At 35.0% G+C, this 57,671-nt stretch carries 46 protein-coding genes and 2 tRNA genes (2 of these 48 running past the window's edge); 24 read left to right on the top strand and 24 right to left on the bottom strand.

Annotation, left to right across the window (positions count from 1 at the left end; all coding sequences use genetic code 11):
• The 3 genes in view from NHF50_RS05565 to NHF50_RS05555 are tightly spaced (at most 49 nt apart) and all read left to right on the top strand, a layout consistent with a single transcriptional unit that may run on beyond the window.
• Nucleotides 1-1,153, top strand: the 3' portion of a protein-coding gene (locus NHF50_RS05565; RefSeq protein ID WP_252775316.1) for a peptide MFS transporter. The gene continues 695 nt to the left of window position 1, outside the view; the window shows 1,153 of its 1,848 coding nt (coding positions 696-1,848); its start codon lies beyond the left edge, outside the window; its stop codon occupies nt 1,151-1,153.
• A 7-nt stretch (nt 1,154-1,160) separates the two neighbouring features.
• Nucleotides 1,161-2,966: a peptide MFS transporter gene (locus NHF50_RS05560; protein ID WP_252775315.1), complete on the top strand. Its 1,806-nt coding sequence runs from the start codon at nt 1,161-1,163 to the stop codon at nt 2,964-2,966.
• Between the two features lie 49 nt (nt 2,967-3,015).
• A complete protein-coding gene (locus tag NHF50_RS05555) occupies nt 3,016-3,483 on the top strand; it encodes a thioredoxin family protein (RefSeq protein ID WP_252775314.1) in 468 nt (155 codons plus the stop codon).
• Between the two features lie 6 nt (nt 3,484-3,489).
• Here NHF50_RS05555 and NHF50_RS05550 read toward each other — a convergent pair whose 3' ends face one another.
• From NHF50_RS05550 to surE, 5 genes are read right to left on the bottom strand one after another with little or no spacing between them, the layout of a single operon-like run.
• On the bottom strand, nt 3,490-5,502 hold the full coding sequence (locus tag NHF50_RS05550) for a ComEC/Rec2 family competence protein (protein ID WP_252775313.1): 2,013 nt from the start codon (nt 5,500-5,502) through the stop codon (nt 3,490-3,492).
• Between the two features lie 31 nt (nt 5,503-5,533).
• A complete protein-coding gene (locus NHF50_RS05545; RefSeq protein WP_252775312.1) occupies nt 5,534-6,112 on the bottom strand; it encodes a C40 family peptidase in 579 nt (192 codons plus the stop codon).
• 28 nt (nt 6,113-6,140) lie between these two features.
• Nucleotides 6,141-7,256 carry a lipid-A-disaccharide synthase gene (gene lpxB, locus NHF50_RS05540; RefSeq protein WP_109568755.1) on the bottom strand — a complete coding sequence of 372 codons (1,116 nt, stop codon included), beginning with the start codon at nt 7,254-7,256 and terminating at the stop codon, nt 6,141-6,143.
• A 1-nt stretch (nt 7,257) separates the two neighbouring features.
• The gene (locus NHF50_RS05535) at nt 7,258-7,533 is read right to left on the bottom strand and encodes a hypothetical protein (RefSeq protein WP_109568754.1); all 276 of its coding nucleotides are present in this window, start codon (nt 7,531-7,533) and stop codon (nt 7,258-7,260) included.
• Nucleotide 7,534: 1 nt separating this feature from the next.
• Nucleotides 7,535-8,302, bottom strand: coding sequence for a 5'/3'-nucleotidase SurE (gene surE, locus NHF50_RS05530; RefSeq protein ID WP_109570616.1), 768 nt, complete (start codon nt 8,300-8,302; stop codon nt 7,535-7,537).
• Between the two features lie 138 nt (nt 8,303-8,440).
• On the opposite strand from surE, the gene NHF50_RS05525 reads away from it, so the two are divergent.
• On the top strand, nt 8,441-10,615 hold the full coding sequence (locus tag NHF50_RS05525) for a carboxy terminal-processing peptidase (RefSeq protein ID WP_252775311.1): 2,175 nt from the start codon (nt 8,441-8,443) through the stop codon (nt 10,613-10,615).
• A 363-nt stretch (nt 10,616-10,978) separates the two neighbouring features.
• Here NHF50_RS05525 and NHF50_RS05520 read toward each other — a convergent pair whose 3' ends face one another.
• The 7 genes from NHF50_RS05520 to NHF50_RS05490 all read right to left on the bottom strand — a co-directional run bounded on the left by NHF50_RS05520 (nt 10,979) and on the right by NHF50_RS05490 (nt 18,608).
• Complete coding sequence (locus NHF50_RS05520; RefSeq protein WP_252775310.1) at nt 10,979-13,081, bottom strand: peptidylprolyl isomerase; 2,103 nt, start codon at nt 13,079-13,081, stop codon at nt 10,979-10,981.
• A gap of 89 nt (nt 13,082-13,170) precedes the next feature.
• Nucleotides 13,171-14,439, bottom strand: a complete 1,269-nt coding sequence (locus tag NHF50_RS05515) for a hemolysin family protein (RefSeq protein ID WP_109568712.1) — start codon at nt 14,437-14,439, stop codon at nt 13,171-13,173.
• 7 nt (nt 14,440-14,446) lie between these two features.
• Nucleotides 14,447-14,632 (bottom strand): hypothetical protein, encoded by a 186-nt coding sequence (locus NHF50_RS05510; RefSeq protein ID WP_109568711.1) that lies wholly within the window; start codon nt 14,630-14,632, stop codon nt 14,447-14,449.
• Between the two features lie 52 nt (nt 14,633-14,684).
• Nucleotides 14,685-15,245 carry an LPS export ABC transporter periplasmic protein LptC gene (gene lptC, locus NHF50_RS05505; protein WP_109568710.1) on the bottom strand — a complete coding sequence of 187 codons (561 nt, stop codon included), beginning with the start codon at nt 15,243-15,245 and terminating at the stop codon, nt 14,685-14,687.
• Nucleotide 15,246: 1 nt separating this feature from the next.
• Nucleotides 15,247-16,602 (bottom strand): lipopolysaccharide assembly protein LapB, encoded by a 1,356-nt coding sequence (locus NHF50_RS05500; RefSeq protein ID WP_170108173.1) that lies wholly within the window; start codon nt 16,600-16,602, stop codon nt 15,247-15,249.
• 25 nt (nt 16,603-16,627) lie between these two features.
• The gene (locus NHF50_RS05495; RefSeq protein ID WP_109568708.1) at nt 16,628-17,881 is read right to left on the bottom strand and encodes a hypothetical protein; all 1,254 of its coding nucleotides are present in this window, start codon (nt 17,879-17,881) and stop codon (nt 16,628-16,630) included.
• Nucleotides 17,874-18,608 carry a type III pantothenate kinase gene (locus NHF50_RS05490; RefSeq protein WP_109568707.1) on the bottom strand — a complete coding sequence of 245 codons (735 nt, stop codon included), beginning with the start codon at nt 18,606-18,608 and terminating at the stop codon, nt 17,874-17,876. The genes NHF50_RS05495 and NHF50_RS05490 overlap by 8 nt, the downstream gene beginning before the upstream one ends.
• A gap of 121 nt (nt 18,609-18,729) precedes the next feature.
• Between NHF50_RS05490 and NHF50_RS05485 the strand changes: the two genes are divergently transcribed.
• A tRNA-Phe gene (locus NHF50_RS05485) sits at nt 18,730-18,802 on the top strand.
• Between the two features lie 118 nt (nt 18,803-18,920).
• The gene (locus NHF50_RS05480) at nt 18,921-19,400 is read left to right on the top strand and encodes a hypothetical protein (RefSeq protein ID WP_252775309.1); all 480 of its coding nucleotides are present in this window, start codon (nt 18,921-18,923) and stop codon (nt 19,398-19,400) included.
• Between the two features lie 6 nt (nt 19,401-19,406).
• Here NHF50_RS05480 and NHF50_RS05475 read toward each other — a convergent pair whose 3' ends face one another.
• From NHF50_RS05475 to NHF50_RS05460, 4 genes are all read right to left on the bottom strand, one after another.
• The gene (locus NHF50_RS05475) at nt 19,407-20,309 is read right to left on the bottom strand and encodes a DNA adenine methylase (protein ID WP_252775308.1); all 903 of its coding nucleotides are present in this window, start codon (nt 20,307-20,309) and stop codon (nt 19,407-19,409) included.
• Nucleotides 20,310-20,312: 3 nt separating this feature from the next.
• Nucleotides 20,313-20,522 carry a hypothetical protein gene (locus NHF50_RS05470; protein ID WP_252775307.1) on the bottom strand — a complete coding sequence of 70 codons (210 nt, stop codon included), beginning with the start codon at nt 20,520-20,522 and terminating at the stop codon, nt 20,313-20,315.
• 29 nt (nt 20,523-20,551) lie between these two features.
• Nucleotides 20,552-21,811 carry a hypothetical protein gene (locus tag NHF50_RS05465; RefSeq protein ID WP_252775306.1) on the bottom strand — a complete coding sequence of 420 codons (1,260 nt, stop codon included), beginning with the start codon at nt 21,809-21,811 and terminating at the stop codon, nt 20,552-20,554.
• Nucleotides 21,812-21,976: 165 nt separating this feature from the next.
• Nucleotides 21,977-22,423: a hypothetical protein gene (locus NHF50_RS05460; RefSeq protein WP_109568706.1), complete on the bottom strand. Its 447-nt coding sequence runs from the start codon at nt 22,421-22,423 to the stop codon at nt 21,977-21,979.
• Nucleotides 22,424-22,489: 66 nt separating this feature from the next.
• Between NHF50_RS05460 and NHF50_RS05455 the strand changes: the two genes are divergently transcribed.
• Entirely contained in the window at nt 22,490-23,170 is a 681-nt protein-coding gene (locus NHF50_RS05455) for a glycerophosphodiester phosphodiesterase family protein (RefSeq protein ID WP_252775305.1), read from the top strand.
• Complete coding sequence (locus NHF50_RS05450; protein ID WP_252775304.1) at nt 23,167-24,399, top strand: NAD(P)/FAD-dependent oxidoreductase; 1,233 nt, start codon at nt 23,167-23,169, stop codon at nt 24,397-24,399. Before NHF50_RS05455 ends, NHF50_RS05450 begins: the two co-directional genes overlap by 4 nt.
• On the opposite strand, the gene NHF50_RS05445 is transcribed toward NHF50_RS05450, so the two are convergent.
• Entirely contained in the window at nt 24,377-24,853 is a 477-nt protein-coding gene (locus NHF50_RS05445) for a TspO/MBR family protein (RefSeq protein ID WP_109568703.1), read from the bottom strand. The genes NHF50_RS05450 and NHF50_RS05445 overlap by 23 nt on opposite strands.
• Nucleotides 24,854-24,921: 68 nt before the next feature.
• Between NHF50_RS05445 and mvaD the strand changes: the two genes are divergently transcribed.
• From mvaD to NHF50_RS05420, 5 genes are all read left to right on the top strand, one after another.
• Nucleotides 24,922-26,016 (top strand): diphosphomevalonate decarboxylase, encoded by a 1,095-nt coding sequence (gene mvaD, locus NHF50_RS05440; RefSeq protein ID WP_252775303.1) that lies wholly within the window; start codon nt 24,922-24,924, stop codon nt 26,014-26,016.
• A gap of 91 nt (nt 26,017-26,107) precedes the next feature.
• Nucleotides 26,108-26,302 (top strand): four helix bundle protein, encoded by a 195-nt coding sequence (locus tag NHF50_RS15805; RefSeq protein ID WP_308219326.1) that lies wholly within the window; start codon nt 26,108-26,110, stop codon nt 26,300-26,302.
• Nucleotides 26,303-26,405: 103 nt separating this feature from the next.
• On the top strand, nt 26,406-27,347 hold the full coding sequence (locus NHF50_RS05430) for a mevalonate kinase (protein ID WP_109568702.1): 942 nt from the start codon (nt 26,406-26,408) through the stop codon (nt 27,345-27,347).
• A 69-nt stretch (nt 27,348-27,416) separates the two neighbouring features.
• Nucleotides 27,417-28,337 carry a geranylgeranylglycerol-phosphate geranylgeranyltransferase gene (locus NHF50_RS05425; RefSeq protein ID WP_109568701.1) on the top strand — a complete coding sequence of 307 codons (921 nt, stop codon included), beginning with the start codon at nt 27,417-27,419 and terminating at the stop codon, nt 28,335-28,337.
• 24 nt (nt 28,338-28,361) lie between these two features.
• Entirely contained in the window at nt 28,362-29,234 is an 873-nt protein-coding gene (locus tag NHF50_RS05420; protein ID WP_252775302.1) for a pseudouridine synthase, read from the top strand.
• Nucleotides 29,235-29,270: 36 nt separating this feature from the next.
• Here NHF50_RS05420 and dusB read toward each other — a convergent pair whose 3' ends face one another.
• Nucleotides 29,271-30,269 carry a tRNA dihydrouridine synthase DusB gene (dusB, locus tag NHF50_RS05415; protein WP_252777309.1) on the bottom strand — a complete coding sequence of 333 codons (999 nt, stop codon included), beginning with the start codon at nt 30,267-30,269 and terminating at the stop codon, nt 29,271-29,273.
• A gap of 130 nt (nt 30,270-30,399) precedes the next feature.
• Here dusB and lepA point away from each other — a divergent pair, with 130 nt between their 5' ends.
• The gene (gene lepA / locus NHF50_RS05410; protein WP_109570612.1) at nt 30,400-32,196 is read left to right on the top strand and encodes a translation elongation factor 4; all 1,797 of its coding nucleotides are present in this window, start codon (nt 30,400-30,402) and stop codon (nt 32,194-32,196) included.
• A gap of 144 nt (nt 32,197-32,340) precedes the next feature.
• Nucleotides 32,341-36,624 (top strand): T9SS type B sorting domain-containing protein, encoded by a 4,284-nt coding sequence (locus tag NHF50_RS05405; RefSeq protein ID WP_252775301.1) that lies wholly within the window; start codon nt 32,341-32,343, stop codon nt 36,622-36,624.
• A 58-nt stretch (nt 36,625-36,682) separates the two neighbouring features.
• Here NHF50_RS05405 and rpsU read toward each other — a convergent pair whose 3' ends face one another.
• The 4 genes from rpsU to NHF50_RS05380 form a co-directional block, all read right to left on the bottom strand.
• Entirely contained in the window at nt 36,683-36,877 is a 195-nt protein-coding gene (gene rpsU, locus NHF50_RS05400) for a 30S ribosomal protein S21 (RefSeq protein ID WP_109568696.1), read from the bottom strand.
• Nucleotides 36,878-37,373: 496 nt separating this feature from the next.
• Nucleotides 37,374-37,458, bottom strand: a tRNA-Leu gene (locus NHF50_RS05390).
• 78 nt (nt 37,459-37,536) lie between these two features.
• Nucleotides 37,537-38,481, bottom strand: coding sequence for a DUF3078 domain-containing protein (locus tag NHF50_RS05385; RefSeq protein WP_109568695.1), 945 nt, complete (start codon nt 38,479-38,481; stop codon nt 37,537-37,539).
• The gene (locus NHF50_RS05380) at nt 38,478-40,256 is read right to left on the bottom strand and encodes a 1-deoxy-D-xylulose-5-phosphate synthase (RefSeq protein WP_252775299.1); all 1,779 of its coding nucleotides are present in this window, start codon (nt 40,254-40,256) and stop codon (nt 38,478-38,480) included. Before NHF50_RS05380 ends, NHF50_RS05385 begins: the two co-directional genes overlap by 4 nt.
• Before the next feature lie 236 nt (nt 40,257-40,492).
• Here NHF50_RS05380 and NHF50_RS05375 point away from each other — a divergent pair, with 236 nt between their 5' ends.
• The 7 genes from NHF50_RS05375 (at nt 40,493) to pbpC (ending at nt 54,120) form a co-directional block, all read left to right on the top strand.
• Nucleotides 40,493-41,893 (top strand): hypothetical protein, encoded by a 1,401-nt coding sequence (locus NHF50_RS05375; RefSeq protein WP_252775298.1) that lies wholly within the window; start codon nt 40,493-40,495, stop codon nt 41,891-41,893.
• Nucleotides 41,894-41,944: 51 nt separating this feature from the next.
• Nucleotides 41,945-43,657 carry a DUF4403 family protein gene (locus tag NHF50_RS05370; RefSeq protein WP_252775297.1) on the top strand — a complete coding sequence of 571 codons (1,713 nt, stop codon included), beginning with the start codon at nt 41,945-41,947 and terminating at the stop codon, nt 43,655-43,657.
• Nucleotides 43,658-43,742: 85 nt separating this feature from the next.
• Nucleotides 43,743-44,204 (top strand): hypothetical protein, encoded by a 462-nt coding sequence (locus NHF50_RS05365; RefSeq protein ID WP_109568691.1) that lies wholly within the window; start codon nt 43,743-43,745, stop codon nt 44,202-44,204.
• The gene (locus NHF50_RS05360) at nt 44,204-45,625 is read left to right on the top strand and encodes a LytTR family transcriptional regulator (protein WP_252775296.1); all 1,422 of its coding nucleotides are present in this window, start codon (nt 44,204-44,206) and stop codon (nt 45,623-45,625) included. Before NHF50_RS05365 ends, NHF50_RS05360 begins: the two co-directional genes overlap by 1 nt.
• Before the next feature lie 63 nt (nt 45,626-45,688).
• Nucleotides 45,689-46,129 carry a nucleoside deaminase gene (locus tag NHF50_RS05355; RefSeq protein WP_109568689.1) on the top strand — a complete coding sequence of 147 codons (441 nt, stop codon included), beginning with the start codon at nt 45,689-45,691 and terminating at the stop codon, nt 46,127-46,129.
• Nucleotides 46,130-46,220: 91 nt separating this feature from the next.
• Nucleotides 46,221-51,743 (top strand): alpha-2-macroglobulin, encoded by a 5,523-nt coding sequence (locus NHF50_RS05350; RefSeq protein ID WP_252775295.1) that lies wholly within the window; start codon nt 46,221-46,223, stop codon nt 51,741-51,743.
• Nucleotides 51,744-51,753: 10 nt separating this feature from the next.
• Nucleotides 51,754-54,120 carry a penicillin-binding protein 1C gene (pbpC, locus tag NHF50_RS05345; protein ID WP_252775294.1) on the top strand — a complete coding sequence of 789 codons (2,367 nt, stop codon included), beginning with the start codon at nt 51,754-51,756 and terminating at the stop codon, nt 54,118-54,120.
• 36 nt (nt 54,121-54,156) lie between these two features.
• Here pbpC and NHF50_RS05340 read toward each other — a convergent pair whose 3' ends face one another.
• Entirely contained in the window at nt 54,157-55,698 is a 1,542-nt protein-coding gene (locus NHF50_RS05340; RefSeq protein WP_109568686.1) for an Rne/Rng family ribonuclease, read from the bottom strand.
• Between the two features lie 289 nt (nt 55,699-55,987).
• Complete coding sequence (locus NHF50_RS05335) at nt 55,988-56,281, bottom strand: HU family DNA-binding protein (protein WP_109568684.1); 294 nt, start codon at nt 56,279-56,281, stop codon at nt 55,988-55,990.
• 130 nt (nt 56,282-56,411) lie between these two features.
• On the opposite strand from NHF50_RS05335, the gene mutY reads away from it, so the two are divergent.
• Complete coding sequence (gene mutY, locus NHF50_RS05330) at nt 56,412-57,449, top strand: A/G-specific adenine glycosylase (protein WP_252775293.1); 1,038 nt, start codon at nt 56,412-56,414, stop codon at nt 57,447-57,449.
• A gap of 40 nt (nt 57,450-57,489) precedes the next feature.
• Nucleotides 57,490-57,671: the 5' end (the start) of a single-stranded DNA-binding protein gene (locus NHF50_RS05325; RefSeq protein ID WP_109568683.1), read on the top strand. It continues 262 nt past the right edge of the window; 182 of the gene's 444 nt are visible here — the first part of the coding sequence; it begins with the start codon at nt 57,490-57,492; the stop codon falls past the right edge of the window.

Raw genomic sequence — 57,671 nt, 5'->3', positions numbered from 1 at the left:
AGATTTTGAAGAAGGAGAAGCAACATCGGCTAAATTTTCAACAAAATCAATCGGTATTGCAGTAGTTGCATTTGTAGTTTTGACAGTAGTTTTCAATCAATTGTTTGGTCAAAACTGGATATATTCTATTATTTATGGTAGTGGTTTAACATTAGCAGGTTTAATTTTATCAGACACTTCATTGACTAAGATAGAAAGAGATAGAATTTTAGTGATTTATATTGTTTCTTTCTTCGTAATATTCTTTTGGGCTGCGTTCGAACAAGCGGGATCTTCTTTGACTTTTATTGCAGACAATCAAACAGACAGGAATTTTTTCGGATGGAATATGCCACCTTCAATGGTGCAAATTTTTAATGGAATCTTTGTTGTTGCTTTTGCTGTACCATTTTCAATGTTGTGGGATAAATTAAGAGCAGCAGGAAAAGAACCAACATCTCCTTTTAAACAAGCTGTAGGTTTATTATTAATTGCGGTGAGTTATTTTATTATTGCACATAATGTAAAAGATTTAGGTAATTCAGGCTTGTTAGCTGTTAAATGGCTTGTGTTATTATACTTAATTCAAACTTTTGGAGAGCTTTGTTTATCGCCAATTGGGTTGTCATTAGTAGGTAAATTAGCGCCTAAGCGTTTTGCTTCATTATTGTTTGGCGTTTTCTTTTTGTCAAACGCATCAGGATACGCATTAGCAGGAACTTTAGGCTCTATTTTACCAGCAACGGGTGAACAATTTACTAGAGCTGAAGAAGCAGGAATTGATTTGCAAGCAGTGTTAGATAAAACAGTAGAGCCTACAGGTAAAGATTTATTCTTATTAGCTCAATTTAATATTGCTAAAATTAAAAATGAATCTTTGGAAAAAGAGTTGAAACCAATTATTGAGCAAAACAATAAGATGATTGAGACCTCTAAAAAAGAAAATGAAAACTTCAAACTTGATAGAGAAAAATTGACTTTTCCTTCAGTAGACACTCTTACAAAAATTGAATCTGAAAAGACTATCGTTGCAGCTAATCCAGTATTTGCAGGTTTCGAAATTCATAATTTATTCGAGTTTTTTATGGTATTTGTAATCTTATGTGGTGTCGCTTCAGTTATATTATTTATGTTGACACCAACGTTAAAGAAAATGATGCACGGAATTAAATAGAATTATTATGAGCCAAAATTCAACAGACCAGTTTTTTAAAAATCCAGTTTTAGGACATCCTGCAGGATTATTTGTATTGTTTTTTACCGAAATGTGGGAGCGTTTTTCGTTTTACGGAATGCGTTCTTTATTAATATTGTTTCTGACGGCATCATTTACTGATGGTGGTTGGGAATGGACAAGAGAAAATGCATCTGCTCTTTTTGGGTCATATGTTGGCTTAGTCTATTTGTCTACCATGTTAGGCGGATATTTTGCAGATAAAATTATTGGTTTTAGATGGGCAGTCGTTGTAGGAGCTGTTTTAATGACTTTAGGTCACGCTTCTATGGCTGTAGAAACTGAATTTTCAATATATTTAGGATTAGTTCTTTTGGTTTTTGGAAATGGCTTCTTTAAGCCCAACATGACTTCGATAATTTCCGAAATGTATAAAGATAGACCCGAGAAAAAAGACGGAGCTTATACTTTATTTTACATGGGGGTAAATGCAGGTGCATTTTTCGGGATTTTATTATGCGGTTACTTAGGTGAAAAAGTAGGATGGAGTTACGGATTTGGTTTGGCTGGAATTTTTATGTTCTTCGGAATGTTACAATTTTGGTTATCTCAAAATATCTTTGGAGACATTGGTTTAAAACCAACTGCAGAAAGTAAAGCGAAAGCTGAAAGTAGTGATACTGATAAAAGAAATCCTTTTACAACCGTTGATTTAATTTTAATAGGAATCTCTTCCGTTTTAGGATTGTTATGGATTTTGAATGATCCCGCTTCTAAAATTTCTGGAGGGACTGTTGATATTTTTGGTTTTTTAGGTGAAAATGGTAACAATATTGCTATTCTAACAGCATTAGGTACTTTTATTATTCTTTTGGTGAGTCGTTTATTACGTTATTCTCAAATTACCAGAGAAAAAATGATTGCGGTTACATTCTTTGCTTTTTTAACTATTTTCTTTTGGGCAATTTTTGAACAATCTCCTAACTCTTTGACCATCTTTGCTAATGACTATACTAATAGAGTATTAGACGGGAATTGGAGTACATTTTTCTTGATAATTAATTCTCTAATAACTATAGTTCCTTTAGCAATTATTACTTGGGTTTTGTTTTTATTGTTCAAACAAACATTTAAAAATTATGCGGTTGCTAATTTGATTCTATCAACAAGTTTCGTGATCATTTGGGGAATTGCTATTTGGATGTTAATTAAAGATTTTTATTCTGCGGGTTATTTAACACTTTCAGATTCAACATTAGAATTTCTAAAAATAGAAAAAGTTACAAACCCTCTCACAGAAGTTCCTGCAACTTGGTTCTCAACCTTAAACTCCTTATTTATTATTTCATTAGCACCTTTATTTTCCAAATGGTGGGAAAGTAAATACAATCCTAGTGCAAACGTAAAATACGGAATTGGAATGGGATTATTAGCATTAGGTATGGCTTGTGTTGCAGTAGGAGCAACAGGTATTGAACCAGGAGCAAAAACAGCTTCTGTTAGCATGATTTGGTTGATACTGGTTTATCTTTTCCATACAATGGGAGAATTATGTATTTCGCCGGTAGGATTATCTTATGTTTCGAAGTTAGTTCCGGCAAGAATGATTGCTTTTATGTTTGGGGTTTGGTATTTAGCAGTTGCAATAGGTATGAAAGGGGCAGGTAAATTTGGTGAAAATATTGATAAAATTGCAAATGAGCATGGGTTAAGTTATTTCTTTTGGATGTTAACCATTGTATCTGTTGTAATTGCAGTTTTAGCCGTAGTAATGTCGCCAGTTATAAAGAAATTAATGCACGGTGTAAAATAAGTTACACAACTTGGCACTCTTTTTGTTAATTTTATAGAAAAGAACTCAAATGAGAAAAATTATTGTATTATCATTTTTATTTTTAAGTGTATTGTCAGTACAGGCACAGGAACTGGAATGGCACACAGATATATCCGATGCGGCAAAAGAGTCGTTAAAGACTAAAAAGCCATTAATGCTGTTCTTTACTGGTTCCGATTGGTGCGGCTGGTGTAAACGTTTACAAAAAGAAGTTTTTCAAACACCTGAATTTAAAAAATGGGCAAAGAAAAATGTGGTTTTAGTAGAGTTGGATTATCCCAAAAGAACACCTCAAGAACAAGCCTTAAGAGAGCAGAACTTTAATTTGCAACAAATGTTCGGAGTAACAGGATACCCTACAATTTGGTTTGTACAACCTGAAAAGAAAGAAGGGAAAAAAGTAAACCTGAATCCGTTAGGCAATACCGGATATGTGGCTGGAGGACCAACTAAATGGCTCGAAGTAGCCGATGGTCTTATAGAGGACAAGAAATAAAAAAGATTAAAATTTATAAAATCCCTTTTCAGTAGTAGCATGAAAAGGGATTTTTTCTTTTCTGCAAGTCGATTTCCAGATTTTAATGAAGTAAAAATTATTACTGCCATCTGCAATTATTTTTTGAGGATCAATATCTTTAATGAGCCTTTCTAAATTGATTTTCGGGTTTTGTGTCAAGATTACAATGTCCGGTTTTAAAGAAGTATTATAGATACCTGAACTATCGATAATTAAACATCTTTTTTTATGAATGAAGAAAGTGTTGGAAAGAGGTTTGATCGTAATGTCATCTGTAAAGCTACCTTTCTTATAATCCATAATGATTTTGCGGTTTTCTTCCGGATTATTTGTAAAAAAGACGGTCTGGTTAGGGGTGGTTCTTTGTACTAAAACGGAAAGAGGACTGTGAAACAGAATAAGCTCTTTTTTATTGTTTTGGTACACAATGGTGCCAATGTATCCTAATTGAACAAATAACAAACTATATAAAACCCATCTGAAGTTTTTGAAGTTTTTGTTGTAAAGCCAGAACAGAAAGCTAAAAATAAAGGTATAACTTAGAAAACAGAGTAGTGGAGTATAAGCTATATTTCGAATGGTTAAATCGTGCCAATGGGCTAATCGGTCAATGAATAAGTTTAAATAATGAACAAAAAATTCTATCAGGTCAGCAATGAATTTTGATAGCGCAGGAATCATAAAATGGCAGATAAGTAAGCTTAAACTTAAAATTAACACCAAGGTGACTAAAGGGATAGCAACAATATTGGCCGGTAGAAATAATATCGGAAACTGGTTGAAATAAAGTATGCTAAGAGGTAATACACCTATTTGGGCAGATATAGAAACCAGAATAATATCTATAAAATAGATAATGAACTTATTGGAACTGAATCTGAAGTATTTGAAAAAAGGATTGAATAGAACAATGCTTAGCACTGCTGCATAGCTCAACTGAAACCCGATGTCAAATAAGGAATTCGGATTAAAAAGCAATAATAGGAGTGCAGAAGCAGCAATAAGGTTATAGACAGCATTCGTTTTATTGAGTATCTTTCCTAAAGCAATTAAACTGAATACCGTAACAGCTCGACTTACGGATGGGGAAAAACCGGTTAATAAGGCAAAACCCCATAATAATGAAAGAATGATGAAGAGTTGTATGAATAAACCATATGTAAGCTGTTTAAGCGGATTGGTCAGAAAAAGTAGAATAAGATATAAGATTCCGATATGTAAGCCGGAAATAGCTAAGATATGCATGACACCGGCATCTTGATAATTTTGAGTGATCGTATCATCCAATAAGAAACGTTCTCCTAAAATTAATGCTTCAATGATGGCTGTGGTTTGTTTTTCCCAATTGTAACTTTCAAAGACGGAAAGTAATTTTCTTTTAATTCGATAGAGATAAAAACGAAAGCCTTTGTCATTCCCGATGTAAAGTATGGCTTGTTTTTTTAGAAAGATAACCTGATAGATCTGTTTGTTTCTCAGATAGTCAGCATAGTTGAATTGATAGGGGTTCAGGTTTTGAAGTAACGGAGAAAACTGAGAACGAAAAACAATTTTGTCGTCAGGAATAAAATGTTGCGATAATTCTTTAGGTATATATAATAGCGCTTTTCCAAAAGTAGCTTGTTCTTCTATAGAAGTTATCTCAATAAGATATTTAGACTGCTTTTCGGAAGTTTTTAATTCGCTGATTATTGTGCCGGAAATGAGTTGTGTGGTATTCTCTTTATAATGAGTATAGTGGTTCCTATATTGGTTTTCTATATGAACGGTATGAAGAATTGAACCTAGTAGTAGGCTTAAAATAAGCGAGTTCACTCCAAAAAGAACACTGGGAATAAGTTGGCGTTTGGTTTGCAGAAAGGCATAAAGCCACAAGCACAATGTCAGTACAACAACTATGCTGATAAAAAGGTATGAAAACCTTAAAAAATGATGTAGCGCAATGCCAAGAGCTATACCTAAAGTATAGACAATTAGCGGATAAGGAAAAAATTTCAAATGTTTGAAATATACTTAAACCAACAATAACTTATTCAATTAAGCGGTTAATCTGCGCAAAAGTGTTAGCATAATAGCGCTCAGCAGTAGATGATACAATAACTCCGCTACTTGTGGAGGCATGTATGAATTTTATTTCGTTACCGTTTATTTCTGTAATGATGCCCACGTGGTTAATGGATCTTTTGCCGTTAGTCTTAAAAAAAATCAGATCACCGGGTAGCGCTTTGCTTTTAGAGACCTTTTTTCCTTGTAAGGCTAAACTGCCGGATGTACGCGGAACATTTATGTCAAAACTTTTAAAAGTTGTATAGACTAAGCCGGAACAATCCATTCCGGATTTGGTAGTACCACCTGTTCGGTAGCGAACACCTTTGTAGTCCATTGCTTTATCAACAATTTCATAAGCAATTCCTGTTTTTTTAGCAGTATAACTTTTTGGGGAAGAAGCGGAAGTAGTAACAGAAACTTTATCTTTTTTAGAAGTTGCATTAGTATAGCTGTAAATTCCCTTTGATTTTGCTTCTTCTTTAGAGGTTACAATTGATGATTTTGTTTTACAGCTTGTTACTACCAGACTCAGTCCTAAAATGTATACCAGTTGTTTCAAAATTGCTTACTTTTTTGCTAATGTAAGATTATTTCTTAAAACTGTCAATAATTAATTCAGCCGTTTTTTCACTTGCTCCTAATCCGCCGAGTTTAACTTCTAATAGATTAAAATCCTTGATCATTTTAGTGCGTCCCTTTTCATCTAATATTTTTTCCAGTTCTCTCTTTAAGTTTTTAGTGTTTAATTCGCTTTGTATTAATTCTGTTACAACTTCCCGATCCATGATCAGATTAACCAGTGAGATGTATTTCAGGGTTATAATTCGCTTTGCAATCTGATAGGAAATCCAGTTTCCTTTATAACATACCACTTCCGGAACTTTAAAAAGAGCGGTCTCTAAAGTGGCAGTACCGGATGTTACCAAAGCAGCATGTGCAATACTTAACAGATCATAGGTTTTATTGGTAATGAAATGAATGTTCTGATTGGTTAGAAAAGGCTCGTAAAAACTATCATCTTGCCCGGGTGCACCGGCTATTACAAATTGATAATCTGGAAAATGCTTTACAACAGACAGCATAATAGGGAGCTTTGTGTTGATCTCCTGTTTGCGACTTCCGGGTAATAAAGCAATAATAGGTTTGCTACTTAATCCATGAGTCTTAAGAAAAGTCTCTTTATCAACCGAAGGTCTGTTTTCAATTGCGTCGATAAGCGGATGTCCTACAAAGTGAACATTAAAGTGATGTTTGTTTTCATAAAAATCCTTTTCAAAAGGAAGAATAACATACATGTGGTCAATATCACGTTTTATGGCGTTGATCCTCTTTTCTTTCCAGGCCCATATTTGCGGAGAAATATAATAATGCGTAGGAATACCTTGTTCTTTTGCCCATTTAGCAATGCGCATGTTGAAACCCGGATAATCAATAAAGATTAAAGCATCCGGCTGAAAAGCCAAAATGTCTTTTTTACAAAAAGAGATATTATTTAAGATGGTCTTGAGATTCATTATTACTTCGGCAAACCCCATAAAAGCCAGATCCCGATAGTGTTTTACTAAAGTTCCGCCGGCTTTTTGCATAAGATCTCCTCCCCAAAAGCGTATATCTGCCTTATCATCTTTTTTGAAAAGGGATTTCATAAGATTGGAACCGTGCAGATCACCGGAAGCTTCACCTGCAATAATGTAATATTTCATATTAGAGGATTAGGGTTAAAACCGTTAAAAAGAACATTGCTAGGATTATACCTCTTGCCATTAATTCTTTGTTTTTATTCAGTAAAATAAAAAATAAAATCAAATTCAGTACAGCTCCCAGGGTAATGATTTTGCCGATCATTCCTGCCTGACGCATCGCAGTGAACCCGTTTAGAAAACCTACTTCTGTAAAAAATTGCAGTACAATAAAACACCCGATGAAGCCTCCTAAAAGCCCCAATAAGAATCCGATAAAAATATCTTTCTTGTTTTTCATATTATAAATCCCAATTGTTTAAGGTTTGAATAGCATGATGAGCTGTTAGGTCAAACTGTACGGGAACGACTGATACAAAGCCATTTTCTAATGCGTATTCATCTGTGTCATGCCCTTTGTCCTGATTGATAAATTCTCCGGTTAACCAATAATATTCTTTTCCCTGAGGATTGATGCGTTTGTCAAATTCTTCTACCCACATCGCTTTAGCCTGTCGGCATACTTTCATTCCTTTGATTTCTCCTTTGTCAGCTTTAGGGAAATTAACATTCAGAACTATTCCGTCAGGAAGCCCGTTTTGTAATACCTCCAAGGCTATTTTCTTAACATATTTTTTTACCGGTTCAAAATCGGTGTCCCAACCGTAATCTAAATGCGAAAAACCGATTGCAGGAATACCTTCAATTCCGGCTTCTACAGCTGCCGACATCGTGCCTGAGTAGATAACATTAATAGAAGAATTAGAGCCGTGGTTAATCCCGGAAACGCATAGATCCGGTTTTCTTTTTAAAATCTCATGAACCGCCATTTTGACACAATCTACTGGAGTACCGGAACAACTGTATTCGTATTCTAAATCTTTGTCAAGCAGTACTTTATCTAAGTGTAATGTGTTATTGATTGTGATGGCATGTCCCATTCCGCTTTGCGGACTATCCGGAGCAACTACCGCAACATGTCCTATTTCTTTCATCACTTCTATTAGGGTTCGGATACCGGGTGAAACTATACTATCGTCGTTTGTAACTAAGATTAAGGGTTTGTCCATAATTTTTTTTGCTAAAATAATTAAAATTCGCTCAATAATAGTATTCATGCCCCATTAGTAGGGAGGCTTTAACAAAAAATTATCGTACCTTGCAATGTAGTGGCATGGTTTTTTATGTAACTTAGTTAAAAATTTTCAATGAAAAGAATTTTTGAATTTATGAAGAGAAATTATAAGATTATTTTGTTCGTTACGGTAATTTCAGCCGTGCTATGGAGTTTTATGCCTTCTAAAAAAGTAGAAGACCCTGAAAAAGATAAACTTTTATTGGAATTATTGTCGTTCATTTTAGAAAAAGGGCATTATAGTCCGATCGCTATGGATGATGATTTTTCAAAAGATGTATATACTAAATATATTGACGGGGTTGATCCTACTAAGCGTTTCTTTTTACAGTCGGATATTGATGAATTTTCAAAATATCAGGATAAAATTGACGATTTGATTCGTGATAAAGATCTTACCTTTTTTGACTTGACGAATAATCGTTTGTTAAAAAGAATTGAAGAATCAAGAGCTATATACGATGAAATATTGAGTAAACCATTCGATTTTTCTAAAGAAGAGACGATTAATGTAGATTATGATCACCTGCCTTATGTTAAAAATGAAAAGGAGTTAAAAGACAGATGGAGAAAGCAATTAAAACTTTCTGTTTTGTCAACGGTAACAGATAAGGAAAAATTAGAAGAAGAGAAGTTTAAAAAGGATAGTACCTACGAAAAGAAACCTTTTAAAGTGTTAGAAAAAGAAGCCAGAGAAAGTTCTGAAAAATCGTTAAATGATTATTTCAACTTTATCCAGAAAGAATTAGATAGAAACGACTGGTTCTCTATTTTCTTAAACTCAATCGTGGAGCGTTTTGATCCGCATACATTCTATTTTTCACCGGATGATAAAGATAAGTTCGATATCAGTATGAGTGGAAAATTTGAGGGGATCGGTGCCAGATTGCAAAAGAAAAATGATGCTGTTGAGGTTTCGGAATTAATCTCAGGCGGACCGGCATGGAGAGGAAAAGAATTAGAAGCCGGTGATGTGATTCTTAAAGTAGGACAAGCTGATGAAGAACCTCTGGATATTGCAGGAATGCGTTTGGATGATGTAGTGAAAAAGATAAAAGGGCCTAAAGGGACTGAGGTGCGTTTAACCGTTAAAAAAGTAGATGGAACTATAGAAGTTATTTCTATTATAAGAGACGAAGTGGAAACAGAAGAAACTTTTGCCAAGTCATCTACCGTAGAAAAAGACGGAAAAAAATTCGGAATTATCTATTTGCCAAAATTCTACATCAGTTTTGATAACAAAGCAGAGAGAGATGCTTTTAAAGATGTTGCTTTAGAAATTGAACGATTGAAAGAGCAAGGGGTGCAAGGAATTGTTATGGATCTGAGAGGAAACGGAGGAGGTTCGCTGGAAACGGTTGTAAATATGACCGGATTGTTTATCAAAGAAGGACCGGTTGTTCAGGTAAAGTCAGCCAACAGAAAACAAGATGTTTTATTCGATAAAGATCCGCAAGTGCAATGGGATGGTCCTTTGGTTGTGATGGTAGATAATTTTTCAGCTTCTGCATCAGAGATTTTTGCAGCAGCTATTCAGGATTATAAAAGAGGAATCGTTATCGGTAGTAAGCACACTTATGGTAAAGGAACTGTACAAAATGTTATTGATTTGAATCAGTTTGTCAGAGGGAATTCTTATGGTGACTTAGGTGCTTTGAAAACGACGACTCAGAAATTTTATAGAATTAACGGGGGCTCAACGCAAAGAGAAGGGGTTTTAAGTGATGTAGTGTTACCGGATAGATTTGGGTATTTAGATATGGGTGAGCGCGATGAAAAATACGCATTACCTTGGGATAAAATTGATCCGGCCGATTACCAAGAGGTGTTTAATACTTTTGAGCCTATTATTAACAGAAGTAAAGCCAGAGTTGCTCAAAATGCCCAATTCAAATTAATTGATGAGAATGCAAAATGGATCTTTGAAAGAAAAGATGACAATGAGTTTGATCTGAATCTGAAAAAATATGAAAAAGAAGAAGAAAAGACTGATGCTATCTTGAAAAAATTCAAACCGATATCAAATTATACCAATCATTTAGCATTTGAGTCTTTGCCTTACGAAGTTGAAGCTGTTGCAAAAGATACGGTGCTTCAGGAAAAACGTAATCGTTGGCACGAGGAAATGCAAAAAGATGTTTATATAGATGAAGCATTGAATGTATTAAGTGATATAAAAACGAATTTATACAGTCAAAAAACAGCTAGTGTTAATCAAAAGAAAAATAAATTTTCAAGAGTTGACTAAAGAAATAATAAGGTAATATAGAAAAGGAGCTTGAAGGCTCCTTTTTTTGTATTGTATAAAGGTGTTTAAGCCGAATAAGAATAATTGTGCTAGAAGGAAGTAAAGGTGTTGAGAACACCTGCTTTTTCAGAATAGAAAAGCTTATTAATGGCTTTTTGAAGATGGCACTCAAATGAAAGGATGGTATAAGGAAAATATTAATGATTTGCTGTGTATAATACTGTTTTTGAGTAGTAAGATTTGTTTTGAAGAGGAGAAAAGGATTTGGTATTTGATTTTCTTTAAAAAAAGACATTGAGGTGCATAAAAAAAGGAATCGAATTATCGATTCCTTTTTTAGTATGATTTATTTAAAAAGAGAGATTAAAATCGTGCTCTTTCGTCTTCAATTTTAGCTTTTTCTTTAAGTGCTTGATAAGCTCTCATTTGTGCAGCATTTTGTTGTTGAGTAAGCTCGGTTTCTACATACGAATTAATATTTGCAGCCTCCGGAGCATCAGTTATACTCTTAGTTCGGATCATGAAAACACCTGTGTTACCATCGATTAATTTAGATGTTTTACCGGCTTCAAGATCAAATGCAGTTCCGATAACTTTCGGCTCACTACCGATGTTCGGAATAAAAGGACTTGAAGTAGCAACACCTGAAGCTAAAATCATAGATGATCCAGTAGCTTTAGAAACGTCTTCTAAAGTAGCTCCTGACATTTTTTTCTTGATGATCTCTGCCTTTTTCTTATTCATTAAGATGTTTCCAACAGATTGTCTTGCCACATCGATTGATAATAAACCGGTTTCATTTTTGTCTTTTAAAACAGCTACAACATAACCTTGTGGTACATCAAAACGTCTTACATCGCCATTGTTGGTGTCATCGTTAAAAGCCCAACGAACAATTTCTCTTTGTGCGCCTAAACCGGCTACATATTCGTCTGAAGCTTTTAGGTTAGATGCAGGAACAATAGTAGCTTCAACTTCTTTAGCTGCTTCGTCAAATTTCTTTTCATTGGCTAAAGCTTCAAATTTACTTGCTTTAGTGTAGATAGCGTCAATAGTTGTTTCCGAAGGCTCTATACTTTGTGCTACAGTTGCTAATAGAACAGCATCGTATTTGTCTAATACTTTAATCACGTGGAAACCGAAATCAGTTTCAACTATACCGGTAGTACCTACAGGGTTGTTGAAAACAAAATCATTGAAAGTAGGAACCATTTGCCCCGGTGCAATATTGTCATAAACACCTCCGTTGTTTTTAGAACCTGGATCATCACTGTTAGCAGCAGCCAGAGAAGCAAATTCATTAGGGTTAGCTTTTACTTTAGCTAATAATTCGTTTGCCAATGCCTGAGCCTCATCTTTAGTTCGGGTAGCAGTCGAACGTTCAGCTCCTTCAAAACTGATCAGAATGTGACTTGCTTTTGCGCTTGCATTAGGCTTTCTGTCTAACATTCTTGAAACACATTGGTGATTGCTAAACAAATAAGGTCCGAATACTTCGCCTTTTCCTAAATTGAATAATTGCTCCTGATAGTCAAGAGGTAATTCTTTTTTAGCTAAATAAGTAGAATCAAATTTAATGTCTGAATATTTGTTTACAAACTCAGCAACATTTACTACATCCTTGAATGCAGGAATTGTGTCGTTCTTTTGAGTTTTTTTGTTGAATTCAACATTTCCATATAGAACCTCGTTAATGGTTTTCCCCACAAGATCTTCGTCTTCTTTAGAAGCTTTGTTTTCAAATAAAACATAATCAATAGCTCTTGTAGCATCAGACTTGTATTGTTTCGGGTGCTCTTTCATGTAAGCAATGATCTCATCGTCTGAAACTTTTACTTCGTCATTATTGATCGTGTTGTAAGGTACAGTAACATATTCAAAATCTACTTTTTTATTTTCAGCAACATGTTTGAATTTTCCTTCTGCTTTGGTAGTATAGATACTTCCTTTGATCAAGTTAAAATACAATTGCTCAATTGCAGATTTTTCTACCTCATTTTCAAAATTTTGCCATTCAGCCCAACGATCTTGGTTTTGGTCGTTCTTGATTGACTTAACGAATTCTTTGAATTTTGCTTCGTCAAATTGTCCGGCAGCATTTAAAAATTGCGGATTTTGTGAAAAGTAAGGGTTGGTTTTGATAACGTTGATCAATTGGTCATCAGCAATGCCAAGTCCTAATTTCTCAACTTGTTCACCTACGATAATACCTCTTAATTCCTGTTCCCAAACGTTGTTCATTGCCTGAGTGTTGCTCATGTTCTGGTTTTGTTTCTCAACCTGAGCTACTTTGCGCATGAAAGTTTGTGCATCGATATCTGTTCCGTTTACAGAACCGATATTATTTGCATTAGAACCAAAAAAACCATTCTCTAAAGCTCCTTGAACTACAAAGATGATTAGCGCAAGTGCTATTAAGAATATAAGTAGTCCTGTTTTTTGTCTAATTTTACCTAAAACTGCCATTTTATATCAATTTACTTTTTTTCAGAGGGCGAAAATACGATTATCTATTTAATAATAAAAAAGAAAAAATAATATTTCAATTAAAATTTTTATAATTTTTCTTCTTTAACGCAAAAACGAACCAATTCAATTTTTTTATTGCTTGCTGAATGAATGGTTATTTCAAAGTTTTCGATTTGTATCTTTTCTTCATTTTGTGGTATTTCCTTAGTGTTGTGTACAATAAACCCTCCGAGAGTACTGTATGAGTCTGATTCGGGGATGTTAAGATTGTACTTTTCGTTAAGGATCTCCACTTCTAAACGCGCAGAAAATAAATAAATATTTTCTTCCAGTTGTTCTTCTATCAGCTCTTCGTCTAAATCGTGTTCGTCTTCAATTTCACCAAAAAGTTCTTCAATGATATCTTCTACTGTAACAATACCTGAAGTTCCGCCGTATTCGTCCAGAATAATGGCCATACTTTTTCGCTTTTTGGTTAAAATATTGAGTAGGTCTTTTATGTAAATCGTTTCCGGAACAAATTCCATAGGGATCATGACTGATTTAATGGTTTTCGGTTTTTTAAACAATTCGAAAGAATGAACGTAACCTAAAATATCGTCAATGGAATTTTGATAGACCACAATTTTGGAATAGCCGGTTTCTATGAATAATTGGCGTAAATCTTCAACAGAATCCAATATGTCGACACCCGCAATTTCAGTTCGGGGCGTCATGATATCCCGGGCTTTTAAATCAGAAAACTCTAAAGCATTTTGGAAGATCTGTATCTCTGAGTCAATTTCATCCTCATCGCTTACGCCGTTCATTTGTTCTGATATGAAGTTTCCTAATTCTACCTTGCTGAAATAATCCTGAACCTGATCGCCTTCTGTTTTGAAGAATCTTTTTAAAACGAAATCGGATATCCATATGATGAAAAGGGAAACCCAATAGAAAAGATGGTAAAACAGATAAGAAGGAAAAGCAAAAAGCTTCATGAAATTATTAGCATAGATCTGAAAGAATACTTTCGGTAAGAACTCGGCTGTGATCAGGATGATCGCAGTCGAAATAAGGGTCTGTAAAAGCAGATTGGTAAATGAGGAAAAACCGATAGAAAAAGAATTAAGCCAATCCATGATCAGGTCACCTGAATAGATTCCGTAGATCACTAAGACCACATTGTTGCCTACAAGCATTGCTGTGATGAATTGCGAAGGTTTTTCCGTTATTTTAGCTAAGATCTGAGCGTTGAAATTGTTTTGCTTTTTCTCTAATGACAGGAAGACTTTGTTTGAAGAAACATAGGCGATCTCCATGCCTGAAAAAAAAGCAGAAAGTATTAAACAGACGATAATTATGACCACTTCCATTTATGTGTTATTTATCGCGATTCTGGTATTTGTTGTAAAAATGCCTTCTGAACAAAAACATTCCGATCGCTACTAAAGCAATGATAATGCTAAGCCAAGGGCTTTTATCTTCTTGTATTTTCATATAAGCATCATAGATAAAGAAACCTGCAAAAACAAGATAGATAAAATAAAAGATTTTATAAAAAGTCATAATTGGTTTTTTTACCAAATGTAGTTAAATATTTTTATAAAATAAAGAAGGATTATTCTACGGTTGTAACTTCACCACTACTGTTTTGCATGTTGAAGATTTTAAAATCACGACTGAAGTCTACACCGGGACCTTGAAGGTAACCGCCCTCCCCGTCAGAATATTTGAAGAATTTTTCTGTGAAAAACCATTCATTCTTTTGATCAAAATACAATTGGGAAGTTTCCATTTTTTTGCCATCATAAGAAGTGATGACCACATTGCCCTGTAGGTCGATGATGTCGGTCATTTTGTAACGAATGGCATAATCTGATTTAATGGTGGTAATATTATTCTGATTATCGTAAATAGTAACCAAAACGCCTTTAGGGAATTCTGTAAAAGGATTTTCAATCTGACTGTAATCCAACATTTTCGGGCTGCGTAAAGTAGATTTTATTTTGCCGGAATCGGTATACTTCAAATTGATGGAATCTGCTTCACTAATAGGTAAAAAGGATGATTTGTTGAATTTCTGTTTGTCTTTTAAAGTAGTTTCGCATGAAAAAAACATAGTCACGACAAATAGTGTCGTGACCATGATTAAGATATTATTTCTGAAATATAATTTCATATTATAGGCTTGGCACTAAAACGCTTTCACCAACCCAACAGTTGAACGCGATTCTTTGTCCTGCTCTTCCTGATTGGAAAATTTCAGTTCTTGTAGGAGCAGCGGCTCTGTAACCCGAAGCCATTTTGTTAGCTGCGCTTTTCAAAGACGGATCAACTGCACCGGCTTTATCAGCATATTGAGCCGCTAACCAGTACATTGCTCTTTTTTCAAATTGGTCATTACCACATTCGTTAATGCTGTTTCCGTAAATCTGAGCGATCAATAAATATGCTTTACCGTAAGAAGGTTTTACTTTTAAAGCTTTACGAGCATAGTTTCTGGCCTGACTTTTATTTGATTTAGAATACATCGTAGCTATTCTGTAATATACAGCAGCTTTTTTAGTATTATCAGTGTACATATCAGCTGCTTTGTTGAAATATTCTAAAGCCTTAGAAGTATTTTTCTTCTGAGCTTCCACAACACCTAATTTATAAGCAGCATCAGCACTTGGATTCAATTGGTATAAAGCTTCTGATATTTTAGAGAATAAAGGATCTGAGTCGCACTCTTTTGCCTCTAAACGGTCAGCAGCACGTTTTAACCATTGTTCGTTAGATTTGTTTGCTTCAAAACCTTTTTGGTAAAAAGGAATTAATTTATCACAAGTAGAAAGTTCTACGATGATAGCATCCATACTTGAAGTAACAATACCGATATCTTCAATGTTGCCTTCTAACTTGTTTTTAGCTTTTACTTCTTTGCTGTCAAGAGCCTGACCTGCTTCTTCCTTTTCTAACAATTTGTCTAAATCATTAGAGTCAGATTCTTTTAATTCACTTAACTTGTCAGAGATGTCATCATATTTGTCAAATACTTGCTGTAAAGTAACACCTTTGTTTGCTTTGTGATCGTTAACTAAAATCTCAAAGTAAGCGTATAAAGCTTTAGTACTATTGAAATTAGCTAAGTCATTTTTGAAAGCTTTGTCAAAATAATTAAAAACCTCTTCTTTAGTACCAACTTCATAATTGAAAAGATCTAATCCTTTCTTCATGTCGACACCGCTGATTTTTTGCGGGAAATATTGTTGGTATTCATCATACAATTTTAACAGATCACGAACATACGTTTCTTTCTCTGTGTTGTTTGTTGCTTTTTCAATTTTTTGCTTGATAGCAAATACACCATAAGCATAAGTTCTGTAGTCATAAGTCGGACATTCTTTTCTCAAGCTGTTTAAATAGTCGTAAGCTGCTACATCCTTAGCTTTAACAGAAGTTGCCATAAGGCTTAAAGTTTCGGCACAATCAACGTTTTGTGCGAATGAAAACACGCTTAAAGCAAGGGCTAATAAAGTTAATTTAGTTCTCATTTTCATTAATTTTCTTTACGTAATATTAGTCGATTAAAGTTTTTCTAAACCATTTGTCTGCTATAGAGAATCCTATGCTGATGTTAAAATAGTTCTCCTGAACCAGTCCTGAATTTGTTGTTCCTGTTTTTCCTAATTCAAAGCCTACATCTATTTTGGAAGCTCCCAGCGGTAAACCAAGACCAAAATTCATGCCATAATCATTTATGCTCTGCCCGTTTAAGATAAGTCCGGTCTTGTTATAACGAAAACCGGCTCTGTAAACCACTCGGCTAAAGTAGCTTGAGAAAGAGTCAAATTTAGGAATGTAATAACCTCCTACGGTATAAGTTTGCGCATTTTCAAACTCGCCGTTAGTGTTTGCACTTGACAAGTTGATCAGCTTGCTGTTGTTTTGTAAGGTTACTTGCGCTCCGACCAACCAGCGGTTTTGTTTGCCTACTCCGGCTCCGAAACTGTATTTTGTCGGAACAGTAATTTTATAGTCAGGAACGTCAATGTCTTCACTGTCATTTACATATTCAGCACCTGAACTTTGTGAATAAACAGTTGTGGCAATATTTCGGGTATTAGCAACATTTAATTTTGTTTCCGGACTAAGTGTAAAGCTACCGTGAACGTTTAAGCCATTAGTTAATTTTTTCTTATAAAGTAAACCTATGTTATAGGTCATTCCTTTTATTTGAGCCGTGTTTCTTTCTCTGGAACTCAATTGTAAGCCACTATGCGATTCGATAAGTTCGTTTTCTATAGTTCCGAAATTATATTCTAATTGGGCTCCTACGCTGAAGTTCTTGTTGATAGTATAGGAAGCACCACCGAAAAAACGGTTGATATTTCCGTCTCCCGTAAATTTTTTAGTGTTTTCAATACCGTTAACGTCTGTTGCGATATTTTGGAATTTATACCCTACAGATGAATAAGGCATAAGACCTATTGCAGCACCGAATTTCCCCATTGGGATACCCACTGCTAAATAATCAATAGTTGTTCGTTTTGCATTTTCACTGTTGCTTTCGTTCTTTAACGTGGTGAAATTTGTAGTTCCGCCCACGGCAAAAGCAGTTAATCTTAAGTGGGAGTAAGAAGCAGGATTAACAAGGTTTAAAGCCGTACTGTCTCCTTCAATAGCTAAACCCCCCATGGCTCTTTGGTCCTGAGTGCCTCTGAAACGATCTTTACCTAAACCGAAATAAGAGTAAGGAGAAGAAGTCCCTTCCTGTGCAAAAGAATGTAAGCCGAATAGCAAACCTGCTGATAGAATTATCTTTTTAATCATTATTTGTACAATGTGTAAAAATTAGATTCAAACTTTCCAGAAGAAAATTTGAATTGGCAAATATGGTGCTTTTTAAGCTTTTAGCCAAAAAATCTGTGTCGCCACCTGTTAAAATAATTGTTAAATCTTTATATTTAAGAAAATATTGGGAAATGAACCCCTCAATTTCATAGATAATTCCGTTCATAACTCCTGAGTGAATAGCGTTGTTCGTGCTGTTACCAATAAAGTCTTCCGGAATTTCTTTTTCTAATAACGGAAGTTTTGAAGTATAATTGTTTAAGCTTTTGTATCGCATCTGAATTCCGGGAGAAATGGCACCTCCTAAATATTCATTCTTTGAATTGACAAAATCGTATGTGATACAGGTTCCGGTTCCGATGATTAATTTATTTTCATTCGGGTAGAGTAAACTGGCACCGGCTGATAAAACCATCCGGTCAATGCCGAGAGTGGTCTGAGTTGTATATAGATTTTGAAAAGGGAATGAAAATCGGTGATCGATTTGAAATAGCTGTGAATACTTTTTGAGTGTTTCTACTAGTTGCGAATCCCCTATTATTACCGAAGAATAGATAGAATGGGTTATTTCAGGATACTGAGAAAAAATTTTTTGAATTTTTTTTTCAGCATCGGAAAAAGCGAAAGTAAATTTTTCTAACATTCTATCGTTCTCAAAAACAGCGCATTTGATGAGCGTATTTCCGGCATCAAGTGTTAAAAGCATATCGGGTTATTTATGTTTGCAAATATACGAATTGATTTTTTTTGAAATTTGTTTTGGAAAATATAAAATTGGTTCTATATTTGCACCCGCAATCAACAAGCAGTAATGCTTTAATTGTTAAGGTACCTTAGCTCAGTTGGTAGAGCAACGGACTGAAAATCCGTGTGTCCCTGGTTCGATTCCTGGAGGTACCACTTACAACCCTTAAAAACACTTAGTTTTTGAGGGTTTTTTGTTTTATGCTCCCTATTATATACTCCAACTTAAATTTTTTATTCATTTTTTTGCTACTTTAGTAAACAAAAATCTCATATGAAAAAAAAACACTACTCTTATTATGAATTGAAAATTAATTCTATTACCATAGGATATTCAACTAATTTGTATCACTATTATTTACCTTATAGTAGTAATCTAATTTCTACAGAAATAATTCCTTATCCTATTTCAGCTTCAATTGAGAATTTAAAAATTAAAAATAATTATCCAACATATAAAGAGAGTGTTTTGACAAATAGCAATCAGGATATTCTCCAAACCGAACAATTGTTAAAGGAAATATTCCTTAATTTAGAAGATTTTGAAGTTGAAATTATTGAACATAGAACAAGCTTTATATTAGAATTCATTAAAGAAGATGAAAAAATTAAAGTTTATTTAGTTCATGAAAAGAACATTGAACCAAATTACAAACAAATACAATTTCTTAACAACGATGACTGCTACAAGTACAATATTGCAGAATCTGACATTAAAATTGTTACTGAAATAAGAGAACTACTCAACATTTAAATAAATTTAGACAGAATATTGAATTTTTTTTGTATTCGATTTCTTAGATAATTTGAATAAAATAGGATTCCAATTTTCAATCTCAGGGAATTTAATTTTTTTACTAAAAAATAATATTTCTTTACCTATTTTACTTTTAAATGCAGAGTGGTTAAAAGTGTATTCTTTTTTTGGATATGAAGAGTATAATTCTCTAATTACGTGTTGATTATCATAAGAAACAATCCAATTTATTTTCTTAATCTGTTTTATTTTATCAGCTACTTTTTCATGATCACTTTTTTGATAGTAATTCATATATAATGTAGATGCTTTTAAATAGTATGGAGGATCAAAGTAGAAAATTGTATTAGAGTTATTTGACTCAATTGTTATTAAATCAATAAGATCTAATGCATCTAAAGAATAGAGTTCAATCCGTTCTTTTTGAGATGATATTAATTTGATTTTCTTTATGATTTCATCTTTATTAAATCTACAATCTAACTTATAGTTACCTTTCTGCTCATTTCCACCAATTACACCTCCCTTAATTATACCGTCTCTATTAGTTCTATTTAGAAAGAGAGTAGAAAAACCCAGATCTAACAATGAAGTATTTTCCTTATTTTTTTGAATTTCTTTCATTATTTTTCTGTTTTCAATTGTAATTTCAGTTTCCAAAATCAACCTACATAATTCATCAGTTTCATTTAAAACTGAATGCCAAAATGCAAATATTGAACGATCCTTATCATTAATTGTTATTCTGTCAACAAACCCTTCAAACAAAAGAAACAGCGCGACTGAAGCCCCACCTGCATAAGGCTCAACATAATGCCCATTAATATTATTGTCAATACAAATTTTTGCTAAAAAGGCCGACAATTTATTTTTCCCGCCGGGATATCTTAATGGTGAATAAAACATAAATTACTTTTTGTTAAAATCTTGCCACAAAACTACGAAGAAAGGCTGTAATAAATCCCATTTTGCTTTTAATTCACTAGATGATGGCTCTAAAGTACTTGAATGCACATATTGATGAAATTTTTCAATTGAAAGATATGAATGTTGCATTTTTGAAGAGCCAACTACAGTTATATTGTTAAATATTTTTTTATCATAACCCAATTGAATCATTTTAGTAGTTACCCAATTAATCTTTGAGTTTATACCATCTTCTTTTTTAAAAACATGTCCGTTTTTTTTTCAGCATAATGATCTAGACAGACTTCTATAAAAACTCTAAATAAAACTCCAACTGCATTTGGAACAGATTTAGAAGAATCGTCAATAATCAAATCATCCCTTAACTCTCTGTAGATGTTATTTATTTTAACTTCTTCGATTGTCAATTTACAATCTTTTGGTATTAAGTGCTTTCTTAGTGTAGATTTTGCTTTAACCTTAGGTTTTTTAACAGGAATTATAGCCCCACTACTTCCTATACTACTATTATTTACTGTACTTATTTTTTTTGTTACTCCTTTGCTTTTATCATCTGTTTTATCTTCTTCCTTTTTTAAATCTACTGTAGAGTTATTATTTGACACTTTAATTGGATTACTGTCCGTTAAATTATTAACTTTAGGAAGTGTTTCTTCATTTATATTTAACGTGATAGATTTTAAATAAGCGTCAATATCATTTGTTTCTAAACGTGAAAAGATTTTACCATTAAAGGTCTTTTTTAAAAGAATATCATTAATTATTATTTTTAATTTTGAAATAAAATTATCATCATCAGACAATAAATTATTATCATTATCAAAAGTAAGTTTAAAAAATTTTGCAGTTGTTGTTGTATTTAAGATTCTAAACAAAGTTGTAACGAATCCTTTCCCTAAAATCTTATCTTTATCGTCTGAAGGGATATCTAAATTTCTTATTATTACAGAAAGATTACTTCTAAAAATATCTACTTTACCTGGATTATCTAACCATCTAATTTTAGCATTTGAGTTTTCTAATGATCCCCAAGCAACTTCATTATTATTATTTAAATGTTTTCTATTTACATATCTTAGAATTTCTTTTTTATCATTTGATATAACGCAATCAATTTTAAAATTTTCATCAATATTTATTGATCTTTTTAATTGAATAAAATAATCTTTAACGTCATTATCTGAAGTCAATTCAGGATTTAGAAGTAATTTATAAACCGTCAATCTTCTATTACCCTCATATGTAACATTGTCCCCATCTCCATCATAAATAGCCAATTTTTCAAAAATAGGCATATCAAAATCTTCGACAACTTCTTTTGCAAATGCCTTAATTTTATAGTGAGGAACAGAGACAATATAGTCAATTAATTCATTTTCTGGTTTTCCAAGATAAGCCTGTGGAAATCGAGGATTTTCAGACCATAATTTCAAATTCTTTAATGAAATTTTATTCTCTCTAAATCCGCTTAAATCACTCATAAGAAAAATATTATGTTTTTGCAATTTTCAAATTTAATTAAATATTTTAATTATATAACTTTTTGCACCATGCTTAACATAAATTATTACTTTAATCACATCTGATACTGGAGGTACCACTTAAAAAAGCCAGACATTGTCTGGCTTTTTTATTTGATATAAGACTCATTCCAAAGGTCTTAGTTTATGGCTAAAAGTGATCTTATACTTCGCGCTAGTTCCGCTTCCTTCGATCATTACGTAGACAAACTTATATTCTTTAGCTTCTTTAACAGGGATTGTAACCTGTTTTTTCAAAAAGTTATCTTCAATAATTAAATTGCTCGTATTGCTAAAACTAAAACTGTCTGCATATTTTGTTTTTAAATTACTAATGGGATATTGTTTGTAAATGGTTTTCCCGTTTTGTGTGGCAATGACCTGTTCACCTTTAAAACCTTGTGTTAAGATGATGACCGATTTGTTACTGCCCGTTGCAGATTTGCTTTTTAAAAAAGCTTCTGTTTCTTTTTTGTTTAATGATTTAAAATCATCCCGGTAATTGAAAGAACTTGTACTGGTACAACGAACCAAAAATAAAGCGAGTGTCAATAGAATTAATGTCTTTTTCATGTTTTCCGATTTTATTCTTTGCAAAATTAAACGAACAAAAACCGAAACTATTATATCTTTGTCGGAATGTTTTATATAATTGGACACCGGGGCGCTTCGGGACATATAACCGAAAATACACTTGAATCTATTCAAAGAGCATTAGATTTAAACGTTGATGCTATTGAAATAGATGTTCATGTCTGTGCTTCCGGAGAAGTGGTTGTTTTTCATGATTTTACTTTAGATAGATTGACCGATACCATCGGGGCTATTTCCGATTTCAGTCTGGAGGAATTAAAAAAGATCAAAATAAAAGATACATTTTATATTCCGACCTTAGAAGAAGTGCTGCATCTGGTCAATAGAAAATGTTGGATTAATATCGAGTTAAAAGGAGAACATACAGCAGTTCCTGTTTTTAAGATTTTAGAAAAATATATTTCAGATAAAAACTGGAAAACCGGCGATTTCGTCATTTCCAGTTTTCAATATTCCGAATTAAAAACATTTTCTCAATTCAATTCTGAAATCCCTGTTGCAGTACTGACTCAGGCGAGCATAGATCAGGCAATAGAATTGGCTGTCGAATTCAAAGCCTCGGCAATTCACCCGCATTTTTCGTTATTGACTAAAGAGAGTTGTGATAAAGCGAAAGAAATGGGCTTTAAGATCAATACATGGACAGTCAATAATTTTGAAGATATTGAGCACATAAAACGATTCCCGATAGATGGAATAATAACCGATTTTCCGGATAGAATATGAATTCAAATTACGACGTAGCAATAATAGGAGGAGGAGCTGCCGGTTTTTTTACGGCAATTAATATTGCAGAGCAAAATCCTGCCTTAAGGGTAGCTATTTTGGAAAGAGGAAAAGAGGTGTTGTCGAAAGTGAAAATTTCGGGTGGCGGACGTTGCAATGTAACACACGCTTGTTTTGTGCCTAATGAGTTGGTGAAGTTTTACCCTAGAGGGGAAAAAGAATTAAGAGGACCTTTTCATCAATTTTGTTCGGGCGATACCATAGAATGGTTTGAAAAACACGGTGTCAATTTAAAAATTGAAGAAGACGGGCGTATGTTTCCTGATACGGATTCTTCACAAACAATAGTAGATTGTTTTTTAAAAGCAGCGGATCAGTCGGGAATAAATGTTTTAACCCAACAAAGTGTTCAGTCGTTATATAAAACGGAAGATTTTTGGAAAGTGGAAACCACTAAAGAAACTTTTTTAGTAAAAGATATTGTCATTGCTTCCGGAAGTAATCCGAAAATTTGGGAAATGTTAAGCGAATTAGGGCATACAGTTGTTGCTCCGGTTCCTTCACTTTTTACCTTTAATAGTAAGGACGAACGCATTAAAAATTTAATGGGGGTTTCGGCTGAAGCCAGTGTAAAAATACAGGGGAGTAAATTAAAAGCTTTCGGTCCGTTGCTGATTACGCACTGGGGAATGAGCGGACCGGCTATTTTACGTTTGTCGGCTTGGGGCGCTCGTGAATTAGCCGATAAAGAGTATCAGTTCAAGATACAGGTTAATTGGGTAAAAGATCAGAATTTTGAAGAAACTCTGGAGCAATTGAATAAGTTGAAATTGGAAAATGCCAAAAGGAATATCGATAAATTCTGTCCTTTTGATTTTCCGAAGCGATTGTGGGAAAGCATCTTAAAAGCCTCAGCGATTCAACCCGAAACCAAATGGGCTGATGTGAATAAGAAGCAAATGATCGCTTTGGCAAACCAATTGACCAATGCTGTTTTTCAGGTTAACGGCAAAAGTACTTTTAAGGAAGAATTTGTAACTGCCGGTGGCGTCGATCTAAAAGAGATCAATTTTAAAACGATGGAAAGCAAAGTTCTGTCCAATCTTTATTTGGCTGGTGAAGTACTGAATATTGATGCTATTACCGGAGGTTTTAATTTCCAAAATGCTTGGACAGGCGGATTTATTGCGGCCCAAGCCATAGCTTTCAGCGATTCAGCCAAAAAATAGAGGCTGTTAAAACAGTGGCAAAAAGAACCCATGCTAAATACGGAATTAAAAGCCAGGCTGCTTTGGGTTTGATTTCTTTGAACAAATGTATCGTTTCGTAAATAATCAGAGCCAGTAAAATAATTTCAATAAGTGCAATAAGAATATTGTTGAGCCCGAAAAACAAATAGCTCCACAAGGCATTAAGTAATAACTGAACGGTAAAAAATAACATGGCTTTTTTTACTTTTTCAGGATTGCTTTCATAAGCGGTCCAGATCATGCCGCCTGCAATTCCCATTAAAATATACAGTAGTGTCCAGACCGGGGCAAAAAGCCAGTTAGGCGGATTGAAGAACGGTTTTTCTAAAGTGGGGTACCAGGTTTCAACAGAACTTTGTGTCACAAGAGATGATAAGTAACCAACGGCTAAACAAATAGCAACTACATAGATAATACGTAAATAAGAATTCATGTTTTTAATTTGTTTGGCAAAGTAACGAATAAACAGTCAAAAGTGGTATTTTTGCAGCAAAAAACAATATGTTTTCAAATCAGGATTTTGTAGCAACCAACTATGGAAGTGTTGAAAAAGCGACATTTTCTTGGAGTGCGCCAAGTAATATTGCATTGGTAAAATATTGGGGAAAAAAAGAAACCGGAGATCAGATTCCGGCAAATCCATCCATTAGTTTTACCTTGAGTAATTGTAAAACGATTACGTCTCTAAACGTTAGTGCAAAACAAAATCCGTCCGATGATTTTTCTTTTGATTTGCTTTTTGAAGGAAAACCGAAAGAAGATTTTAAACCGAAAATTCAAAAGTTTCTGGAACGAATAGAAGGTTATTGTCCATATTTGAAATCCTATCATTTAGAGATTGATACCCAAAATACATTTCCTCATAGTTCCGGAATAGCATCATCAGCATCTGGTATGGCGGCATTGGCTGTGAATATTATGAGTTTGGAAAAAATGCTGAAACCTGAAATTTCGGAAGACTATTTTAATCAAAAAGCTTCTTTTTTAGCGCGTTTAGGAAGCGGCAGTGCTTGCAGAAGTGTGCATGGAAAAGTAGTGATTTGGGGAAAACATCAGGACACGACAGAAAGCTCCGATTTGTTTGGAGTTGAATTTTCGGAGGTTCATGAAAACTTCAAGAATTATCAAGACACTATTTTATTGGTAGATAAAGGTGAAAAACAAGTGTCGAGTACCGTTGGGCATAATTTAATGCACAATCATCCGTACGCTAGCCAACGTTTTGACCAGGCGCAATACAATTTAACGGCAATAAAACAAATTCTTTCTCAAGGAGATTTGGGGAAATTTGTAGAATTGGTTGAAAGCGAAGCCCTGACTTTACACGCCATGATGATGACTTCTATGCCGTATTTTATTTTGATGAAACCTAATACACTGGAAATCATCAATAAAATCTGGAGATTCAGAAACGAAACACAGGTGCCGGTTTGTTTTACGCTTGACGCCGGTGCTAACGTACATGTGTTGTATCCGGAAAGTGTAAAAGAAAAAGTTTTACAATTTATTCAGAATGAATTAGTTGTATATTGTCAAAATGGGCAGTACATTTGCGATCAAATTGGAAACGGAAGTCAGTTAATAATGGATAATTAATAATTGACAATGGAAAAGAAGAATGTTATTAAGGATAAAACGTTTGAATTTGCAAAAGAAATAGTTTATCTTTATAAGAATTTAGCAGAGAATAAAAATTTGTTTAGTCAAAATAACTTTTGCGTTCCGGAACGACATTGGGGCAAATGTCAGAGAGGCTGAACACGCACAAAGTAGAGCAGATTTTATCCATAAAACATCAATTGCCTTAAAAGAAGCGAATGAAACAGAATATTGGTTAGATTTGTTGTTTGAAACTAAATATATTTCTGTTGAAGAGTTTTAAAGTGTTAAAAATAAAATTTTGAGATATTAAAGTTGCTGACCAGCATCATAAATACATCAAAAAAATAATTATCAATTATTCATTATTAATTGTGAATTAGACTATGAAAGGACCATTATTTTACTCGAAGATTTTACTTTTTGGTGAGTATGGAATTATCCAGGATTCAAAGGGGCTCTCTATTCCTTATAATTTCTACAAAGGCGCTTTGAAAAAAGCAGACAATAATCCGTCTTCAGAGATGAAAAAGTCTAATGAAAGTTTGAAAGGCTTTGCAAACTATTTAGCCGGATTACAGCAAGATCAATCGGATTTGGTTACCTTCAATTTAGAAGACCTGAATAAAGATGTGGCTGATGGGATGTATTTTGATTCAAGTATTCCGCAAGGTTATGGTGTGGGGAGTAGTGGAGCATTGGTAGCAGCAATTTATGATAAATATGCGAATGATAAGATCACGGTTCTGGAAAATTTAACACGTGATAAATTATTACAGTTGAAAACTGTTTTTTCGCAAATGGAATCTTTCTTCCATGGTAAGAGTTCCGGATTGGATCCGTTGAACAGCTATTTAAGTTTGCCTATTCTGATCAATTCAAAAGATAATATTGAACCTACAGGGATTCCAAGCCAATTGACTAACGGCAAAGGAGCTGTTTTTTTGATTGATTCCGGAATCGTAGGAGAAACGGCACCTATGGTGAATATCTTTATGGAGAACTTAAAAGATCAGGGGTTCCGAAACATGTTAAAATCGCAATTCATTAAGTATACAGATGCTTGTGTGGAAAACTTCTTGCATGGCGATGTGAAAGCATTGTTTGAAAATACCAAAAAACTTTCCGGAGTGGTTTTAAATCATTTTAAACCGATGATTCCGGAACAGTTTCATCAGGTTTGGCAAAAAGGAATTGACACCAATGATTACTATCTGAAATTGTGTGGATCCGGTGGTGGTGGCTATATTCTGGGATTCACTCAGGATCTGGAAAAAGCTAAAGAAGCGTTAAAAGATTATAAATTAGAAGTAGTATACAATTTTTAGGTGTAAATTCGATTTTTATAGATTCCTTTAAGAGTTCAAAATCTTTTAAATTAACCTGATAAATTGAGAATGTTTTCCAGAAAATTCAAATTATTACTGACCAAGATCTTCAGCTTTTTCTCAGTTGTTAGGGGGTACAATATTTGGGTTGTTGCGCTGGCACAATATCTTTCGTCTATCTTTATTTTAGCTCCGGAAGAAAGTGCTTTACATATTTTACTTGACTGGAAGTTGTTCTTAATTGTATTAGCTTCTTCTTTAAGTATAGCTTCAGGTTATATCATCAATAATTTTTACGATGCTAAAAAAGACCTGATCAATCGTCCTAAGAAAGTAATGATTGATCGGTTGGTTAGCCAAAGTACTAAGTTAAAAGTGTACTTTACGGTTAATTTTATTGTCGTTATATTAATGAGTTTTATTTCATGGCGAGCCGTTTTTTTCTTTTCGGCTTATATTTTTCTCATCTGGTTTTATTCACATAAATTAAAGCGCTATCCCATGATTGGTAATTTAACGGCTGTGCTTTTAGCGGTATTACCTTTCTTTGGAGTGTTAATGTATTTTAAGAATTTTTATCATGTTATTTTTGCGCATGCTACTTTCTTGTTTTTATTGATTTTAATTCGTGAATTAGTTAAAGATTTGGAAAACATTGAAGGCGATTTAGCCAATAATTACCAAACAATCCCTGTGCGATTCGGAGAAAGAACGGCTAAAACGATTATTACATTCCTGACAGTTTTTTCCATTATTCCTGTTTATTTTTTAACGGAAATATATAATGTAGGTTATATGGAAATCTATTTTTACATCAGTTATTTTTTGCTTATCCTTTTCTTGATCCAACTATGGAAAGTTAATAAGAAGGAAATGTATGTTAAATTACATTTCTTATTAAAAATCATTATTTTAAGTGGTGTTTTTTGTATCGTTTTAATAAAACCGAGTGTTTTAGTTCACGGAAAAAAAATACTTTCCATTTATTAATATATCTTTGCAAAAAAATAGTTTATGTCACGTCATCAAGGGAATGATAGAAAGAATCCTGGTTCAGGAAGACAAGGAGGGTTTAGAAAGGAACGAAGTTCGAGAGGGAATGACAAATTTGCAAGTGGTCAGCCTAAGTTCTTTAAACAGGAGGCTAAGCCAAAACCAAAACCAGTAGCCGCTAATCCGGATGAAATCCGTTTGAATCGTTACATCGCGAATTCCGGTATGTGTAGCCGAAGAGAAGCAGATATTTATATTCAAAGCGGAAACGTAAAAGTTAACGGAGAGGTTGTAACTGAAATGGGCTATAAAGTTAAGCCGGGCGATACTGTTCAGTTTGACGGAGCCACAATTACTCCGGAAAAGAAAGAATATGTATTATTAAACAAGCCGAAGAATTTCTCCACATCGCACGATGAAGAGAAGAATGCGCCCAGTGTTTTGGATTTGGTACGAAATGCAAGTAGAGCTAAACTGCAACCGGTAGGTAGAATGGATAAAACCACAACAGGGTTGTTGTTGTTTACAAATGATACTGACCTGATTAAAAAGTTTACAAGTCCTAATCAGCGTTCTACTAAGTTGTATCAGGTAAGTTTAGACAGGAATCTGAAATTTGAAGATTTAGAAAAGATACAAGGAGGAATAACCATTGACGGGCACAAAGTTTTTGTAGAAGAGATCACATATATTGACAATGAGCCTAAAAGCGAGATCGGTGTGAAAATGAAAACCGCTAATATCAAGATTGTTCGTAAGATCTTTGAACAATTAAAATATAATGTGATCAAATTAGATCGGGTAATGTTTGCCGGGTTAACTAAAAAGAATTTACCCCGTGGAAACTGGAGATTTTTAACCGATCAGGAGATCATTAATCTAAAAAATAGCTAATAATAAAAAAGCCAAACTTCAGTTTGGCTTTTTTATTTATTGCTCTGTTATAATGTAATCATGGTAAGCATCAGCGATTTCGTCAAAAACTTTTAAAACATCTTCAGCACCGTCAGTAGTGACTAATTTTTGACGGTATGCTTTAAAACCGTGAATGCCTTTAAAATAATTCGTATAGTGTCTGCGCATTTCCACAATCCCTAAACGTTCTCCCTTCCATTCCATAGACCAGATCAAGTGATTTTTAGCCGCTTCAATACGATCTTTCATTGTTGGGGCTGCCAAGTGTTTGCCTGTTTCAAAGAAATGTTTGATTTCGTTAAATATCCATGGGTAACCTATGGCTGCACGACCGATCATAATACCGTCAACGCCGAATTTGTTTTTGTATTCCAAAGCTTTTTCAGGCTGATCGATATCACCGTTACCGAAAATCGGCATGGTAATTCTGGGGTTATCTTTAATGCGGGCAATATGCGTCCAGTCAGAATGGCCTTTATACATCTGAGATCTTGTTCTTGCGTGGATCGTTAAAGCCTGTACGCCGATATCTTGTAAACGTTCGGCTACTTCATCGATGTTGATAGATTCTTCATCCCAGCCTAAACGGGTTTTTACGGTAACGGGTAAGCTAGTACTTTTAATAACAGCTTGTGTCAGGCGAACCATTAAATCGACATCTTTTAAAACTCCTGCTCCGGCACCTTTAGAAACGACTTTTTTTACAGGACAGCCAAAATTGATGTCAACTAAATCGGGTTGGACAGTTTCTACGATTTTGGCACTCATGGCCATAGCTTCTTCATCACCGCCGAAAATTTGAATACCAATCGGACGTTCGTAATCAAAAATGTCCAGTTTTTGCCGACTTTTAATAGCGTCACGAATCAACCCCTCAGAAGATATGAATTCTGAGTACATCAGATCAGCGCCGTGCATTTTACACAAACGTCTGAATGGCGGGTCACTTACATCCTCCATTGGAGCCAACAAAAGCGGGAAATCAGGTAATTGTATGTTGCCGATCTTAGGCATAGCGTAAATTTTTGGCAAAAATACAACTTTTATATGTTATTAACTTCACAGACTGTTTTTTAATGAAAACTTTGGTTTATATTTGCGGATTAAATCCCCGTTATATTTAGGGAAAACGACAGATTTGAAGATGAAGAATATTAGAAACTTTTGCATTATTGCGCACATTGATCACGGTAAGAGTACGCTGGCTGACAGGCTTTTGGCGGCAACACAAACCGTAACTGCACGTGAGGAAAAGGCTCAGTTATTAGATAACATGGATTTGGAACGTGAACGAGGTATTACAATTAAGAGTCACGCCATCCAAATGGAATATGAATACAAAGGAGAAAAATATATTTTAAATTTAATTGACACTCCGGGTCACGTTGACTTTTCGTATGAAGTGTCGCGATCTATTGCGGCTTGTGAAGGAGCTTTGTTGATCGTAGATGCAGCACAAAGTATTCAGGCACAAACGATCTCTAATTTGTATTTGGCCTTAGAAAATGATCTGGAGATTATTCCGGTTTTGAATAAGGTTGATTTACCCAGTGCAAATCCTGAAGAGGTGAGTGATGATATCATAGACCTGTTAGGTTGTGATCTGGAAGATATTATTCACGCATCAGGTAAAACCGGTTTCGGAGTGGATAAGATCTTAGAGGCAATTGTTGAAAAAGTTCCTGCTCCTAAAGGAGATCCTAACGAACCTTTACAAGCTTTGATCTTCGATTCTCATTATAATCCTTTTAGAGGGATCGAAGTAATTTTCCGTGTTATCAACGGAGAGATCACAAAGGGGCAAAGAATTAAGTTCATGGCTACCGGAAAAGAATATTTTGCAGATGAAGTAGGTACCCTGAAATTGAACCAAGTGCCGAAAAACAAAATTTCTAGTGGCGATGTCGGGTATTTGGTTTCAGGGATTAAAGAGGCAAAAGAAGTAAAAGTCGGGGATACAATTACAGATGCTAAAAATCCGACGACAAATATGATTACAGGTTTTGAGAATGTGAAACCTATGGTTTTCGCAGGGATTTATCCTGTAGATACGGAAGATTTTGAAGATTTGCGAACTTCAATGGAGAAACTTCAGTTGAATGATGCATCATTGGTGTTTGCAGCAGAGAGTTCGGCTGCTTTGGGATTTGGTTTTCGTTGCGGATTCTTAGGGATGCTACATTTAGAGATCATTCAGGAGCGTTTAGAACGTGAGTTCGATATGACGGTGATCACAACAGTTCCCAACGTGTCGTATTTAGCCTATACTAAAAAAGAGCCGGAAACAGCCTTTATCGTTAATAATCCGTCGGATTTACCCGAACCTTCAAAGTTAGACAGAGTGGAAGAGCCTTATATTAAGGCTACCATTATCACAAAGGCAGATTTTGTCGGACAGGTAATGAGTTTGTGTATTGAAAAACGTGGACAAATAACGAATCAGACCTATTTAACTCCTGAACGAGTAGAATTGAATTTTGATATGCCGTTGGCGGAAATTGTATTCGATTTTTATGACAGGTTAAAAACGGTTTCTAAAGGATATGCTTCATTTGATTACCACCCGATAGGTATGCGTACATCAAAATTAGTACGTCTGGATGTTTTATTGAACGGACAATCCGTGGATGCATTATCAGCTTTGATTCACGAAGATAATGCGTATACTATCGGTAAAAAGATGTGTGAAAAGTTAAAAGAGTTGATTCCTCGCCAACAGTTTGATATTCCGATTCAGGCTGCCGTAGGAGCTAAGATCATTTCGCGAGAAACGATCAAAGCTTTGAGAAAAGACGTTACAGCTAAGTGTTATGGAGGAGATATTTCACGTAAACGAAAATTATTGGAAAAACAAAAACAAGGTAAAAAACGTATGCGTCAGGTAGGTAATGTAGAGATTCCGCAATCAGCATTTATGGCGGTATTGAAACTGAACGACTAATAGTTTTTTATAGTAAAAAGATATAAATGGTTAAGGAAATGTTCTTTAACCATTTTTTATTTATATTTAATGTAATATTTTTTAGTATCTTTATACTGATTGTTACTGCTATTTACCGCTTCCCCTTCCCAAAAAGCGATAAATATGAAAAGACTATTTTTAAAAATAGTGCTGTTAGTAAATGTTGTATCGTTTTCGCAAGTAGTTACAATCGATGATTCAAGTTACACGGCTGATGATCTGGTAAGTCTGTTGCTTAATACTTCCTGTGTTGAATTTGCGAATGCTACATTTTCTTCTAATCAGTCAGTGGCTTATTTTACAAATAATGGGTCGGCATTTCCTATTCAGGAGGGAATTGTAATACGTAGCGGTAATGTTTCAGATACTCAGGGAAACTATACCGGAGCTAATTTAGGGTCAACTACATTAAACGGTGGCAGTGATGCCTTTCTGCAAGGTTTAAGTGATTTGAGTAGCGGGACTACCGAGTCAATTATAGATTTAGCTTATTTACAGTTTGATTTTGTTTCGGTAGCTAATTCTTTTAACTTTAATTTTCTTTTTGCTTCTAATGAATATGGGGATTACCAATGCCTGTCTAATGATATTTTTGCTTTTGAATTAATAGATTTGGTAACGAATTCAATCACGAATCTGGCGGTAGTACCTAATACAACTACTCCGGTTTCTGTTAAAACGATTAAAAATTCGATTTATAATACTACTTGTAGCTCAACAAATCCGGGATTGTTTGCTGTTTATAATGTAGATGATCCGGGTGCATCGACAATCAATATGAGAGGATATACTGTTGTGCTTTCTGCTTCTTCTGCAATTATACCTAATCATCCGTACCGATTAAAAATGGTTGTAGCCGATTATTTGAGTAGTAATTACGATTCAGCGGTATTTATCGGTGCCGGGAGTTTTACAACAGATTTTGATTTAGGTCCTGATCAGATCATTTGCTCAGGAGATCAGTTTTTACTGGATACAGGGTTAGACAGTACTTATACTTTTCAATGGCTGCAAGACGGAGGGGTAATTCCTAATGAAACCGGATCAGCTTACACGGTTACCGAACCCGGTATTTATGAGGTAATCATAGATAAAGGAGGGTGCCATATAGAAGAGAGTATAACATTTCATCCGTTGTCGGTTACAGTTCCACAGAATCTTTTTACTTGCGACAGCGGAGCGACCACGTACTCATTTGATCTTACATTAAATGATGAAAACTATTTAGGAATAGACAATATAAAATATGATATATTCTATTATGCTTCAATGGCAGATGTAACAGCAGATAATCCCATTTCTCAAAGTGAATTGACCGCTTTTCAAAGTTCCGGACAAACTATTTATGTGCGAATTTTTAATATACAAACGGGGAATTTTTGCGACGCTCTTTATTCGTTTGATCTTGTGATAGATCCTCCTGTAGTGGCAGGAACAGAGATTGTCGGAGATATTTGCGATGAACTTGGAACTAGTATATCTTATGATTTGTCACTACATGATCCGGATGTTGTAAATGGTCAGACCGGAAACTTTGTTATTACATATTATAATTCTGAATCTGATGCCTTTAATGGTGAGAACAGTATAAATAACGTAGTTGCAATTCCGGCGGGAACTTCAACAATCGTTTACTGGATTCGTATAGCTTATGCAAATAATTCTTCTTGTTTTGATATAACAAATGTTGAAATAATGATTCATCCTTTACCTCTGGTTGATTCGATTTCAGATATTGTTGAATGTAGTAATACTATCTTACCTGTGATCACTAACGGAACCTATTTCTCGTTGCCAAACGGCTCAGGACTGAATTTAGGTCAGGGTGGTCCGGGATCTTATATTGAGGATAGCGGGACTTATTATATTTTCGCAGGACCGGATGCAAACGGTTGTACAAATCAGACTAGTTTTCAGGTTACTTTTATTGACGAATACGGGCCTCGGATCAATAATTGCGGTCGTTTTGTAGTGCCTGTTCCTCTTCAGGGAATAGGAGGTTTCTATACTGATTTTGGAGGTCCTAACGGTACAGGGACACTAATTCCCTCAGGGACGGTTTATTCTAACTCTTCTTCTTCGACTATTGTACAATCGATTTATTATTATGCTGAGGTTAATGGTGTTCTGTGTCGTGATGATCAATTTGATATTTACATACACCCGATGCCTTTAGTAGATGAACCGGATGATGTAACGTATTGTGATAGCTATGTTCTGCCAAGTTTATCAAATGGAAATTATTTTACGCAGTCGGGCGGAAATGGAACAGCACTTTTTGCGGGAGATGTTATAACGGCAAATCAAGCAATATATGTATACAATCAATTAAATCATATTAATTCAGACGGGAGTCAGGGGTTTTGTTCACTTGAAAACATGTTTCAGGTGAACATTGTGGATACTTCTCAGTTTACCGATATACATACTTGTGGTAGCTTTATGTTGCCGGATATAGATTTTGGAGGATACTTTAACCAGCCGGGAGGTCAAGGGAGTTCAATTGACCCGAATGTTCCTTTGACTTCGTCTCAAGTAGTGTATTATTATGCAGAGACAACCTTGTCTCCGAATTGTACGGAAAACTTAAATTACAATATTACTATTTACGATGCTCCGGCTGTCGACCAGGTACCTAACGGAAATTATTGTGGAGAGTATATTTTTCCGTCATTAACAAATGGGACTTACTATAGGCTATCAGGTGGGCCAACGGTAGCGGGGCAACAAGAAGTAGTGTTACCTGCTAAGATAGAGATAGGAGGGACGTATCCTTCTGGTACTTATTATGTTTACAATGAGACAAGTTATACCTTACCGGATGGCTCGTTGATAACGTGTACCAATGAGCATGCCTTTACTATAGTTGTTCGTCCTTTCCCGGGATTGGACCAAGCGATCAATAGAAATGAATGTATGCCTTATAGTCTTTCTCAGCCTCAACTCGGAACGTATTATACGGAACAAGGCGGTCCAAACGGATCCGGTCAGATAGTTGATCCCAATACTATTTTTACGTCGACCGAAACATTTTATCTCTATTATGAAGATCCGGTTACGGGTTGTACGATAGATAAGGAATTCCAGATACTTTTTAAAGGGCTTAATTTACCGGATTATCCCGATGTTGCTCGTTGTGATAGTTATATGTTACCCCCTTTAATTAACCCGACACCTAATCCGGAATCTGTAAATTATGTGAAATATTATTTTAGTTCCGGCGGAGATCCGGCTGATGAAATTGATTTTAGTAATTATGTTTTTACGCCGAATAATACACCTCAAACAGTATATGTTTATGGAATAAATACGGATAATCATTTAGCATATTGTACAGAAGAAAGATCATTTATTGTGACTGTTTTGGAAACACCTGTATTACCTGATTATTCGTCTTATGATAATCAAAATTATTGTGGAGAATTTACGTTGCCGGTTTTGCCTTCAGGGAATTTTACGGTGAATTACTACACACAATCGGGTGGAGATCCAACGGATATTTTAAATCCGCAAAATTATGAGTTTAGCGTTGATCCGGGATCGCAACCCCAACCTTTTGAAGTATGGGTCTATGCAGAAATATCTGCTTACGATGAGTCTACAGATACTATGGCAAAATGTTATGATGAAGAATATTTTCAATTTACGGTTTATCCCAGATTACTCTTTGACGTTGAAGAAGGAATAATTTGTGTGGATCCGGAAACCAATCAAACTTTTCAAAGTTTTGTTTTAGAGGCAGGCTTGGATTCAAGTGACTTTAATGTTGAATGGTATTTGAATGAGGAACTGGTAGGTATAGGCTTAATTTATGTAGCTGTGGAGGAAGGGATTTATACAGCAGTGCCCGTCAAATTAACACCGGAAGTGCCGCCTGATTGTAATTATGCTCCGGTAGATGTCGCTGTTGTTCAATCGAGTCCGGCTATTGCATCTGTCGCGGTAACTTCTCCTTTTGAAGATGTAGCTAATGCTGTAGTTACTATTGAAAATGGTTTCGGAACATATATCTATAGTTTAGATGAAGAGGAATTTCAGTCCGGAAATGAATTTTTTGATCTGAGTTCCGGCGAACACGTAATTGTTGTGAGAGATGTTCTTGGATATTGTGGTGACTTTACATTGCCCTTTACGGTAATTAAATACCCGAAATTCTTTACTCCTAACGGAGATACCTACAATGATACATGGAATATCTGGGATTTACGAGATGAATATCCAGATGCGATAATCTCTATTTTTGATCGTTACGGCAAGTTTTTGAAACAAATATCGCCTTCCGGAAATGGTTGGGATGGAATGTTAAATGGTAAAGCATTGCCTTCAACAGATTATTGGTTTACGGTTGATTATCTGTATAAAGGCGAACAGAAAAAATTTAAAGCACACTTTGCTTTAAAAAGATAAAAAAAGTAACAACATAAGATTAAAATAAAAGATTAATCTTATGTTGTACAAATGAGCTTTAGTTGTATTGGGCTCTCAGAAACTCTTCTTTGTATTTAGCTTTTTGAATTTCTTTTCTTCTTCCGACAGACTTTTTAGTATAATGTTGTCTTTCGCGTAATTCCTCTTTTACTTTTGTGTCTCTGAATTTTCGTTTTAGTTTTTTTAAGGCTTTCTCAATACTTTCGCCTTGTTTTATTTCTATTTTTAACATATTAATTGGGTTTATTTATTTGTTTATATTGCATTCTTTACAGGTTTTAACTTCTCCGTAATACGTATTTCTGTATTTGTGAAGAGTTGTAATAGGTATGCCTGCAACGTATTTCTTAATATAGGTAACATTGGCTATTAACCTACCCATTTTGGGGTTAAAACGATTTTCTGTTTTAGTAAATCGTTTTATGTACAAAAAAGCCATTTTTTTAATTTTAGAGAAAATAATGTATTAAGCCTTCATTTTGCTAAATGAAATCTGAATGCAAATACTTGATACTTAGAATCTTTAGACGCTAAAGTATAATTGAGGAGGAATAAATTTATTTGATTGTACTCTGAAAACTAAGTACTTAAAAGAATATATCCTTAGATTTTTTATTTCTCTGGTTTTTAAAATCATAAGCGATGCAAAGATACGAAATTATCTTTAAGGATGCAATTGACTAAGGCAGAAACAAAAAAACCTGAACAATTGTTCAGGTTTTCTGTATTGGTGCGGGTGATAGGACTCGAACCTACACACCTTGCGGCACCAGATCCTAAGTCTGGCGTGTCTACCAATTTCACCACACCCGCGTGTGTTTAAATGTGGGTGCAAATATAGCTAATTGTACTATATAAACAAATAGTTTTGAAAATATTTTTTAAGTAGTTTTAAAATGTATAGGTAACCCCAACACCTAAGATTTGCTTTAACTGAACTTTAGGACCTACCGTAATCTGTTCGCCGTTAACTTCTTCCTTCGCTTTGATGTCGTCATCGTAAATAAGATGTGAGCCGATGTTGGCTTTAACATATTGGTTTACAGTCATGTCGAGTTGTAATTGCCAGTCTACATCAATGTTGCCGAACTTATTGATATAATCAGTATATAGACTCAACCGATGTTCCAGATTGATGTTTTTGTAAACTTCTTTTTGCCATTGATTCGTTACTAAAATACCGATTTCCGTTCTGCTCTTTCTCCCGTGTCTGATCAATTCACCGGTTACTTCGTCATAAACCGCAGCATCTACACCAAATGCTCCTTGGTCTGCTAGCCTTCTGTCCAGAACCAAAGTGGTTTTTTGGGTTAAAGGCGATAAGTATAAATTTAAATGAATATCTTTTCTAACATATTCCGAACCAATACCTAAGAAAACGTATGCGGGAGCAAAAAATTTCGAGATAGGTTCATCTGTATTCGGATAGTTGTAACCGTTGGCAAACTGTGTATTAAAAGTGAACTTTCCTCCGTAAAACCAATTAGAGGTACTGTCTTTTCTAAAACCAGCCGTTGAATTAATTTGAATCTGGTCGTCTGTTTTCCGTAATTCCTGTCCTTCCTGTTTGTTGATACCGTAACGGAGAATTAGCTCATTATTCCATGAAAAATTCTTTTTTTCATATTTTCGGAGAGCTTGTCCTTTTACTAATCCGGAAACTGAATTATTTCCACCGGCATTCCAATTAACAAATGTAATTTGGGAAATGTCTAAACCAATTTTATTTGTTTTAGTCCAGTAGGTTGTTGAGTCGGGTAATTTAGTGACAACTATTTGTGAAAAACTTTGTTGAATAAAAAGAGCTAAAAAACCCATAAAAAAGGTCTTTTTCATGTTGTAATAAGGGTGTTTAATAGGTTAATAATGTTTTTAGTATCTAGGTTACAGATTTTCCGGAGCTCTGACACTTTACCATGTTCTATAAACGCATCAGGCACTCCTAAATTGTATATATTGTTTTTTAAATGATTTTTTCTACTCCATTGATCGATCAAGCTTCCGAAACCGCCAATAATTGTACCATCTTCTATTGTTATGATACTTGTGTAGTTTTCAAAAATTTCTTTTAACAGCCTTTCGTCCAAAGGTTTTACAAAAGGGAAATGATAAAGAGCAACATCTTCCGGGTTAACACATTGGTCAATTGCTTGAGAAGCATCAGTGCCAATTGTTCCGGTTGAAAGAATAGCTATTTTGTTCCCTTTTCGCAAAGAAACGGCTTTACCGATCTCAATTTCCTTAAATTCTTGTTGCCAGTCCAATAGTTTACCACGACCTCTGGGATAGCGAATAGCAATAGGGTGTTCCAAGCCTTTTTGGGCGGTATACATCATATTGCGAAGCTCTATTTCATGTAAAGGAGCTGCAATAATAAGGTTAGGGATGCAACTCAAATAAGCGATGTCAAAAACTCCGTGATGGGTAGCTCCGTCTTCACCTACTAACCCTGCGCGATCCAAACAAAAGATTACGGGCAGGTTTTGCAAAGCTACGTCATGGATCACCTGATCGTAAGCACGTTGTAAAAAAGTAGAATAGATGTTGCAAAATACAACCATACCTTGAGTAACCATTCCGGCAGCAAGCGTTACCGCATGTTGTTCGGCAATACCTACATCAAAAGCGCGTTCCGGGAAAGCTTCCATCATAAATTTCATGGAACTTCCGGTAGGCATGGCAGGAGTTATCCCGATTATTTTTTTATTAGTTTTGGCTAAATCAACTAAAGTTAAACCGAAAACATCCTGAAATTTAGGAGGTAAATTAGACTCGTCCTGAGGAATGATTTTACCTGTTTTAGGTTCAAATTTTCCCGGAGCATGATATTTTACCTGATTTTCCTCTGCTAATTGTAGGCCTTTTCCTTTAGTAGTTATAACATGAAGGAATTTAGGTCCTTTAATCTTTTTTAATCGATTCAATTCTTTAATCAGAAGCGGAAGATTGTGTCCGTCAATAGGTCCGGTATAATCAAAATTGAGCGATTTGATCATATTGTTTTGTCTCGGATTTTTCCCTTCTTTGACCTGAGTCAGATAATTTTTCAAGGCTCCTACACTCGGGTCAATTCCAATAGCATTGTCATTTAGGATCACTAAAAGATTAGCATCGGTAACACCGGCATGATTCAAACCTTCAAAAGCCATTCCGCTGGCAATAGAGGCATCACCTATAACTGCAATATGTTGTTTTTCAAAGTCATTGTTTAATTGGGAAGCCAAAGCCATTCCGAGGGCTGCTGAAATAGAGGTCGAAGAATGTCCGACTCCGAAGGCGTCATATTCGCTTTCGCTTCTTTTCGGAAAACCGGAAATCCCGTTGAGTTCTCGGTTAGTATGAAACTCAGCTCTTCTCCCGGTTAAGATCTTGTGCCCGTAAGCCTGATGCCCTACATCCCAGACCAGTAGATCTTCAGGTGTGTTAAACACATAATGTAAAGCAATGGTCAATTCTACTACACCTAAACTGGCTCCTAAATGTCCTCCTTTTTGTGATACAATATCAATAATAAAAGATCTTAATTCATCTGCAAGCTGAAGCAACTGATTTGAATTGAGATTTCTTACCTGATTCGGATCCTGGATGCTATTTAGTAGTGTGTAATCCATGTTTTAAAATGCAAAAATACTATTTCTACAGGATAAAATCAGTGCTTTAACGGTTGTTTTTTAATTCGGAATTAAAAATCAGGGAAAGCTTTTTGTTCTCAATACTCTTCTCGCGTTGTATTTCTTGCATTTCACGACATTTTTTTGCGTAAGCCCTTTATTCATGGGAATTTTGATAAAAAATAGCGGATGCCGAAAAGCTGATAGAGTAGGTGTTTTTTTAACTACAATGAACGATGAAAACAAGATTACTATTCATGATTTTACTGTTTTGTGCCAGTATCAGTAAGGCACAAAGTATAGAAACTAAGGAATTAGAAATCCATCCTTTTGGAAAAGATTGTATTCCGCAAAGAATAAAAAAAGGAGATTATATAAAAACTAAGATATATAATGTTAATGTTTTTAAAGTGAAAGGTTATACTATCGCTAAAGGATCTGATATTACTTATGAAATACCTGAATCGGTCATTAGCTTACTTGAATCTGCTAAAGAAAAGGAAACAGATAGTGTAATAAGTGAGGGAGTGAATAAAGAGATTTATTTTGATGATACAATAGATTTCACCACAGTTTATAAATCTTTTATGGAAAAATATAGAGATCTGCTTTACTATCAGAATCTGGAAAACAGACTGCAAATGCATTTAGGAGATTCGGTCTTTATTAAGAATGTTGATTTAGTTCGGGAAAATGCAGCGAATGATTATGAATTGATCTACAGTGGTTCTGATGCTTCAAGTGCTAAGAGAAATGTTAGGGATAGAATAAAAGAATTAGTAGAAACCTATTCTAAATTAACTCAACTATATGCAGACTTGAATAAAGATGTAAAATCCGGAACATTTTCCTTTTCTGGAAATCTGACCTCAAAAGAGAAGGAAAAGATTAAGATAACCGATGGTGTTATAAAATATGCAGATGCTAAGAGGTTTGAAAAAGAATTTGAGTATGCTAAAAAGATAGGTGAAGCTGTTGAATATAAATCTGATAGTATCGCGAATAAAGCTTTTGCCGGAATAGATCTGTATTATCGGATAAAGGAAGAAGATTTTGTTTATACAACTGATGCACAACAAGTAACTAATGATATTATAGCCATTACTCCTGAACTAAAATCGACAGACGGTAAAGTGAAGCATACTTTCAACTCTTATACATTACGAACAAATGGAAATATAAAGGTAGATTTTAGTACAGGATATTTGTTGAGTTTTGATGGAAATGAGAATTATAGTTCGTTTACAAATAACGATGGAGATAAAGAGATCAAGAAATCGAAGGCAGATAAAATAACTCAGGCATTAGGGGTTTTAATGAATGTTTATTGGAATCATTCCAATATGTCATTGCCGCAATTCGGGTTTTCTTTCGGAGCCAGTGTTTCAGAAGACACGAATATAGGTTTTTATGGTGGTCTTTCTGCCTTATTTCTTGAGAAAAACCGCTTAGTGTTTACGGCAGGATTATCCTTTGTGAAAATCGATCAGTTAAATACGGTTAATCTAACTCATGTTAATGAAAGTGGTTCGTATGTATTCACAAATAGTGCAGATACAGAAATACGTTATGATAGTGTCTATAAGCCTGCATTTTTTGTAGGAGTGACATTTAATATTTTCAAATCGGAAGATTAATGTGAATCTGGTTAAGAAAGTCTAAGAGTAAATTAGTAATCTGATAAAAGTATGAATAAAAATAAATACATCTTAACATTGTTATTGGCTACAGTCTTAATAAGCTGTAAAAGTTATAAAGAGATAACAAAAAAACCGGATCGGTTACACGATGCCATTGAAATGCCTTCTTACGAAAGTAAGCTTATAGTCGGTTTAAAAGCAGATTTATCTACCTTAGAGGATCAGATAAATGAGGCTTTTAAAAATGGATATAACGATCAGGGAGAAGGAACCTTTCAATACAAATCCTGGATAAAAACGAAGGACCCTTTATATGATCCTAGTGAAGTTATAACGACAAAAAACCCTTTGTACAATCCTAATAAATGGATAAAAACAAAAGATCCTTTATATGATCCCAGAAAATGGATAAAAGTCGGTCCTATAAAGACAAAAAATCCACTATACCATCCCAATAAATGGATTGAAATAGAGAATCCGGCTTATGACCCTAATGAATGGATAAAAACAAAAAATCCGTTGTACCATCCTAATGAATGGATTGAAACTAAAGGTCCGGAAGTAGCTGTGGGCTATCAGTACCAATATGCCTTACGTCTGAAAGATAAAGTGAAGCTTTCATATTTTGATAATAATACAATTAAAGTGTCTGTTCCGATTGCATTTAAAGGGAAAGCAGGACTTAAAGGAAAAATACCGGCCGGATTAGATTTAGACAAGAAGAATTTCGACGGAGAAATTAATTTTTATATCAATACAAGAGTTTTTATGACTCCCGAATGGTGCCCTAAAGTAGAGGCAGATGTAACTCATTCTTGGATAAGTAATCCTCAGTTGGAAATAATAGACAATGTTTATATTTCATTAACAAATGTTGCAGACAAATACATAAAAAAGATTGAAGAAGATGTGGATGAAATCATTTATAACAAAATCGATTGTGATCTTTTTAGAAATACCATTCAAGAGAGATGGAAACATTATAACTTTTCATTACCAACCTTAGTAAATGATAAGCAATATCAACTGAATATTAACCCGACCGGAGCAGCATTGTCAAGCTTGAAGGTCTATAAAGACTCAATAGCTCTGTTTGTGGGAGTAAGAGGGAATATAACTATTGATGACAATATTATAAATACAACAGCAACTTTGCCTTTACTGGAAGAACAAGTAGAAGTTCCAAGTGAAGTAAAATCATTTTTACCGTTTATTCTTAAATATGAAGATATATCAGGTACGGCAAATAAATATTTAAAGGAGAAGAAAGTAGAACTACAACCTGAATTGATTCTCAAAAAGAAAGCTCATATCAAACTGAAAAAAATAGATATATATCCTAACGGTGATGAGGTAGTAGTAGGGGTGAAATTAAAAGCTAAACTCCCTGGAAATTTATTTCCGGTTTCCGGTTGGGTCTATTTAATAGGAAAACCGACAATGACGGATAATAAAAAATTCGAATTAAAAAATCTGGATTTTAGCATGGATGTGGATAACAAATTTTATCCGGTCATATCTTCATTATTCAAACCTCTCATTATAAGAGAAGTTAAGAAACAAACAACAAGAGATCTTTCAGAACCTATCGAAGATCTTAAAAAAAAGCTGCTTGAAAAAGCAAATGCTTACCAACATGATAAGATCGGATTTGTGGTTAATAGTTTAGATGTAGGAGTATATGATATTGTATTAGGGAAAGATGATATAGGGATTATTACAGAATTAAATTCGACGTTTGATGTGTTTTTAAAAGAATAATCAATAAATCGATGTTTTGTAGGAATAAGTTATAATTTATTGCAAAAAACAATTATTTTAGAACAATTTTTAAAAGAATAAGAAAATGTGGACAACAAAGATTAACGCAAAAAGAACAAGTGAAACAACGGTTGAAGTAGCACTTTCATTACATAATATTAGTGTTCGATATGGATTTATAGCTCACGAGCTGATTGCATTACCTGGCAGTGTGCAAAATGAATACGATTATGCAGTAGTATTTCATTTTAATGATATCAGTGGTACCGTTCTGTCTGATGGAAGCGAAATTTTCTCAAAAACCATATCAGTTAACATACCTAAAACCGTTAATTGCGAGGGTAAAAAGCTGAGAGTTTTTTATTGGAATGATAATGTCGGAGAATTAAGTAGTGTTTTGGACTGTTTTAAAACTCTTTTTATTGAAGTTAAACTTGATGATAGTAAAATTCCTGTAGGACCTTTTAAAATGAATTTTTGTAATGAGTTAATTCCGCGTCAGGGAGGGAACGGAGGTGTTGTAGGAATTGCAGACAATTGTAATTAATGAAGAACTATATATTCCTTATCTTTTTTTTTCATTCTTTTCTGTTTTCACAAATAGACAAAGACTCTGTTTCATACAATTACTTTTATAAAAATGAGATACAAAAAATTGTTGCCTTAAAGAAGCAGTTTACAACTGCTTCTTCGGTAACAACTCAACAATTGCTGAAAATAGCCGAGTTATACAGAGATATAAATATAGAAGACTCGGCTTATGCTAATTATTATAAAGCTTACGAAAAAGAACAGACCGATAAAACGATCAGTGAGGAAGAGTACAAACAATTGCTGTACGATATTCATTATGTAGAATCTTCTAAAAATTATTATCATAAAGACCGGCGTTTTTTTCTGAATCAACTATATTCACTTTCTCAGGAAGATAAAAGCGATAAGTGGAGATCCTATTACTATCTGGAATTAGCCAAAGACCATCTGGTTGATAGCCTTCAATTTCCGGAAGCGGAAAAAGAATTTGAAAAAATATTCCAAACGGAATATTACCAAAAGCAAGAAAACTTTCAGGCAAAAACACTTTTGGCTTACGGCTATTTAAAAAATCAACAGCAGAATTACAAAGAAGCGACAGCTATTTTTCAAAAATCGCTCTATTTGTCCCGTAAAATAGCAGACATACAAAATCAATTTTACAATTACCTGAATTTAGCGGTAAATGATGTAGATCAATCCAGATATTCAGAAGCATTGGAATATTTAGACAAAGCGGAAGCATTGCCCATACCGAAATACAAAGTGAAATCGTATCGCTTGTTGTATTTTAAGCGAAAAGAAATCTATTCTGTATTAGGAGATAGCGCCTTATTCCGTAAGAGCGACCTCATCTTTACAAAATTAGATTCCCTATTAGATGATTTTAGAAAAAACAGTAATTTCTATGAGATCGATTCAAAATTCCAACTCAAAGAAAAGCAAAGAGAATTAAGCTCGTTAGAGACAAAGTTCAATAAAAATAGAGTGGTCTATAGTATCTTACTGTTCTTGGTATTCTTATTAGCATTTTATTCCTTCCTCCGTTGGAAAAAAGTAGATGCTAAAAAAAGAAAGATACTTCAGGAAAAAACAGCTATAGAACATCGGCATACAACTACTGTCGAGGAACTTGAAAAAGTAAAACAATTGGTCATAGAAGACCATATTACACTTAAGAATAAAGCAAAAGTATATTTGAACGAATTGATCTATATAAAATCAGAAGACCACTACCTGCAACTCGTTACAACAGGTAAGAATCAATTTGTAAGAGGGAAATTGTCAGAGATCATTCAGCAGTTACCGCCAAATTTTGTAAAATGCCATCGTTCCTATATCATTAATAAAAACTTTATCGGTCAAATGAATAAAACTTCAGTAGTGATGACCGACAAAACAGAAATTCCCTTTTCCAGAAATTTCAAACTGTAAAATCATAATAAGAATAACCATAAATCAACATAGCATTTTTGAAAAAAATGTAAATTTGTGGCTATGGAAAATATTTTTACCGACGAATATTTCATGAAAAAAGCCTTGATGGAAGCCGAAATAGCTTTTGAAAAAGGAGAAATACCTGTTGGTGCCGTTATTGTAATAGATAACAAAGTAATAGCCCGAAGTCATAACCTTACCGAATTACTTCACGATGTTACGGCACATGCCGAAATGCAGGCCATAACAAGTGCCGCAAATTATCTGGGAGGAAAATACCTTAAAGATTGTACGCTATATGTAACACTTGAACCTTGCCAAATGTGTGCAGGAGCACTTTATTGGAGCCAAATCTCTAAAATTGTGTACGGCGCGGCCGATGAAAACAGAGGATTTATGAAGCTGGGAACACAACTGCATCCGAAAACGGAAGTAGTCAGAGGCGTTTTAAAAAACGAGTGTGCCTTATTACTACGTGCTTTTTTTAGAACTAAAAGATAAACTGTCGTATTTTTAGTAAAAAAACAATATCTTTAAGGTGATTTTTGCATCATTTTTGTAAGTACGAAAAACATCTATAATCCATCCCGCCATGATTAAAATTAAAACGCTTTTAAAAGGGCTCTTTGCGTTAGCATTTTTGTTAATTATTTCTTGTTCCAAATCAAATAAGGAATTTAATTCCGATTACGGATTGTTCAAAGAATATATCCAGAATTTCAGTTCCGGATTAATTTCTGCTCACGACGATATTCGTGTTGTTCTCGCATTTGACATACCCGATTGGACACCTGAAACAAAATTGGATAGTAAATTATTTACCATAAATCCGGCAGTTGATGGAAAAGTAGTGGCTTTGTCTGCAAATACAGTAGCTTTTGTGCCGGCTTCACCATTAAAGAACGATCAGGAATACAAAGTTAGTTTTCATTTAGAAAAGCTAAAAGACGTTCCGAGTGAGTTAGAAACCTTCAATTTTTCGCTAAAAACGATCAAGCAGGACTTTGTTGTTAATTTTCAGGATTTACAATCTTACAGTAAAGATTATTTTTATTTGAACGGAACAATCAATACTAGTGATAATTTTCCTTTAGAAAAAGTAACACAGTTGATTGCAGTGCAACAGGATGGAGCTAAGTTGAAAATCAAGTTGGACAAGGAATTGAGTAATGCCCGTGAATTTAAGTTCATTGTCGATAGTATTAAAAGATTTGAAGACGATTCTAAGATAAAAATAGCTTGGGATGGCAAGGATTTTGACATTAAACAAAAAGGAGAAACAGCAATAGACATTCCCGGGAAAAACAATTTTTCAGTTTTAAGTGGCGAAGTAGAAGACGGCAATACACAGGTTTTACTACTGAATTTTTCCGATCCGTTAAAGAAAAATCAGGATTTTGATGGTTTGGTACAGGTGGAATCGGCAAGTCATCTGAAATTTGCCACAGCCGGAAATTTACTGAAAGTGTTTTTCAACGAACCGTTAAAAGGAGAGTTGTTAGTTGAGGTTTTTCAGGGAATTCAAAGTGAAGACGGTTACAAGTTAAAACAAAGTTTTTCGCAAAAAATAGCTTTCGAACAGCTAAAACCAAGCGTTCGTTTTGTAAAAAGCGGGACGATCTTGCCAAGTTCCGATAATCTGAAGATCAATTTCGAGGCTGTTAACCTAAGTGCGGTAGATGTTAAAGTATATAAGATATATAAAAATAACGTGTTACAGTTCTTACAAGATAACGAACTTAACGGGAACTATAATCTCAGAAAAGTAGCCGGACCAATTGCAAAACAGAAAATAATACTCAAAAAAAATAATCTGACCAATTACAGCAAATGGAATACGTACGCTTTAGATTTGTCTAAAATCGTTAATCCAGATCCGGGGGCAATTTACAGAGTCGAATTAAATTTCAATAAAAAATACTCACTTTACAAATGCGGAGCTGTTGAAGAAGAAAATCAGGAAGAAACTGAAGAGCAGGATGAAGAAGTCAGAAGAAATGACGGAGGGTATTATTACTATGAAGACGACTATTATTATGATGATTACAACTGGTCAGAAAGAGAAGATCCATGTACCAATTCATACTATTACAGAAAAGCTATTGCAACTAATGTTGCAGCTACAAATTTAGGCGTAATTGCTAAAAGAGGCGAGAATGGTTCTTATTTCTTTGCCGTAAACAATATTGTAACTACAGAACCGGTACCCGGAGCAACAATCGATTTGTATAATTTCCAACAGCAAAAATTAGGAACGGTACAAACGAATGATAAAGGTTGGGCAGAAATTGACCTTGAGAAATATGCTTATTTTGCTGTAGTGACACAAAATAACAATACTACGTATGTTCGTTTAGACGAAGGACAATCTCTTTCTGTTAGTAATTTTGATGTGAGTGGCGAAACCCTGCAAAAAGGGTTAAAGGGGTATATCTATGGAGAACGGGGCGTTTGGCGTCCGGGTGATACCCTGCATATTGCTTTTATGCTTAATGATAACGAAAGTAAATTAGCCGGAAAACACCCGATCAAGTTCCGTTTGTCAGATCCCAAAGGGAAATTAATGTATCAGACAGTTCAGAAATACAAAGAGAATAATCATTATTTATTTGATGTAGCTACTAAACCGAGTGACTTGACAGGGAACTGGGAAGCAAAGATCAGCATTGGCGGGGCTAATTTCTATAAATCCATTAAGATTGAAACCATCAAGCCGAATCGTTTAAAAATAAAGAACAGTTTCAATGATGCTCAGATTTATGGCAATCAGCCTAATAAAGGAACCGTTCAGGTAAATTGGCTGCACGGAGCACCGGCTAAGAATTTAAAAGTAGAAATGCAGGCAAAATTCATGAAAGAAAAAACTACTTTCAAAGGATATGCTCCATACGATTTTGATGACGACGTTCGAAAGTTTTATACGGAAGAGGTTAATGTGTATTCCGGAAAAGTAGACCAAACAGGTTTGGCAAATGTAACACTTCAGCCAGAAGTGAACCGTCAGTCACCAGGAAAACTAAAAGTGGTTTTTCAAACCAAAGCCTATGAAAACGGAGGGGATTTCAGTACCGATGTCGTTACGGCTCATTTTTCGCCTTATGAAACGTATGTAGGTTTAAAAAGTCCGGAAACCAATAAATATGGTATGCTGGAAACCGGGAAAAAGAATCGCTTTGAAATCATAACGCTTTCCGAAAAGGGCAAACCAAAAGCCGTAAAGAATTTAGAAGTTCGGGTATATAAAGTCGACTGGCGGTGGTGGTGGAATTCGTCAAATGATGATTTAGCGAAATACAATTCGGCGAGTAGTACAACAGCTTACAAAAACTTTGTGGTCAATACTGATGCTAAAGGAAAAGCTTCCTTTCAGTTTGAAGTACCTGAAGAAGATTGGGGACGCTATTTAATTCGGGTTGTTGATGAAGAGGGAGGTCATGCAACCAGTACAACTCAAATTATTGACTGGCCTATCTGGTCCGGGAAATCGAAATCCGGAAATGGAGAAACTGCAAACATGCTGGTCTTTACCTCAGATAAAGAAAATTATCAGGTAGGCGAAAAAGCCGTTGTGTCTTTCCCTTCGAGTGAAGGCGGGCGTGCATTATTGTCTTTTGAAAATGGTTCAAAAGTGGTGCAAACACTTTGGGCAAATACCACAAAAGGAGAAACTAAAGTAGAGGTGGAAATAACTCCGGAAATGGCGCCTAATGTTTACATCCATATTTCATTGCTCAAGCCGCATGCCTCAACGCAGAACGATTCTCCTATCCGCATGTACGGAATTTTACCTATCGAAGTTATAGATAAAAATACCGTTTTGAAACCGCAGATTGAAATGGCAGAAGTGCTACGCCCGGAAAAAGAAGCCACTATAAAGGTAAGTGAGCAGTTCGGAAGAGAAATGACCTATACAATTGCTATTGTAGACGAAGGATTATTAGACTTAACCCGATTTAAAACACCTAATGCGTGGGATAAATTTTATGCAAAACAAGCACTTGGCGTTCGTACTTGGGATATTTATGACGATGTGATCGGAGCTTATGGCGGGAAGATCAATCAGATATTCAGTATAGGTGGTGATGAAGATTTAGGCGGAAGCAAAGCTAAAAAAGCCAACCGTTTTAAACCGGTAATTATTTATAAAGGACCTTTTAAACTGGAAAAAGGTCAAAAGGCAACGCATCATTTCACAATGCCTAACTACGTAGGCTCGGTTAGAGCAATGGTTGTAGCCGGAAATGCTCAGGAAGATGCATATGGAAGCACAGAAAAAACAGTTCCGGTTAAAAACCCGCTGATGGTTTTGGCCTCAATGCCGAGAAAAATATCTCCTACAGAGAAGATCACATTACCGATCACGGTCTTCGCTATGGAAAATAAGGTTAAAAATGTTTCTGTGCAGATTAAAACGAACAGTTTCTTAAGCGTTCAGGGAGCATCACAAAAAAGTGTTTCATTTGAATCACCGGATGAAAAAATGGTGTATTTTGATCTGGAAGCCACAGATAAGATCGGAATTGCTAAGTTAGAAGTAATTGCCACGTCCGGTAGCCAAAAAGCAACGTATGAAGTGGAATTGGATGTGGAAAATCCGAATCCGTTAACCAATGATTTTGTTGATGTAGTATTGGAACCGAATGAAAGTAAAGAGATCAATTGGTCTACTTTCGGAGTTGCCGGAACCAATAAAGCGGGGGTTGAAGTTTCTTCATTCCCGACGATCGATTTTGGTAGAAGATTACAATATTTGATCCAATACCCGCATGGTTGTGTGGAACAAACCACATCAAGTGTATTTCCACAACTGTATCTGGCTGATGTTGTAGCTGTAAGCGATAGTCAAAAGCAAAAAATCCAGCAAAACATCAATGAAGGAATTCAACGCTTGGGTCGTTTTCAGTTAGCTAGTGGGGGATTGTCGTATTGGCAGGGAAATAGCACAGCTAATGATTGGGGGACGTCTTATGCCGGTCAGTTTATGATGGAAGCAGAGAAAAAAGGTTTTGTATTACCGATCGGTTTCAAACAAAAATGGATCGCATTCCAGCAAAAACAAGCTAAACAATGGCGTTACAATACTGATTTTCATAATGATTTTGCTCAGGCATACCGTTTGTATACTCTGGCAGTAGTCGGGCAAGCCGATCTGGCCTCCATGAACCGATTGCGAGAAACCGTTGGTATATCAACTGATTCTAAGTTGCGTTTGGCAGCAGCCTACGCTTTAGCAGGTCAAAAAGCAACGGCACAAAAAATTATGAGTTCCATAAACTGGAATGCTGTAAATGATGAAAATCGCTACTACTATTATTACTATGGTTCAGAAGATCGAAACAGAGCAATGTTATTGGAAACATATTTGTTGGTAGATGATAAAGCCAAAGCATTCCAGACTGCAAATATTTTGGCAAAACACTTATCCGGACGATATTATATGAGTACACAAACCACGGCTTACTCTTTATATGCTATGTCAAAATTTGCTATAAAGAATGGGAGTAAAGGTGTTAATTGTAATGTGACGTTTAATGGAAAAACGGAAAAACTGACTACGACAAAATCAGTACTGGAAAAAGAATTAGTGGTAAACCAAGGGGAGTATAGTGTAAGCCTGAAAAATACAGGAAATGCTACTTTGTATGTCAGAGTCTTGAATTCAGGTGTGCTACCAATGGGACGAGAACGTGAGATGCAGAAAAATTTATCAGCTCAAATAGCATATAAGACTAGAAACGGAGAAGCTGTCAATTTATCAAATGTGAAGCAAGGAACAGAACTTGTTGCTCAGGTTACAGTTAAAAATACAGCTACGGAAGCTATTCAAAATGTAGCTTTGGCACAGATATTCCCTTCCGGATTCGAAATTGTAAATTCACGTTTTACAGATTTCGGAAGTTTTGCAGAAAATAAAGCCGATTATATTGATATACGTGATGATAGGACGCAATTCTATTTCGGATTAAAACGAGGAGAAAGCAAAACGTTTACAGTATTGTTAAATGCTTCTTATTTGGGAACTTACTATTTGCCGGGAATCCAATGTGAAGCCATGTATGATGATAATTATGTTTTCAGAAATAAAGGACAGTGGATTACCATTGTAAATGAATAAACGGAATTAAATGCAAAATAAGATTTTTGCGTATTTCAAACGTCATAAAATTAAAACTACCATAGGGATTATTCTTGTGGTAGTTTATTATTTTTCGTTGCCCCGAACCTTGTTTAAGGATTCGTATGCAACAGTTATTGAAAGTAGTAACGGACAGTTTTTGGGAGCCAAAATTGCAAATGACGGGCAATGGCGTTTTCCGGAAAGTGACAGTGTACCTTATAAATTCAGGCAATGTATTGTTGCATTTGAGGATCAATATTTTTACAAGCACATCGGGTTCAATCCGGTAGCCATGCTACATGCTTTCCAACAGAATAGAGCTGCCGGAAAAGTAGTTCGGGGCGGAAGTACTTTAACGCAACAGGTTATTCGTCTATATAGAAAAAATGCGGAAAGAAGTTATCTTGAAAAATTTTTTGAAGTCATTTTGGCTACTCGTTTGGAGTCGCGACATTCTAAAGATGAAATCCTGAATCTATATGCTTCGCATGCGCCTTTCGGAGGGAATGTTGTAGGTTTGGAAATGGCTTCCTGGCGGTATTTCGGTTTGCAACCGCATCAATTGTCCTGGGCAGAAGCCGCAACTTTGGCCGTTTTACCTAATGCGCCAAGGTTGATCTATCCCGGTAAAAATCAGGAACTGTTATTGCAAAAACGAGATCGCTTGTTGCATAAGCTTTGGCAAGAAAAAATTATCGATAAAGAGACGTATGACTTGGCCTTGTTGGAACCGCTTCCTCAAAAGCCTTATGCCATACCTAAAATAGCTCCGCATTTGACGGAAAAGATCAATCAGGAAAAACGAGGGCAAAAAATAACCACAACTATTGATTATAACCTACAGGAGCGAGTTAATGAAATTGTTGCACAGTATTATAATGTGTATAAGCAAAATAAGGTTTTTAATATGGCAGTTGTAGTAGTTGATGTCAAAACCCGAAAAGTGCTTTCGTATGTGGGGAATTCGCCAACAGATAAAGAACACCAAAAAGATGTCGATGTAATTCAGGCACCCAGAAGTACCGGTAGTATTTTGAAGCCTTTTTTGTATGCAGCGATGTTAGACGAAGGAGAGTTGCTGTCACATACATTGGTTCCTGATATACCGACGCAGATCAGCGGCTATTCGCCACAGAATTATAATTATACTTATGACGGAGCTGTTCCGGCAAGCAGAGCTCTGGCACGTTCTTTAAACATTCCGGCAGTACTTATGTTAAAAGAATATTCAGTGAATCGTTTTTATGAAAAGCTGCAAAAACTAAAACAACATCATATTAACAGACATCCTTCTCATTATGGGCTATCATTGATATTAGGAGGTGCAGAAACCAGTTTATGGGATTTGTGTGGAGCGTATGCGTATATGGCTTCAACCCTGAATCATTTTACACAAACGCAGGATTTGTACAGAAGTAATGAAATGACCGCGCTTCAATATATCGGGAATAAACCAATTGATTTCGGAAAAGAAAAAAGGGAAAAGAATAGCTACGGAGCAGGAGCTATTTGGCAAACTTTTAATGCTATGAAAGAGGTAAATAGACCGGAAGGAGATGAAGCATGGCGTTTTTATGATTCTTCTTTGGAAATTGCCTGGAAAACCGGAACCAGTTTTGGCGGTAGGGATGCGTGGGCTGTAGGAGTAAATCCGGATTATGTTGTTGGTGTTTGGGTAGGTAATGCCACAGGAGAAGGTCGGCCGTTATTAACAGGTGTGGAAAGTGCTGCTCCGGTTTTGTTTGATGTTTTCAGGACGTTACCGAGAGGGGAATGGTTTAATCAGCCATACAATGATATGGAGAAAGTAATGGTTTGTAAGCAATCCGGCTATTTAGCACAGGAAAACTGTCCGACCATAGAGCAATGGATCCCGAGAACTTCTAGGAAAACGGAAACATGTCCGTACCATAAGATGATCCATTTAGATAAGAGTTTGAAGTATACGGTAAATAGCAATTGTGAAAAGATAGAGAATATAGTTTCTAAATCGTGGTTTATTTTACCTCCGGTTATGGAGTGGTATTATAAAAGCAAGCATGTAGATTATATTCCGGTGCCACCGTTGCGCGACGATTGTAAGGATGCTAATGCAAAACCGAGAATGGCATTTATTTATCCGAGTGAATTCACTAAAATTATTTTGACAAAAGATTTTAACGGAATCGAACAACCCGTGATTTTAAAAGTGGCACATTCCAATCCGGATGTGGAGCTTTTCTGGTATATTGATGATCAGTTTTTAGGGACAACCAGAACCTTTCATGAGAAACCTTTAATAGCTTCAAACGGATTGCATTGGGTCACTGTTGTAGATGAAAATGGCAATGAAATTAAACAGCGAATAGTGATTGAAAGGAGTAGTGGAAAATAAAAAATCCGTTACTCAATTAAGAATAACGGATTTAAGTTATTTAATTTCATTTCCTTCTTTGTCAAAGAAATGATATTCTAAATACGTGTAAGCGTCACGAGGTATAACTTTCACCCAACGTTTGTGTTCAAAATACCATTTTGAACGAACGGATGGAAAACCTTTTGTAAGGTATGCTGCCACAAACGGATGTGTATTCAATACAACCTTTTTGTGGTCTTTTGTAATTCTTTCCAGGTCAGCTTCTATTTTGTCGATCAATAAAATCGGAGCTTCAATTTCCCCGTTTTCATTCGGGTCTTCTTCTCTCGTTTTAATGTGAACTTCTGGTCTGACTCTTTGTCTAGTAATTTGTATCAAACCAAATTTACTAGGAGGCAAGATTTTGTGTTTAGCCTTATCGTCACTCATTTCTTCTTTTAAGAAGTCATATAGTTTTTTTCTATTTTCTGCGTTTTGCATGTCAATAAAATCGACGACAATAATTCCGCCCATGTCCCGAAGTCTTAATTGGCGCGCAATTTCAGCGGCAGCAATTAGGTTTACTTCTAGAGCTGTTTCTTCCTGGCTTTGAGCTTTGTTTGAACGGTTACCGCTGTTCACGTCAATTACGTGTAAAGCTTCAGTATGTTCAATGATAAGGTATGCTCCTTTGCTCATGGAAACAGTTCGGCCGAAAGACGTTTTTATCTGTCGTTCTATATGATATTTCTCAAAAAGAGGTAATTCTTTTGATTGATAGTGTTTTACGATAGACACTTTATCCGGAGCTATCTCTTGCAAATACTCCTTCGTTTGTAAATACAATTCTTCTTCGTCAACATGTATTCCGGTGAAAGTATCATTAAATACATCTCTTAAAATAGAAGATGCTTTATTGAGTTCACCAAGAACTTTTGACGGGTGATGAGCCGTTTGCAATCTTTTGCACATAGCTGACCAACGATCCATGAGGTTTAATAAATCACGGTCAAGTTCAGCTACTTTTTTGCCTTCGGCTACCGTACGGACAATTACGCCGAATCCTTTTGGTTTAATGGAAAGAACTAAACGTTTTAAACGCTCTTTTTCGTCTTTGGAAACGATTTTTTGAGAAACCGATACTCTGTCTGAAAAAGGAACTAAAACGACATATCTTCCGGCTAAAGAGATCTCAGAACTAATTCTTGGTCCTTTAGTCGAAATGGGTTCTTTCACAATTTGCACTAAAATAGATTGATTGGCACTAAGTACATCAGCAATAGCACCGTTTTTATCAATTTCAGGTTCAAAAGGAAAATTTTTGAGTGAATAGTCTTTTAATTTACCTGCGCTTACAAGTTTAATGAATTTCATCAAAGAAGTCAGATTAGGTCCCAAGTCATGATAATGTAGAAAGGCATCTTTTTCGTAACCTACATTAACAAAAGCGGCATTTAAGCCGGGAACAGGTTTTCTTATTTTAGCGATAAAAATATCACCAACCTGAAATTGGGTTCCTTTTTCCTCTTCTTTGTGTAATTCTATTAGTTTTCCATCTTTTAATAAGGCAAAATCTACGGCACCGGAACTGGAACGAATAATTAATTCTTTGTTCATGCAGTACATTTTTATCCGTGAATTAGCATCTGACAAAGCGTTTGTTACACTAGTCATTAACTTCTGCAAGGATGGATTAAACATTTTTTTACAGGTATTTTACCCGAGAATCGATCACGTGATCGATCCATTTCAAAGAACTTTTAAAAAAAGAAAAGTAGTATTATACTACTTTTTCTTTTTGTGACGGTTAGCTCTCGCTCTCTTTTTACGCTTGTGAGTTGCTACCTTATGTCTTTTTCTCTTTTTACCACTTGGCATAACTTTGTTGGTTTAGATTAATAAATAATTATACGGTTACTTCAGTCTTTGTTTTTACTCCTTCAACAAAAACTTTAGCGGGTTTAAATGCAGGGATGTTGTGTGCAGGAATTTTAATTGTAGTGTTTTTAGAGATGTTTCTTCCTGTTTTTTCAGCTCTTGTTTTGATGATGAAGCTTCCGAAACCTCTTAAGTAAACATTGTCTCCTGTTTCTAATGAATTTTTCACTTCTTCCATGAAAGATTCAACTGTTGCTTGAACATCTGCTTTTTCAAGACCTAGTTTTTCAGAAATTTTCGCTACGATATCTGCTTTCGTCATTTTCTTTCGTATTAATTTTTATGTTCATTTTTAGAGTGTGCAAATATACAAATTAAAAAAACAATAAATCAACCTTAATTGATTAAATTTTAAATGTTAAAGTTATAATTTTGTTTTTCAATTGTAAAAAATGAATTTTTCTAACTCTTTAATTAATTGGTATTTACAAAACAAACGGGACTTGCCTTGGCGAAAAACGCAAAATCCGTATCATATTTGGCTTTCTGAAATCATGTTACAGCAAACCCGAGTAGCCCAGGGAATGCCTTATTATGAGGCTTTCACAGAGGCTTTTCCTGTAATTCATGATTTAGCAGAAGCGAGTGAGGAAAAGGTCTTGAAACTATGGCAGGGACTGGGGTATTATTCCAGAGCGCGTAACCTGCACGCTACCGCTAAATATATTAGTAAGGAGTTGCAAGGTAATTTTCCGGATACCTATAAAGAATTGCTGAAATTAAAAGGAGTGGGGGAGTATACGGCTGCTGCGATAGCTTCTATTTCGTTTAATGAAGATGTGGCAGTTGTAGACGGAAATGTTTTCCGGGTGCTGGCACGTTATTTTGGTGTTGAATCAGATATTGCCCAGTCGAAAACTAAAAAAGAATTTCAGGAATTGGCAAACAGTTTATTACCCAAAGGGAAAGCGGCTTTGTTCAATCAGGCGGTTATGGAATTCGGGGCAATGCAATGTGTGCCTAAAAATCCGGATTGTAATGTTTGTCCTTTAAATGAAAGCTGTTTTGCTTTGCAACGAAAAAGAGTGGAGGCGTTGCCGGTAAAGTCTAAGAAAGTAAAAATAAAAGATCGCTACTTTAATTATTTAATAGTAACGGATGTTAATGGGAACTTTTTGGTCGAAAAGAGAACATCTAAAGGAATCTGGCATAACTTGTATCAATTTCCGTTAGTCGAAACAGAAAAAGAGATCCCGATAACTGAAGTGAAAAATAAAATAGCGGAAAAGTATAAGGGAGCAACTTCTGTTTTTTTTGAAGGAGCCTCAGTGATTCATAAATTATCACATCAACATTTGAACATTCGTTTCTTTCAGGTACAATTGCATACAGAAGTAAAAAATGCGATCGAACCGGAAGCGCTTTTGAAATTGCCTGTTCCTATAGTGTTGCATAATTTTATTATAGCAAACCTTAGTACGGTATTCTAAAAAATACTATATTTGATTTATACTAACACAAATATACGCCATGAACGGAACAGTAAATAAAGTACTTTTAATAGGACATTTGGGAGACGAAGTGAAGATGCATTATTTTGACGGAGGAAATTGTATTGGCAGATTTCCGTTGGCAACCAATGAAGTTTATATTAATAAAACAACAGGAGAGAAAATTACATCTACAGAATGGCATAATATTGTAGTGCGTAA

Source organism: Flavobacterium sp. NRK F10, from assembly GCF_024054235.1.
Lineage (GTDB): Bacteria > Bacteroidota > Bacteroidia > Flavobacteriales > Flavobacteriaceae > Flavobacterium > Flavobacterium sediminis.
This window is presented reverse-complemented; position numbering and strand designations above follow the sequence as displayed.

What these genes read in the sequence shown, in the direction of transcription:
- NHF50_RS05350 (WP_252775295.1), top strand. Translation starts at nt 46,221, where the DNA reads ATGATTAAAATTAAAACGCTTTTAAAAGGGCTCTTTGCGTTAGCATTT.
- lpxB (WP_109568755.1), bottom strand. Translation starts at nt 7,256, where the DNA reads ATGAAATATTACATTATTGCAGGTGAAGCTTCCGGTGATCTGCACGGT.
- NHF50_RS05420 (WP_252775302.1), top strand. Translation starts at nt 28,362, where the DNA reads ATGTCACGTCATCAAGGGAATGATAGAAAGAATCCTGGTTCAGGAAGA.
- mutY (WP_252775293.1), top strand. Translation starts at nt 56,412, where the DNA reads ATGAATTTTTCTAACTCTTTAATTAATTGGTATTTACAAAACAAACGG.
- NHF50_RS05480 (WP_252775309.1), top strand. Translation starts at nt 18,921, where the DNA reads ATGAAAAAAAAACACTACTCTTATTATGAATTGAAAATTAATTCTATT.
- NHF50_RS05430 (WP_109568702.1), top strand. Translation starts at nt 26,406, where the DNA reads ATGAAAGGACCATTATTTTACTCGAAGATTTTACTTTTTGGTGAGTAT.
- NHF50_RS05490 (WP_109568707.1), bottom strand. Translation starts at nt 18,608, where the DNA reads ATGCTTTTAACACTTGATGCCGGAAATACGCTCATCAAATGCGCTGTT.
- NHF50_RS05455 (WP_252775305.1), top strand. Translation starts at nt 22,490, where the DNA reads ATGTTTTATATAATTGGACACCGGGGCGCTTCGGGACATATAACCGAA.
- lptC (WP_109568710.1), bottom strand. Translation starts at nt 15,245, where the DNA reads ATGAAATTATATTTCAGAAATAATATCTTAATCATGGTCACGACACTA.
- NHF50_RS05500 (WP_170108173.1), bottom strand. Translation starts at nt 16,602, where the DNA reads ATGAGAACTAAATTAACTTTATTAGCCCTTGCTTTAAGCGTGTTTTCA.
- NHF50_RS05510 (WP_109568711.1), bottom strand. Translation starts at nt 14,632, where the DNA reads ATGACTTTTTATAAAATCTTTTATTTTATCTATCTTGTTTTTGCAGGT.
- NHF50_RS05465 (WP_252775306.1), bottom strand. Translation starts at nt 21,811, where the DNA reads ATGAGTGATTTAAGCGGATTTAGAGAGAATAAAATTTCATTAAAGAAT.
- NHF50_RS05405 (WP_252775301.1), top strand. Translation starts at nt 32,341, where the DNA reads ATGAAAAGACTATTTTTAAAAATAGTGCTGTTAGTAAATGTTGTATCG.
- NHF50_RS05355 (WP_109568689.1), top strand. Translation starts at nt 45,689, where the DNA reads ATGGAAAATATTTTTACCGACGAATATTTCATGAAAAAAGCCTTGATG.
- NHF50_RS05555 (WP_252775314.1), top strand. Translation starts at nt 3,016, where the DNA reads ATGAGAAAAATTATTGTATTATCATTTTTATTTTTAAGTGTATTGTCA.
- NHF50_RS05475 (WP_252775308.1), bottom strand. Translation starts at nt 20,309, where the DNA reads ATGTTTTATTCACCATTAAGATATCCCGGCGGGAAAAATAAATTGTCG.
- rpsU (WP_109568696.1), bottom strand. Translation starts at nt 36,877, where the DNA reads ATGTTAAAAATAGAAATAAAACAAGGCGAAAGTATTGAGAAAGCCTTA.
- NHF50_RS05360 (WP_252775296.1), top strand. Translation starts at nt 44,204, where the DNA reads ATGAAGAACTATATATTCCTTATCTTTTTTTTTCATTCTTTTCTGTTT.
- NHF50_RS05535 (WP_109568754.1), bottom strand. Translation starts at nt 7,533, where the DNA reads ATGAAAAACAAGAAAGATATTTTTATCGGATTCTTATTGGGGCTTTTA.
- NHF50_RS05445 (WP_109568703.1), bottom strand. Translation starts at nt 24,853, where the DNA reads ATGAATTCTTATTTACGTATTATCTATGTAGTTGCTATTTGTTTAGCC.
- NHF50_RS05370 (WP_252775297.1), top strand. Translation starts at nt 41,945, where the DNA reads ATGAATAAAAATAAATACATCTTAACATTGTTATTGGCTACAGTCTTA.
- NHF50_RS05365 (WP_109568691.1), top strand. Translation starts at nt 43,743, where the DNA reads ATGTGGACAACAAAGATTAACGCAAAAAGAACAAGTGAAACAACGGTT.
- NHF50_RS05425 (WP_109568701.1), top strand. Translation starts at nt 27,417, where the DNA reads ATGTTTTCCAGAAAATTCAAATTATTACTGACCAAGATCTTCAGCTTT.
- NHF50_RS05460 (WP_109568706.1), bottom strand. Translation starts at nt 22,423, where the DNA reads ATGAAAAAGACATTAATTCTATTGACACTCGCTTTATTTTTGGTTCGT.
- NHF50_RS05450 (WP_252775304.1), top strand. Translation starts at nt 23,167, where the DNA reads ATGAATTCAAATTACGACGTAGCAATAATAGGAGGAGGAGCTGCCGGT.
- NHF50_RS05515 (WP_109568712.1), bottom strand. Translation starts at nt 14,439, where the DNA reads ATGGAAGTGGTCATAATTATCGTCTGTTTAATACTTTCTGCTTTTTTT.
- NHF50_RS05525 (WP_252775311.1), top strand. Translation starts at nt 8,441, where the DNA reads ATGAAAAGAATTTTTGAATTTATGAAGAGAAATTATAAGATTATTTTG.
- NHF50_RS05380 (WP_252775299.1), bottom strand. Translation starts at nt 40,256, where the DNA reads ATGGATTACACACTACTAAATAGCATCCAGGATCCGAATCAGGTAAGA.
- surE (WP_109570616.1), bottom strand. Translation starts at nt 8,302, where the DNA reads ATGGACAAACCCTTAATCTTAGTTACAAACGACGATAGTATAGTTTCA.
- NHF50_RS05520 (WP_252775310.1), bottom strand. Translation starts at nt 13,081, where the DNA reads ATGGCAGTTTTAGGTAAAATTAGACAAAAAACAGGACTACTTATATTC.
- NHF50_RS05375 (WP_252775298.1), top strand. Translation starts at nt 40,493, where the DNA reads ATGAAAACAAGATTACTATTCATGATTTTACTGTTTTGTGCCAGTATC.
- NHF50_RS05340 (WP_109568686.1), bottom strand. Translation starts at nt 55,698, where the DNA reads ATGAACAAAGAATTAATTATTCGTTCCAGTTCCGGTGCCGTAGATTTT.
- mvaD (WP_252775303.1), top strand. Translation starts at nt 24,922, where the DNA reads ATGTTTTCAAATCAGGATTTTGTAGCAACCAACTATGGAAGTGTTGAA.
- lepA (WP_109570612.1), top strand. Translation starts at nt 30,400, where the DNA reads ATGAAGAATATTAGAAACTTTTGCATTATTGCGCACATTGATCACGGT.
- NHF50_RS05560 (WP_252775315.1), top strand. Translation starts at nt 1,161, where the DNA reads ATGAGCCAAAATTCAACAGACCAGTTTTTTAAAAATCCAGTTTTAGGA.
- NHF50_RS05470 (WP_252775307.1), bottom strand. Translation starts at nt 20,522, where the DNA reads ATGATTCAATTGGGTTATGATAAAAAAATATTTAACAATATAACTGTA.
- pbpC (WP_252775294.1), top strand. Translation starts at nt 51,754, where the DNA reads ATGCAAAATAAGATTTTTGCGTATTTCAAACGTCATAAAATTAAAACT.
- NHF50_RS05385 (WP_109568695.1), bottom strand. Translation starts at nt 38,481, where the DNA reads ATGAAAAAGACCTTTTTTATGGGTTTTTTAGCTCTTTTTATTCAACAA.
- dusB (WP_252777309.1), bottom strand. Translation starts at nt 30,269, where the DNA reads ATGCCTAAGATCGGCAACATACAATTACCTGATTTCCCGCTTTTGTTG.
- NHF50_RS05495 (WP_109568708.1), bottom strand. Translation starts at nt 17,881, where the DNA reads ATGATTAAAAAGATAATTCTATCAGCAGGTTTGCTATTCGGCTTACAT.
- NHF50_RS05335 (WP_109568684.1), bottom strand. Translation starts at nt 56,281, where the DNA reads ATGACGAAAGCAGATATCGTAGCGAAAATTTCTGAAAAACTAGGTCTT.